The organism is Methylobacterium sp. ME121, from assembly GCF_000974725.1.
GTDB lineage: Bacteria > Pseudomonadota > Alphaproteobacteria > Rhizobiales > Beijerinckiaceae > Methylobacterium > Methylobacterium radiotolerans.
The window spans coordinates 1-51,773 of the sequence record NZ_BBUX01000038.1; the positions used below are offsets into that span (position 1 = coordinate 1).

The 51,773-nt window shown below is 71.0% G+C and carries 53 protein-coding genes, 1 tRNA gene and 2 pseudogenes; 28 read left to right on the forward strand and 28 right to left on the reverse strand.

From position 1 onward, the window contains the following. A pseudogene (locus ME121_RS20750) lies at positions 1–315 on the reverse strand (porin family protein); the annotation flags it as partial. A 490-nt stretch (positions 316–805) separates the two neighbouring features. Here ME121_RS20750 and ME121_RS20755 point away from each other — a divergent pair. Both ME121_RS20755 and ME121_RS33905 read left to right on the forward strand, forming a co-directional pair. Beyond that, entirely contained in the window at positions 806–2,326 is a 1,521-nt protein-coding gene (locus ME121_RS20755; RefSeq protein ID WP_012321111.1) for a glucosamine inositolphosphorylceramide transferase family protein, read from the forward strand. A gap of 84 nt (positions 2,327–2,410) precedes the next feature. After that, positions 2,411–2,572 (forward strand): YqaE/Pmp3 family membrane protein, encoded by a 162-nt coding sequence (locus tag ME121_RS33905; RefSeq protein ID WP_012321110.1) that lies wholly within the window; start codon positions 2,411–2,413, stop codon positions 2,570–2,572. 717 nt (positions 2,573–3,289) lie between these two features. On the opposite strand, the gene ME121_RS20760 is transcribed toward ME121_RS33905, so the two are convergent. After that, entirely contained in the window at positions 3,290–3,898 is a 609-nt protein-coding gene (locus ME121_RS20760) for a glutathione S-transferase family protein (RefSeq protein WP_012321107.1), read from the reverse strand. 96 nt (positions 3,899–3,994) lie between these two features. Between ME121_RS20760 and ME121_RS20765 the strand changes: the two genes are divergently transcribed. Continuing rightward, positions 3,995–4,741 (forward strand): helix-turn-helix transcriptional regulator, encoded by a 747-nt coding sequence (locus tag ME121_RS20765; protein ID WP_012321106.1) that lies wholly within the window; start codon positions 3,995–3,997, stop codon positions 4,739–4,741. 55 nt (positions 4,742–4,796) lie between these two features. On the opposite strand, the gene ME121_RS20770 is transcribed toward ME121_RS20765, so the two are convergent. The 3 genes from ME121_RS20770 to ME121_RS33910 all read right to left on the reverse strand — a co-directional run bounded on the left by ME121_RS20770 (position 4,797) and on the right by ME121_RS33910 (position 7,363). After that, positions 4,797–5,276, reverse strand: coding sequence for a YfjT/YkfB family phage-associated protein (locus ME121_RS20770; protein ID WP_182180060.1), 480 nt, complete (start codon positions 5,274–5,276; stop codon positions 4,797–4,799). A 912-nt stretch (positions 5,277–6,188) separates the two neighbouring features. Then, complete coding sequence (locus ME121_RS20775; protein ID WP_012321104.1) at positions 6,189–6,398, reverse strand: hypothetical protein; 210 nt, start codon at positions 6,396–6,398, stop codon at positions 6,189–6,191. Positions 6,399–7,096: 698 nt separating this feature from the next. Next, the gene (locus tag ME121_RS33910; RefSeq protein ID WP_076730035.1) at positions 7,097–7,363 is read right to left on the reverse strand and encodes a GCG_CRPN prefix-to-repeats domain-containing protein; all 267 of its coding nucleotides are present in this window, start codon (positions 7,361–7,363) and stop codon (positions 7,097–7,099) included. Between the two features lie 345 nt (positions 7,364–7,708). On the opposite strand from ME121_RS33910, the gene ME121_RS20780 reads away from it, so the two are divergent. The 4 genes from ME121_RS20780 (at position 7,709) to ME121_RS33915 (ending at position 9,335) form a co-directional block, all read left to right on the forward strand. Beyond that, entirely contained in the window at positions 7,709–7,960 is a 252-nt protein-coding gene (locus ME121_RS20780) for a hypothetical protein (RefSeq protein WP_024828924.1), read from the forward strand. 216 nt (positions 7,961–8,176) lie between these two features. Further along, the gene (locus tag ME121_RS20785) at positions 8,177–8,530 is read left to right on the forward strand and encodes a hypothetical protein (RefSeq protein ID WP_012321102.1); all 354 of its coding nucleotides are present in this window, start codon (positions 8,177–8,179) and stop codon (positions 8,528–8,530) included. Beyond that, entirely contained in the window at positions 8,518–9,096 is a 579-nt protein-coding gene (locus ME121_RS20790; protein ID WP_234740868.1) for a hypothetical protein, read from the forward strand. Before ME121_RS20785 ends, ME121_RS20790 begins: the two co-directional genes overlap by 13 nt. Further along, a complete protein-coding gene (locus ME121_RS33915; protein ID WP_024828927.1) occupies positions 9,093–9,335 on the forward strand; it encodes a DUF7241 domain-containing protein in 243 nt (80 codons plus the stop codon). The genes ME121_RS20790 and ME121_RS33915 overlap by 4 nt, the downstream gene beginning before the upstream one ends. A gap of 206 nt (positions 9,336–9,541) precedes the next feature. Here ME121_RS33915 and ME121_RS20795 read toward each other — a convergent pair whose 3' ends face one another. The 4 genes from ME121_RS20795 to ME121_RS20815 form a co-directional block, all read right to left on the reverse strand. Next, a complete protein-coding gene (locus ME121_RS20795; protein WP_059409528.1) occupies positions 9,542–10,576 on the reverse strand; it encodes a patatin-like phospholipase family protein in 1,035 nt (344 codons plus the stop codon). 130 nt (positions 10,577–10,706) lie between these two features. Further along, on the reverse strand, positions 10,707–11,093 hold the full coding sequence (locus tag ME121_RS20800) for a site-specific integrase (RefSeq protein ID WP_059409529.1): 387 nt from the start codon (positions 11,091–11,093) through the stop codon (positions 10,707–10,709). A 165-nt stretch (positions 11,094–11,258) separates the two neighbouring features. Further along, the gene (locus ME121_RS20805) at positions 11,259–11,672 is read right to left on the reverse strand and encodes a hypothetical protein (RefSeq protein ID WP_246753229.1); all 414 of its coding nucleotides are present in this window, start codon (positions 11,670–11,672) and stop codon (positions 11,259–11,261) included. A 1,233-nt stretch (positions 11,673–12,905) separates the two neighbouring features. Next, positions 12,906–13,268: a hypothetical protein gene (locus ME121_RS20815; RefSeq protein ID WP_012321098.1), complete on the reverse strand. Its 363-nt coding sequence runs from the start codon at positions 13,266–13,268 to the stop codon at positions 12,906–12,908. A gap of 296 nt (positions 13,269–13,564) precedes the next feature. Between ME121_RS20815 and ME121_RS20820 the strand changes: the two genes are divergently transcribed. Further along, on the forward strand, positions 13,565–13,831 hold the full coding sequence (locus ME121_RS20820; protein WP_024828931.1) for a hypothetical protein: 267 nt from the start codon (positions 13,565–13,567) through the stop codon (positions 13,829–13,831). Between the two features lie 78 nt (positions 13,832–13,909). Continuing rightward, on the forward strand, positions 13,910–14,083 hold the full coding sequence (locus ME121_RS33920; RefSeq protein ID WP_164891355.1) for a hypothetical protein: 174 nt from the start codon (positions 13,910–13,912) through the stop codon (positions 14,081–14,083). Positions 14,084–14,505: 422 nt separating this feature from the next. On the opposite strand, the gene ME121_RS20825 is transcribed toward ME121_RS33920, so the two are convergent. Both ME121_RS20825 and ME121_RS20830 read right to left on the reverse strand, forming a co-directional pair. Next, on the reverse strand, positions 14,506–14,739 hold the full coding sequence (locus tag ME121_RS20825) for a DUF2171 domain-containing protein (RefSeq protein ID WP_012321095.1): 234 nt from the start codon (positions 14,737–14,739) through the stop codon (positions 14,506–14,508). Positions 14,740–15,017: 278 nt separating this feature from the next. Then, positions 15,018–15,572 (reverse strand): PAS domain-containing protein, encoded by a 555-nt coding sequence (locus ME121_RS20830; RefSeq protein WP_012321094.1) that lies wholly within the window; start codon positions 15,570–15,572, stop codon positions 15,018–15,020. 692 nt (positions 15,573–16,264) lie between these two features. Between ME121_RS20830 and ME121_RS20835 the strand changes: the two genes are divergently transcribed. Beyond that, positions 16,265–16,495, forward strand: a complete 231-nt coding sequence (locus ME121_RS20835; RefSeq protein ID WP_059409538.1) for a hypothetical protein — start codon at positions 16,265–16,267, stop codon at positions 16,493–16,495. Positions 16,496–17,222: 727 nt separating this feature from the next. After that, positions 17,223–17,693: a tellurite resistance TerB family protein gene (locus ME121_RS20840; RefSeq protein WP_012321091.1), complete on the forward strand. Its 471-nt coding sequence runs from the start codon at positions 17,223–17,225 to the stop codon at positions 17,691–17,693. Here ME121_RS20840 and ME121_RS33925 read toward each other — a convergent pair. Beyond that, a complete protein-coding gene (locus tag ME121_RS33925) occupies positions 17,668–17,907 on the reverse strand; it encodes a hypothetical protein (protein ID WP_206406890.1) in 240 nt (79 codons plus the stop codon). The genes ME121_RS20840 and ME121_RS33925 overlap by 26 nt on opposite strands. Positions 17,908–17,923: 16 nt before the next feature. After that, positions 17,924–18,094, reverse strand: coding sequence for a DUF3606 domain-containing protein (locus ME121_RS33930; RefSeq protein WP_012321090.1), 171 nt, complete (start codon positions 18,092–18,094; stop codon positions 17,924–17,926). A 477-nt stretch (positions 18,095–18,571) separates the two neighbouring features. On the opposite strand from ME121_RS33930, the gene ME121_RS20845 reads away from it, so the two are divergent. Both ME121_RS20845 and ME121_RS20850 read left to right on the forward strand, forming a co-directional pair. Further along, the gene (locus ME121_RS20845) at positions 18,572–18,796 is read left to right on the forward strand and encodes a hypothetical protein (RefSeq protein ID WP_059409530.1); all 225 of its coding nucleotides are present in this window, start codon (positions 18,572–18,574) and stop codon (positions 18,794–18,796) included. Positions 18,797–18,826: 30 nt separating this feature from the next. Continuing rightward, positions 18,827–19,045: a hypothetical protein gene (locus ME121_RS20850; RefSeq protein WP_059409531.1), complete on the forward strand. Its 219-nt coding sequence runs from the start codon at positions 18,827–18,829 to the stop codon at positions 19,043–19,045. Between the two features lie 54 nt (positions 19,046–19,099). Here ME121_RS20850 and ME121_RS33935 read toward each other — a convergent pair whose 3' ends face one another. From ME121_RS33935 to ME121_RS20860, 3 genes are all read right to left on the reverse strand, one after another. After that, positions 19,100–19,228 (reverse strand): hypothetical protein, encoded by a 129-nt coding sequence (locus ME121_RS33935; RefSeq protein ID WP_268821210.1) that lies wholly within the window; start codon positions 19,226–19,228, stop codon positions 19,100–19,102. A gap of 174 nt (positions 19,229–19,402) precedes the next feature. Beyond that, positions 19,403–19,792: a hypothetical protein gene (locus tag ME121_RS20855; protein WP_083461046.1), complete on the reverse strand. Its 390-nt coding sequence runs from the start codon at positions 19,790–19,792 to the stop codon at positions 19,403–19,405. Positions 19,793–20,468: 676 nt separating this feature from the next. Continuing rightward, positions 20,469–20,545: transfer RNA gene (locus ME121_RS20860), tRNA-Arg, on the reverse strand. A 178-nt stretch (positions 20,546–20,723) separates the two neighbouring features. Between ME121_RS20860 and ME121_RS20865 the strand changes: the two genes are divergently transcribed. Further along, positions 20,724–21,356 carry a hypothetical protein gene (locus ME121_RS20865; RefSeq protein WP_059409532.1) on the forward strand — a complete coding sequence of 211 codons (633 nt, stop codon included), beginning with the start codon at positions 20,724–20,726 and terminating at the stop codon, positions 21,354–21,356. A 652-nt stretch (positions 21,357–22,008) separates the two neighbouring features. Here the strand turns inward: ME121_RS20865 and ME121_RS20875 are convergent. The 3 genes and pseudogenes from ME121_RS20875 to ME121_RS20885 form a co-directional block, all read right to left on the reverse strand. After that, a complete protein-coding gene (locus tag ME121_RS20875; protein ID WP_043074494.1) occupies positions 22,009–22,224 on the reverse strand; it encodes a hypothetical protein in 216 nt (71 codons plus the stop codon). A gap of 212 nt (positions 22,225–22,436) precedes the next feature. Beyond that, a pseudogene (locus tag ME121_RS33940) lies at positions 22,437–22,739 on the reverse strand (transposase); the annotation flags it as partial. Between the two features lie 413 nt (positions 22,740–23,152). After that, a complete protein-coding gene (locus ME121_RS20885; protein ID WP_041372383.1) occupies positions 23,153–23,857 on the reverse strand; it encodes an IclR family transcriptional regulator in 705 nt (234 codons plus the stop codon). A gap of 173 nt (positions 23,858–24,030) precedes the next feature. Here ME121_RS20885 and ME121_RS20890 point away from each other — a divergent pair, with 173 nt between their 5' ends. The 8 genes from ME121_RS20890 (at position 24,031) to ME121_RS20925 (ending at position 34,350) form a co-directional block, all read left to right on the forward strand. Continuing rightward, entirely contained in the window at positions 24,031–25,356 is a 1,326-nt protein-coding gene (locus ME121_RS20890) for an MFS transporter (protein ID WP_012321067.1), read from the forward strand. A 5-nt stretch (positions 25,357–25,361) separates the two neighbouring features. After that, positions 25,362–28,415, forward strand: a complete 3,054-nt coding sequence (gene ydiJ / locus ME121_RS20895; RefSeq protein ID WP_059409539.1) for a D-2-hydroxyglutarate dehydrogenase YdiJ — start codon at positions 25,362–25,364, stop codon at positions 28,413–28,415. A 17-nt stretch (positions 28,416–28,432) separates the two neighbouring features. Continuing rightward, complete coding sequence (locus ME121_RS20900; protein WP_012321065.1) at positions 28,433–29,341, forward strand: DUF1932 domain-containing protein; 909 nt, start codon at positions 28,433–28,435, stop codon at positions 29,339–29,341. A gap of 38 nt (positions 29,342–29,379) precedes the next feature. After that, positions 29,380–30,054, forward strand: coding sequence for an RraA family protein (locus ME121_RS20905; protein ID WP_012321064.1), 675 nt, complete (start codon positions 29,380–29,382; stop codon positions 30,052–30,054). Positions 30,055–30,140: 86 nt separating this feature from the next. Continuing rightward, entirely contained in the window at positions 30,141–31,460 is a 1,320-nt protein-coding gene (locus tag ME121_RS20910; protein ID WP_012321063.1) for an MFS transporter, read from the forward strand. A gap of 34 nt (positions 31,461–31,494) precedes the next feature. Next, positions 31,495–32,415: an SMP-30/gluconolactonase/LRE family protein gene (locus tag ME121_RS20915; protein ID WP_024828951.1), complete on the forward strand. Its 921-nt coding sequence runs from the start codon at positions 31,495–31,497 to the stop codon at positions 32,413–32,415. 13 nt (positions 32,416–32,428) lie between these two features. Beyond that, positions 32,429–33,358, forward strand: coding sequence for an amidohydrolase family protein (locus ME121_RS20920; protein WP_059409533.1), 930 nt, complete (start codon positions 32,429–32,431; stop codon positions 33,356–33,358). Positions 33,359–33,387: 29 nt separating this feature from the next. Further along, entirely contained in the window at positions 33,388–34,350 is a 963-nt protein-coding gene (locus ME121_RS20925) for an amidohydrolase family protein (protein ID WP_059409534.1), read from the forward strand. A gap of 146 nt (positions 34,351–34,496) precedes the next feature. Here ME121_RS20925 and ME121_RS33945 read toward each other — a convergent pair whose 3' ends face one another. The 6 genes from ME121_RS33945 to ME121_RS20950 are packed head-to-tail and all read right to left on the reverse strand — an operon-like array spanning position 34,497 to position 40,404. Next, entirely contained in the window at positions 34,497–35,360 is an 864-nt protein-coding gene (locus ME121_RS33945; protein WP_280951370.1) for an MmgE/PrpD family protein, read from the reverse strand. After that, the gene (locus tag ME121_RS33950; RefSeq protein WP_280951371.1) at positions 35,360–35,950 is read right to left on the reverse strand and encodes an MmgE/PrpD family protein; all 591 of its coding nucleotides are present in this window, start codon (positions 35,948–35,950) and stop codon (positions 35,360–35,362) included. The genes ME121_RS33945 and ME121_RS33950 overlap by 1 nt, the downstream gene beginning before the upstream one ends. Positions 35,951–35,963: 13 nt before the next feature. Then, positions 35,964–36,902, reverse strand: a complete 939-nt coding sequence (locus ME121_RS20935; RefSeq protein ID WP_059409535.1) for an amidohydrolase family protein — start codon at positions 36,900–36,902, stop codon at positions 35,964–35,966. A gap of 23 nt (positions 36,903–36,925) precedes the next feature. Continuing rightward, positions 36,926–38,167, reverse strand: coding sequence for a CaiB/BaiF CoA transferase family protein (locus ME121_RS20940; RefSeq protein WP_012321057.1), 1,242 nt, complete (start codon positions 38,165–38,167; stop codon positions 36,926–36,928). After that, a complete protein-coding gene (locus ME121_RS20945; RefSeq protein WP_012321056.1) occupies positions 38,164–39,021 on the reverse strand; it encodes an HpcH/HpaI aldolase/citrate lyase family protein in 858 nt (285 codons plus the stop codon). Before ME121_RS20945 ends, ME121_RS20940 begins: the two co-directional genes overlap by 4 nt. Positions 39,022–39,039: 18 nt before the next feature. Next, positions 39,040–40,404: a 2-hydroxycarboxylate transporter family protein gene (locus ME121_RS20950; protein WP_012321055.1), complete on the reverse strand. Its 1,365-nt coding sequence runs from the start codon at positions 40,402–40,404 to the stop codon at positions 39,040–39,042. Positions 40,405–40,533: 129 nt separating this feature from the next. Here ME121_RS20950 and ME121_RS20955 point away from each other — a divergent pair, with 129 nt between their 5' ends. Both ME121_RS20955 and ME121_RS20960 read left to right on the forward strand, forming a co-directional pair. Continuing rightward, positions 40,534–41,481: a LysR family transcriptional regulator gene (locus tag ME121_RS20955; protein ID WP_012321054.1), complete on the forward strand. Its 948-nt coding sequence runs from the start codon at positions 40,534–40,536 to the stop codon at positions 41,479–41,481. Positions 41,482–41,878: 397 nt separating this feature from the next. Continuing rightward, positions 41,879–44,104: an FUSC family protein gene (locus tag ME121_RS20960; RefSeq protein ID WP_059409536.1), complete on the forward strand. Its 2,226-nt coding sequence runs from the start codon at positions 41,879–41,881 to the stop codon at positions 44,102–44,104. Positions 44,105–44,170: 66 nt separating this feature from the next. Here ME121_RS20960 and ME121_RS20965 read toward each other — a convergent pair whose 3' ends face one another. After that, the gene (locus ME121_RS20965) at positions 44,171–44,401 is read right to left on the reverse strand and encodes a hypothetical protein (RefSeq protein ID WP_012321052.1); all 231 of its coding nucleotides are present in this window, start codon (positions 44,399–44,401) and stop codon (positions 44,171–44,173) included. A 289-nt stretch (positions 44,402–44,690) separates the two neighbouring features. On the opposite strand from ME121_RS20965, the gene pth reads away from it, so the two are divergent. The 3 genes from pth (at position 44,691) to ME121_RS20980 (ending at position 47,681) form a co-directional block, all read left to right on the forward strand. After that, positions 44,691–45,299: an aminoacyl-tRNA hydrolase gene (pth, locus tag ME121_RS20970; protein WP_012321051.1), complete on the forward strand. Its 609-nt coding sequence runs from the start codon at positions 44,691–44,693 to the stop codon at positions 45,297–45,299. A 227-nt stretch (positions 45,300–45,526) separates the two neighbouring features. Beyond that, the gene (gene ychF / locus ME121_RS20975; protein WP_012321050.1) at positions 45,527–46,624 is read left to right on the forward strand and encodes a redox-regulated ATPase YchF; all 1,098 of its coding nucleotides are present in this window, start codon (positions 45,527–45,529) and stop codon (positions 46,622–46,624) included. Positions 46,625–46,691: 67 nt separating this feature from the next. After that, positions 46,692–47,681 (forward strand): MaoC/PaaZ C-terminal domain-containing protein, encoded by a 990-nt coding sequence (locus ME121_RS20980; protein WP_012321049.1) that lies wholly within the window; start codon positions 46,692–46,694, stop codon positions 47,679–47,681. A 13-nt stretch (positions 47,682–47,694) separates the two neighbouring features. Here the strand turns inward: ME121_RS20980 and ME121_RS20985 are convergent, their stop codons facing one another. Then, positions 47,695–48,390, reverse strand: a complete 696-nt coding sequence (locus ME121_RS20985) for a class I SAM-dependent methyltransferase (protein WP_012321048.1) — start codon at positions 48,388–48,390, stop codon at positions 47,695–47,697. A 234-nt stretch (positions 48,391–48,624) separates the two neighbouring features. Next, the gene (gene mtnA / locus ME121_RS20990) at positions 48,625–49,728 is read right to left on the reverse strand and encodes an S-methyl-5-thioribose-1-phosphate isomerase (protein ID WP_012321047.1); all 1,104 of its coding nucleotides are present in this window, start codon (positions 49,726–49,728) and stop codon (positions 48,625–48,627) included. A gap of 169 nt (positions 49,729–49,897) precedes the next feature. Here mtnA and ME121_RS20995 point away from each other — a divergent pair. Next, on the forward strand, positions 49,898–51,773 hold a 1,876-nt coding region (locus ME121_RS20995), incomplete at its 3' end, for a DNA translocase FtsK (protein WP_059409537.1).

The following is a 51,773-nucleotide window of genomic DNA, read 5'->3' on the forward strand; positions in this document are numbered from 1 at the left end:
GCCGGAGCCCGGGGTGATCTGCCAGTTGTAGCCGATCTGGCCACCGCCGGAGAAGCCGTCCTGGCTGCGGTTGCGGAAGGAGGCGACGGTGCCGGGGGCGGCGTAGGGGAAGGGCACCGCGAAGGTGTTGCCGGTGTTGCGGTCGCTGGCGTCGAAGGCGTAGCCGGCGTTGATACCGAAGTAGGCGCCCGTCCAGGTGAAGACCGGGACGGGGGTGAACACCGGCGGCGGGGCGGCGCGGCGCGGCAGGTCGGCGGCCGAGGCGGCGCCGGTCAGGGCCGTGAAGGCGGCCAGCGAGGCCAGGAGCTTGGTCATGTCGGTTCCCCGAATGTGTGATCTGGCGGCGTAGCTACCGATCACCGGGGGAAATGGCTGTAGTTTTGAGGTCACACCGCCTGTCGAAGGCCCGAGATGGCGGAGTAAATCGTCCGTCAAGACGCGTTCGAGCGGGGAAATACAGCGCGCTTTACGCGGGCGAGCGCGATAACAACGCGGCGGCCTTTTGGTTGCATCGAGATCTACGGTCGACGCCGGCTGTGACAAGCGTGCCACACCCGGCGCCGGGGGACCGCTGGAGGGTCCACGGCCATCCCGATCGATCCCGCCGCCGATCCGCGCAACCCGGCAAGGTTCCGGCAATCTCCGACCGCCGCGAGAGCGGATCTCGGCGCGCGGAACCGGGCCACGCCTCCGGCTGCCCGCAATCTCCGAGTCCCGATCCGGAGTTATGACTCCTGTTACCACCGGGAAAATAGATGGACTCGACAGTCGTCTTGACCGACCGCGCGAGGGGAACCGGGGCGCCATGCATGTGAGAGTTCGCCTCGACGGCGCGAACCCGCGGCGCTGGCACGTCGCGCTGCTGAACCGGCTCTCCGGCCTGCCCGGTCTCGCGGCCGTGAGCGTCGACGCCGCGCCCGGTCCGGACGGTTGGCCGGCGCAGGCCGACCTGCTGTTCCGGCTGGAGGCGCTGATCTTCCGGCTGGCGCCGAACGGGTCGCGGCCGGTGCCGCCGGCGGATCTCGCGGCCTGGAGCCGGCCCGCGAGCCCGGACCTCGTGCTCGACCTGTGCGGCGACGCGGTCGCGCCCTGCCCGGTCTGGCGCGTGGCCTACGACGGCGGCCTCGGCGAGACCGGCCTGCTCGCCAGCCTGCTCGCGGGCCGCGTCCCGCAGCTCGAGCTCCTCGAAGGCGGCACCGCCGTCGCCGCGGGCCGCCTCGGCTCGGACTACCGGGGTTCCATCGCCCTCTCGTTCGAGGACGCCCTGACGCGCACGGCGACGATCGTCGCCGCCGCGCTGCGGGACCGGTTGGCCGGCCGGCCCGGCGCGGCGACGCCCGCCGCGGCCGCGGCCGTGCCCGTCCGCGCGGTGCGGATCCCGGCGTCCCGTCCGGCGCGGCTCGTCGCCCGGAGCCTCGTCGGCCGCCTGTACAGGCTGTGCTACCACGCCCCGCACTGGCGCACCGGGTGGCGGGCCCTCCGCGGGCCGGACCTCGTCGCGCTGGGCCGCCATCCCGCGGACGGCTGGCAGGTCCTGCCCGACGACGGGCGGCGCTTCTACGCCGACCCGTTCCCCCTGGCCGTCGACGGGACGACCCACGTCTTCGTGGAGGAGTTCCCGCACGCGACCGGCAAGGCGATCATCTCGGCGGTCCGCTTCGGAGCGGACGGGCCCGAGGGGCCGCCCGTCCCGGTTCTGGAGGAGCCGTACCACCTCTCCTACCCGTTCGTGTTCGCGCGCGCGGGCTCCGTCTGGATGGTGCCGGAGAGTTCCGCGGCCGGCACGGTCGACCTCTACCGGGCGACGCGCTATCCGGGCGGCTGGGTGAAGGAGGCGACGCTCCTCTCCGGCGTCGTCGCGAGCGACGCGACGCTCCTCGAGCACGGCGGCCGCTGGTGGATGTTCGCCACCGTTCGGGACGCGCCCGTCGGCGCCCCGCCGGGATCGGGCTGCCACCACGACGCGCTGCATCTCTGGTCGGCGCCCGACTTCCGGGGGCCGTACGCGCCGCATCCGGCCAATCCCGTGCTGGTCGACCCGTCCTTCGCGCGGCCCGCGGGCCGGATCGTCGCGCGCGACGGGGCACTGATCCGGCCGGTCCAGGATTGCGCCCACGGTTACGGCCGCGCCCTGTCGCTGGCGCGCATCGACCGGCTCGATCCGGAGGGGTTCGCCCAGACCATCCTCAACCGGATCGAACCCGGCCCGGCATGGCCCGGCAGCTGTCTCCACACGCTCAACGCCGGCGGCGGGATCGAGTGCATCGACGGTTCCGGCCGGGCCTCGCGTCTCCGGGCGCGTCTGAGCGCGCGGTCCGGCGCCTAGGCCCGGCCGCGGCCGGAGCTCGGCCGTCCGGAACCAGCCGCCGCGATCCGGGTTCGCTCACGAACGCGGAGACCCGTCGCCCCCATGATCATGATCCTCATCTGCTTCCTCGCGCCGTGGCTCGCCATGTTCCTGCGCGGAAAGGTGTTTCAGGGCATCCTCTGCATCATCCTCCACCTGACGATCATCGGATGGATCCCGGCCACGATCTGGGCCCTGGTCGTCACCCGCAGGGAGGCGGCCTGATCGACGTGGCCGGGCCGGCCGCGGACCTCGCCGCCGGCGGCGGCCGCCGGCGCGGCGCGGCCGGCATGCGCGGCTCCGCGACGCTGTCCGGACCCCGCACGTGAGAACGGCGGGGCTCTCACCCCGCCGTTCACGCAGTCCGTCGCTTCGGCAGCCCCGAGGGCCACCGCGCCGCGCGGCTCAGAAGCCCATCAGCACCCCGGCCGAGCCGGTCACCGTCATCGCGAGGCCACCCAGGAAGGCGCCGATCATCGCGTAGGAGAAGCCCTTCAGAACCATGTCGTGCACGCCTTTCATCGAGCAGCGGGTCTCGGGCGAGACCCGGGATCACCATCTGCAACGATGATGCCGGATCGGCCGGGCGCGTGCGGTGCGAAGAGTCACGCTGCGCCGCGGAACCGTTCGGCGCGGGTTCAGGCTGCCCCGGTGAGCGGGACAGCCGCCGGGCGCATCTCGCTCACGCGAAATGCGTCGGCAGGCTGAGGGCCTGCGCGTAGGTCACGAGGGCGATGGCGCCGGCGATCAGGGTCGCGGCCAGGGTGATGCGGTTCGTCCAGGTCATCGTCGTCTCCATCGGGTTCGCGACCGTGCTCGCGGTGTGATCCCGATGTACGCCCGAGCTTTCAGGCCCGGCGTGTCCGGGAACACCTGCGGTCGCCGGTGCCGTCCGGAAGCGTCGCCGCGAGCGCGCCGCCACGGCCGCGCTCTCGGTCCGCGCTAGGCGGATTGCGGTCCCGACGCGCCGTCCTTCGCCGCGCCGCGCCGGGCGGCCGGGCGCGCCCGGCAGCGTTCCAGATAGGCGTCGAAGGCCGCGCTCGCCGGGAAGGCCGTGCGGCCGAAGCCCAGCGCGCTGCCGATCAGGATGTCGGCGCCGGAGAACCGGTCGCCCATCACGTAGGGGCCGCGCGCCAGGGCGGCTTCCAGGCGGCGGACCACCGCCTCGTGGGTCCGGCGCTTCTGCGGCGATCCCGCGAGTTCGCCCGTCAGGCCGGCGAACAGCGCCGGCTCGAACTCGGCGACGTACCAGGCCAGCCACGTCAGGTACGCGCCGCGCTCGGGAGTGCCGACCGCCGGGGCGAGACCCGCTTCGGGGAACGTCTCCGCCAAGTAGAGCACGATGGCCTGGGACTCCGCGATCAGCGCGCCCGCGTGCAGGACGGCCGGGACCCGCTTGTCGGGATGCGGGTTGGCGTCGTCCGGCACACCCTCGCCGGTCATGGGCCGGAAGATCGAGACCGGCGCGATGGTGTAGGGAACGCCCAGCTCCTCCAGCAGCCAGACGATGCGCGAGGAGCGCGATTGCGGGGCGTGGTACAGCGTGATCATGGCGCGGTTCCTGTCGTCACGGCGCGCGGGATGGCCGTGGCGGGAGGACTTGTAGGGACGCCCTGCTGACAGCATTCTGTCAGCAGGAGTCGGACGATGCGTCGCGCGGACAGACTGTTTCAGATCATCCAGATCCTGCGGCGCTCCCCGCGCCCGGTGACGGCCGCCGAGATCGCCCGGGAGCTGGAGGTCTCGGTCCGCACGGTCTACCGCGACGTCGCCGACCTCGTCGGCCAACGCGTGCCGATCCAGGGTGAGGCCGGGCTCGGCTACGTGCTCGGCGCGGCGTTCGACATGCCGCCGCTGATGCTGACGCCCGACGAGATCGAGGCGGCCGTCCTCGGCGCGCAGTGGGTCGCGGGCCGGGGCGAACCGGTCCTCGCCAAGGCGGCGCGCGATCTCATCGCCAAGATCACCGCCGTGGTGCCCGAGCGCCTGCGCCCGTTCATCGCCGATCCGTCGATCGGCACGCCGACGGCCTTCGCGCAGGCCGCGGACGGGATCGACGTCGCCCGCGCGCGGGCCTGGATCCGCGAGGGCCGCAAGATCCGCATCCAGTACCGCGACGTCCGCGGGGATCCGAGCCAGCGCGTGATCTGGCCGGTGATCGTCGGGTTCCTCGATGAGGCCCGGATGGTGGCGGCCTGGTGCGAGCTGCGCGGGGCGTTCCGGCACTTCCGCACCGACCGGATCACGGATGCCGAGTTCCTGGAGGAGCGGCACGGCGTCCGGCCGGCCGTCCTGCGGGCGCGCTGGAAGCGGAGCCTGTCGGACCGACAGGCGGCGGGCCCTTCGCCGCCGGCCGGGGAAGTCCCGGGGACAAGCCCGGCTGCCTTATCCTGAGAGGCACCGGTCGGTCTCGCCGGCGCGCATCCGTCGCTGCGGGCCGACCCTCGGGTCAGCTCTTGAAGCCCGTCGCGCAGTGCTTCGGCTCCAGCGCCTTCGCGGCGCCGCTGAGCCGGAAGGCGGCCCGGCGCCCGTCCGCGAGGGCCACGATCATCTGCTTGGACGCGCGGAGCCGCGACCACAGCGCGGCGAATCGGTCCGCGCACGCGCGGCAATCGGTGAGGATCGTGCCCTGGGCATCCGTGTCGAGCTGCAGGCGCTCGCCGTCGGTGAGCACGTCGACGGTCGAGCGCGGCGGCGGGGCCTTGCCGGCGATCTCGATGAAGATGCTGGTCCGCTTCGCTTCGCCTTCGCCGGTCGCGCCCTCGTCGCAGCTGATGTTGACGCTGCTGCTCGGCCCGCTGCGGACGATGTACTCGACGTAGCCCTGGCCGCTCCCCACGGTCCAGTTGCCGTAGACCTGCGCCGACGCCGCGTTGCCCGACAGGCAGGCCGCCGCCACGAGGGCGCCGCGCAGAGAACCGCCGATCATCATGGACACCTGCTCCCCGAGTGATCCTGGATGGCGCCCGCCGATCCGGGAGCCGGCGCGCCGGAACGGCCGCCGGCGCAACGGGCCGCGCGCCCGAGGTTGCTGGCGGCCCCGGGAGGGCTCGAACCTACGGCCTGCCGCTCGGAAGGCAACGGCGTGCTGAAACGGGACAGGCTGCATTCCGACAGGTTCGCGGTATGCCTCCACACGGACGCGATTGGCAGATTCCGCCTTGTCGGAACGGCATACGCGCCTTCGACGCGCTGGCTGCCACCGGATGCCGCCAGATCCTGGCAGCCGCACCGCCCTGTCCCGTTCTGCAGCCTGGGACGGGGCCGCCATGTCGCACGTCATCAGCCTGCCGATGGGCCCGCGGAAGCCCGGTCACACGGCACGCCGTCAGGCGGTTGCCGTGTACGGGCCCGTTGGCCGAGTGCCGGGGTGACGCGTAGTCCGAACAAGGCAGAGGACATCGCTGGCCCTGCCGCGCTCTCGATGCGCGGTGGGGCTTTTCCCGTTCGTTCGAGGCTCGGGCGATGGCACCCTGCGAGCAGGCCGCCTTTGTCGCCGGCATCGAGACCGCGCGCCAAATGGCCCGCGGCGAAAGCTCAGACGAAGTGCGGCGGCAGGATCATGACCTGTGCGTGCATGATCAGGCTCAAAGCCACGGCTGCCGTCACGACGGCGTCGGCGAAGCGGTTCGTCAGGGTGATTGGCTTGGTCATCGCGGCCTCCCTCGTCAGCTCGGCTGTTTCGAGGCGGCCTTATGGTCAGGCCGGATGTCGCGACGATTGCTCCGATTGTTGCGTCCAGGAGCGGGAGCCGAAAGAGCGACGCGGGGCGCCCCGTTCGGCCAACTTGCTCGGGCGGACTGCGCCGCGAGGCTCGGAGCCTGCGCGCAGACCTGAGCGCTCACACTTCGGTCTCACGCTTCACGACCGCGTCCGCGTCGGTGCCCTTCTGCGTCAAGCCGACTTCCGGGCCATCGACTGGATCCGACGGCGCTTTAGGGCTGATCGGTGGAAGGGACTGTTGCTCCGCACCGACCTTGGCCCAGCGCTCGGCATCGTACTCGGTGCTGGCGAGATCCTGCGTGTTCGAGGTGCGTGGCTTGTCGGACATGGGACGCTCTCCGTGTTCGGGAGTAACACAGCGAGCGTCAGAGTAGGTCCGAGCGTCGCACCGACGACGAGATGGCCGCGGGCGAGGCGGGCGGAGCGGTGCTGTGATCTGCGTTGACGCGGCACACGAGAACGGCGGGACGCGCACCCCGCCGCTGATCGTGTCGCTTGTTCTGCCGGCGGCTCAGTCTCCGACCCGGCTCGGGGGCTCAGAGGCCCATCAGCACCCCCGCGGAGCCGATGACCGTCATGGCAAGACCGCCCAAGAAGGCGCCGATCATCGCGTAGGAAAAGATCTTCAGAGCCATGCTGGGCAATTCTTCCGTGCGGCGCGAGGCTGTGTGTCAGTCCCTGCAGAGCCGTCTGACGGGAAGATGCCCGATCGCCGGGGTTTGTGCGGTGCGAGAGGGCACGTTGCACCGCGGAACCATTCGGCGGGGGTTCAGCGACGACGCCCATCGCGGCTGCCGCCGACGCGCTGCGGCGCCTCGTCGTGAAGGGTGAGCGCGAGCGTAGCGCCACCGCGAAGTCCGTACGGGCGCGGGGATACCGCTGGACCGACACACTGGCGCCAGCCGCTACCGAGACCCTCGACGTGCCGGGCCGCTCCTACCTGCCGGCGCAGTTCGATGAGGTCACCGAGCGTCGCCGAAGCGCGCCGCGCCGGATGCCCCGGCGCGGCAGTAATCTTAGTATACCTTAGCGGCAGATACGCCGCGGCCCGACCGGGGTCCGGCGCACGAAGCAGTGCGGACCGGGCCGGAAGCCGCGGGCGATCGGGCGGCATCGACCGAGGGGGCCACGAGCGAAGCCGGGACCGCAACCCATAGCAGCGTTGGTGACGTGGGCGTCGCCCGCGATGGTTCCAGCACCGATCGGCGCAAGAGGTGCAGCGCTGGCTGCGGATGCGAGGCCGAGACCGCCAACGAGAGCGGCTGCAGCGGCGAGCATCTTCAGGTGCGACATGGTCAGACCTCCTGTGGTTGAGCCCCAGGCCGCGGGGACGACCAGCGGGCGTGCGCTGGTGCCACAGAAAGGGTGAACGAGACGTCACCCGGCTGCGGCAGGCCGAGCGTCGCGCCGCTGTCGAGTCGTGCTGGCGGGAATCCTTCCTCGGCCCGGCCCGTCTCTACAGCGGGCTGACGATCGGTGCTGACCTCGCTCGCACCGCCTCGGCAACGGGCTTCCTGACCGAGCTGATGCAGGTCAGCCGATGCCTCGCGCCGGACGCAGCCGAGCGTCGATGGACGTCGATGGGCGTCGGTCGGCCTCATCGTGGCGAGTCTCGTGACCGGATAGGTGCCGCGCTCCATGCACGGCAACGCCACAGTCCAGCGTGCCAAGGCCCATGTCGCGGCTGACCTCGGCGAGCCGGGCCTCGACCCGCCCCCGCTCGCAGCCGCGGTCGGCATGCTGGCTTACGACTGCGGCCTCACCGACCAGGCGCATTTCGCTCGCCGCTTCAAAGATCGCTTCGACAGAAACCCCCGTGACGACCGGCGCGCGCAGGACGGACGCGCAACGGGTCGCGTCCGCTTCCCGGCTGTCGTTCTCGTCAGCTGAGTGACTGGGGCGGATCGGTAGGAGACAATCGGCTTTTCCGGCAGTCCTTCTCCGAGGCGTATCAGCCGCTTACGGTCAAACCCTGCCGTTCGGACCAGCGCTGCCCGGTCCATGCGACACCGATCGAGGGACACGGCGCCCCCGCGCAGCGGTTGTTCAGTCTTACGACACCGCATCGGGAGACGCCCGGCGTACCGGTGCCGCGAGGCATGCAGCATGATCCTCCGTTCCGAGACCCCGCCGTCCCCCGGCAGCATGCCCGTAGAGGCTCCTCCCGCCTCCTCCCGCCCGACATCGGCGATGCTGAAGGCGGACATCGATAGCGGCGCGACGGGCGACAAGGTGAAGGCCTATGATCCGGGGCTCTCCCAGCTCGGGACGGACGATGAGGCCGCCGGGCACCCTCCGTCTCACGAGCGCATCGCCCTGGCACGCGAGACCGAAGCGGCACCTGCGCGCGTGCGGAGGGCGTCGCGACCACACGGACCGAACGCATGGGTCGTGCCCAGCTACTGCGTCGTGATCGGCGGCGTCGGCGTCGTTCTGGGGTTGTCGATATGGCTCGTCTGATGATGCGGCCGCCCAGTCACGCCGTATGGGTCGATGTCACCGTCGGGCTGACGGCCGGGCTGGTGGCAACGCTGGTGACGAACCTCGCCCAGCGTCCGTTGCGGTGGACCACCCCGGAGCGCGTTGATCGACACGAGAAGCGGGTGCGCCCCGGCGCATCCTCTTCCCTGGTCGCGGCACAAAAGCTCTGTGCTGCGATGGACGTCGACCCCACGCCTCGCCGGCACGAGATATCGGGCAAGGCGATCCACCTCGCCACCGGTATGGGTTGGGGCCCGGTCTACGGCCTGTTGCGGCGGTACGCCGGTCTGCGGCCCTTCACCGCCGCGCTGACCTGCGGGACCGCCATGTCGCTCATTCTGGACGAATACCTGGTGCCCACCCTCGGCCTCAGCGCGCCCAATCATCACTATCCGACCTTCACCCGCATCCGAGGCTTGGCCGCCCATCTCGTCTACGGATCTGCGGTGGCGATAGTGGCGGAAGGGCTTGGCCGCTCGCTCGAACGGTCCCCAGCCTATGGGGCCCGTCATCAGCAGTCCCCGGTTCGGGGGGCAGGCGGGTGATCGGCGGGACGCGGCACGACCATCGCCACGCCGCCGACATCTGCCGGGAGAACGGCTGGGGCGTAGGAACTCGCCTGATCGGCGACGCAGGTCTCGGGGCTACGGTGATCTGCATCACGGCGCTCGGCACAGAGGTGATGCTCGCACGCATGATCAGCCATGATGGCGATCCCGTTGCCTATTGCGGTGAGCAGGCCTGGCGCCTCGGAGCGCGCGATTGGTGCCGGATCGGGTGCTGACGTGACCTTGCTCAGAGTCGTGCGCCGGATGCCCCTGCGGTCGAGAAACCGGGGCGCGCCCAGTTCCCTGGACGTGGACTGCATCGGAGAAGTTCGGTCCCGAGGGCCGCTGCGGTGGCAGAGCCCTTGACGGACAAGCCGAAGCGGGCTGGCCGGGCACGCCGGGTCAGGAGGTTGGTGAGGCCTGATAGCTGTCAGGCCGAGCCTCACTCGATGTGGCGGAAGCGCTGCCCTTCAGGTCGGGGCTCGATCAGGCGGGCCAGCCTGGCCGCCATATCGCTGTGCCCTGCCGCCCAGCGATCGCGGATCGAGGAGGGCGAGTAGTCGAAGCTCTTGGTGGCAAGCTGGTCGGGGCCTGCTCGATAGACGAGGTGAAGCAGCGTCACCGCCGGACCGCTCGGATCGAGCTGTTGCCGCAGGTCGTACTCGCGCTTCAGGCCGGCGATCGCCCGGCGGGGGGCGCTGGCGAAAATGAGATCGTTGGCGCGCTCCAGCACCGCGTCGAGGGAGGCCGGACGCGGCGCCCGTGGGCTGAACAGGTCCGAGGCGATGCAGAGGAGATCCCGCTCCGGCTCTGTCGCAAAGACCGGGTCGAGGGGCAGGTTGTTCGTGTAGCCCGCATCGCACAGCACACGCCCGTCTATGTCGACCGGCGGGAAGGCGGGAAGAATGGCTGTGCTAGCCAGGATGTGCTCGGGCCGGATCACCTCACGAGCGGTATCGAAATAGACCTCTTCGCCGGTCTCGATATCCACGCAGGCAATCGTGAGGCGCGTGTCGCCCCGGTTCAGACGCTCGAAGTCAACGAGCCGGTCCAGGGTTCGAAGAAGGGGCGCGTTGTCGAATAGGGCGACGTCGTTCGGCACCCAAGGCAGCGCTGACCAGAGTCCGGGCAGTCGGTGACGATAGATGTTCGGGCGCCCCCACGCGAGAGCGAGGAGGGCATGCAGGCCGTTGTAGATCTGGCGCGGCTTCAGCAGCGCGGTGGGACCCGGTCCAACGCCCAGGGTGGCCTCATCCCAGAACTGGCGAAGTTTGCCGATCCGATCCTCGGGCGCGTTGCCCGCGATGATGGCAGCGGTCACCGCGCCGATGGAAGCGCCGACAACCCAATCTGGACGATTGCCCTGCCCATGCAGAGCCTCATAGGCTCCGGCGTGATAGGCGCCCACCGCGTTTCCGCCCGCGAGCACGAGCACGAGATCCTGAGGCGATCCGGACCGGTTCTGGTCGGTGGACATGCAGGCCATCCTCGCACGACGGACGCTGATTTTCCCGGGAAGCCGGAGCCCCGCGGAAGGTGGGTCGTCACGGGCTGAACCGCTCGAACGACCTGTCTGTTGCGGCTCCTATGGAAGCTTCACGCGGTTTCTACAGGAACCCGCTCCCCGAATGCCCCGCGAAGGCGTTTGCCCGCCGGATACAGCCGACCACGGTGCGCGGATCTCGGTGGCCCGAATGGTCCATGACGCGGGCGGGATCCGCCCCGCGCCCCGCGGCCGCGGTGATGTAGCCGGCGCGCAGGCCGCGCGCTCCAGAGGTCGACGCATCGAGGCCAGCTGCCGGGGCGACGCCGGCCTTGCGCCGGGCCCCCGTCATGGCAGCCCGCCCGCCATCATCGTCCGCCGGATCGGCGGCGCCGGCCAGCTTGTGCGCGCAGCGGATTGCCGCGAGCCGGCGGCCGAGCGTCGAGGCGGCGCGGCCGGCTTCCGCTTCCGGGACGATGAACCCCGCTACAGCGTCCGGGCTCGCCGGCAACGGCCCGAACCCGCGCCGGGCGCACCGGTCCCGAAACGCGCGGGCATCCGACGGACAGGCCCGCACAATCGCGTCCGCCCTGCCGCCACGGTGATCGGCGCGAACGAGTCTTCGGCCCCGGCTGGCAGCCTCGCCGCGACCCCCAGAGCCTCAGTAGGCCGACTGTCAGGCATCGTCCTCGGGCGCGAACACCTCGCCCTCCTCTGCCAGACGCGTGTTGTCCGCGTCGGCCCGAAGCTCGCTCAATGCGCGATGCTCGGAGAGCAGGCGCCGCATCGTCCGATCCGCGTCCGAGCAATCGGCCGGCTCGGACGAGGCAGGGTCGCAGCCTTCGATCGTCTCGGCGGTCTGCCGATCGACCGCGGCACGCTCCTCTCGACTGAGCCCCGCGAGATCTCCGAGCCCCAGGTCGCGGGCAACATGGGCGGCGATCTCCTCGCGCTTGGCATGAAGGGCCAGAACACGCGCCTCTGCCGGGTCCTCGGCATCATCGCGCCCGACCTGTCGCGCGAGTGCGAGGCGCCAGCCGCGCGGGAGCGACGCGCCGCGCATCCGCATCCTGTCTGTGACGCTGGCCACCACGAGCTGCCAATGCTCGGGGCACAGCTCGGCGAGAGGTCTGCCCTGACCGAGGTTGCGTGCGGCCTGCTCGGCGGCCTCTGTCCACTCCGATGGCAGGGAGAGCGTCTCGGTCGGGATGACGACGGGTACCTCAGACATGCCGAACCCCTCCTGCTCACTTTACGACATACCAGCACCGGACGCCGGCCGCGCGCCAGTGACCGGCGACGCGATGCCTCCACCACACGCGCTATAACCGAGGTTTCACTTCTTCATTGCTCTGGCAGTTCACCCTGATTCTAACGTTTGAGAATGACGATTGTCGCAAAATACAGGGTCAGAGAGACACCTACAATTGGACGTCTCGCCGTTCTGTCGCCACGTGCGCGCGGCGACGCCTGAGCATGAACGCTCGCGAGCAAGTCCAGCATTTCGGAAATGCAGCGATCCGTGTTCCTGGCGCGGACACCCGCTCCGAGGCCGGATCATCGGACCGGCGCGTGCTTCCGGTTCTCCCGGCAGACCGACGCGATCCATCTGCGCTGGGGCACGACCGACAAGGCGTGTTTGAGCTGTGGCTGCGCTCGTCCGTGCAGGGCTCGGCGCCCTGGCTGGCCCCGCCTAGGCCGTGCCGGCCGGTCCTGTGACCGGCATCTCGTCGCCGTCCGGCAGGCTGACCAACGTTCGGATGCGGCGCCATCAGGTGCGGCGACATCCTATGGCGCGGGTCCCGCAGCGGTAGCCCGGCGCGGGCTTCCGCGTGCGCTGCATCCGCCACCGGACCTCTCACCTTCGACATCGTGCAGAGCCACAGCGGCCGATGGCGAAGGCGGAGTCGATCAGCCGCCGCCGCCGCCGCCGCCACCGGTCCCGGGACCGCCGAGGTTGCCGTCCTTGTTCGGCGTGTTCCAATGGATGATGCCGTCGTCAGGCGGCCGCAGCGTCGTGGTTGGTGGCCGCAGGGATGAGAATGGCGGCGCCGCAATGGCCCCCCGAGGAGAAGTACTGCTGGCTCGATGGCGCCGCGCGAAAGCTTCGGTGCTCCAGAAACCTGCGAGCGCGACGACGAACCATCTGACCGCCGCGCCTCTCATAGTCGACCCGCCTCGTGCTGAGTTGCGCCACACAGCGGCGACGGCTGTGCGCAGGTTAGCGCACCCTCCGGCAGCGGCAACCTGTTCCGGCCTGCTGCGCCCTATCGGCCGGCGGGCTGTCTCGATGCCGAGGTAACCAAGCGGTCGGCCTCCGCACTCAGCAGCTCAACTTCCGGCCTTCCGCCATCCCGACCTTCCGGTAGTGTTCCAGCCCGGACTTGATTGCGCGACCGATGACAGCCCGGCGCACGTCCGGATTGCAGCGCAGATACTCCTCCTCGTTGAAGGCGTAGTCGCCACGTCCGCCCCGCGCGCCTCGGTCATAATCCCGATCGTAATCGCGGCGATCGCGCTCGCCGTAGCCGCGATCGCCGTAGCCGCGATCTCCGTAGCCTCTGTCGCGGGAGCCGTAATCGCCGCGGTCGTAACCGTAGTCGCGCCCGCCGTAGGGCTGCGCGAAGGCCGGAGCTACGCCGCTGAGGAGCGCCAAGCCGAGGACCGTCGTCGAGATCACCTTCATATCGCGTTCCTTGCTGCTGAGACTGTGGAACGCCCTCAGCGTAGGGTGGTTCGCTGCGAGCCGCCATCCCGGGCGCCGCGGCCACGACCGCGACGGCTGACAACCTATTCCGCGACGCGGTGCAGAACCATGGACGGCAGGTGGCCGAGACGGATGGGCAATCGGGCCATTCGTGACTGCTTAGGTTCTGCGTAATCCGAACCCTCGGCACTGCATGATTTCCCGTTGAGGTCGCGCCTGCGGGATGTATACCACTCTCGGTTGCATTATTTGACCGGAACAGGGCGGCGCGTCCGATGCCCCAAGTCATCCTCGCACGCGGGCAACTGAGCGAGTGGTTGCCCAGGAGCAGTCCGGGTCTTCTGATCTTCGCGCTCGGCGCACTGCTATGGGTCTCGATCGTCCTCTGCATGCTGCCGATCACCGTGCTGGCATTTCCCGCTGGATGGATGTTCAGGAACAAGCCGCAATTGCACGCGAAAGCCGTGATGATCCTGGTCTGTATCGGAGCAGCCAATGTGGTGATCGCTCCGGCGAGTGCGCTCTATATTCTATATGCCTGAACGGCCGGCTGCGCGGGCGCTTCGCCGCGGGAACGGAGCTTGCGGCATCGACTCGGTACGCTGATGAGACGGTGAATTATGGCTTACATCGAGACAGTGTCGGTTCAGGATCAATCCACGCGTCCCTGGATGGACCGCTTTCTCACGATGATCATGGTCGCAGGCGGCGTGGCAACGGTGGCATGGATCGCCGCGATCTTGGTGGCTGGCTGGCAAATGGCCGCGGTGCTGATGGGCCTGAGCGCAGTCTGACCGTCGTCCTCGCCACGGGGTCGCTGCCATGGCTTCCGGGCAGCCTGTTCGGCGACGCGGTGCAGGACCACGGGCGCCCGATTGCGACGCTGAGTCGGTCAGCCTCCACCGATGCCACCTCAGGAGACCTCGGTCTCGGCGCTTTCCCGAGCGAGCCGCCTTGCTCGCAGCTCCGCTGCCCGCTCTTCCAGCTCGTGCTTCTCGGCGTCGAGTTCCTTCTGGACCTGCTTTGCCAGCGTCCGGCGGGCCTCGTACCGGGCTGTCGGCGCCGATAGATGGCCGGAGTGGCCGCGACCGCATCGAGGCTCGACGCCGCTCGATGCACGAAGCGGAGCCGGGCTGTCGGCTGAGCCGGGCGAGCCGTGATGATATGGCCGCCCGGAGACGTTCTACGGTTCGCGTCTATCGTCGGCGCGGGCGTCTCAGGACGTCGACCACTCACGCATGACCTCATCCGCCGGCCGGTCCAGGCGAACCTTGCCGCCGTCGATCGATTGCACGAAATCGACCGGGATGAAGTGGTGCAGGCCACCGGCAGAGGGGTCCTTCTTCGTCAGCTTGATCTCGCCCTTATCGATGTGATCGACGGTCCCGACATGTTTGCCGTCCGAGCCGACCACCTCGGCATGCTCCTGGATCTGTGCGACATCGACCATCGGTTTCACTCCCTGTTGAGCTGCCGTAACCGGCGGCCAAACGGCGATGTTCCGGTTCGGTCGGTCGGCACCGACTGAGCTGGCGCTGAGCGATGTCAGGGACGGGACAGCGGAGCCGCGTTGGCTCTCTGGCCTGGCCACAGTGATCCCGAGCGTCGGCGACTTGCGCCGCAAGTCCGAGGTGACGGACGACGAGATCGCGGCGGCGGCGACCGCCTACCTGAAGGACGAGAACGCCAAGCCGTTCGCCTTCGAGTCTGGCCACACCGATGCAAGTCTCAGTGGAAGCGGTCGCTGCCATCAGGCGAGATCATCTTGCGCGCCAGCAGAACGCCGGCCACCATCAACGCCTGCCGCAATATCGGCAGCATCTCCTTGGCGTGGTCCTGTTCGATCAGCCCGTGCGCGATCAGCAGATGGTCGGCGACCGCCTCCAGCGTCGAACCGGGCGGCGTTGCCGGATGCATGGGCGGCGGGACGAAGCGTGCGAGCGTTCCGTAGGCACCGATGGGTTCAGAACCGGTCGGGGTGATCTCTGTGAGTGATCCCAGATAACCCAGGAAGGTGTGGCCCGGCGGTCCATAGGAGGGGACGGCGCCAATCATCACCCAGGCGTAGCTGCCATCCGCACGACGCAGGCGGAGGCGCAGGCTGTATTCGCTCTGCTGATCACAGGCGGTGCGCAGGAAGGTGACGGCGGCCCCGTAATCCTCAGGATGGATGCAGGTGAGCCAGCCCAGTTCGGCGGCTGCCGTGGCGGCTTGGCCGGTGAACGCGGTCCACTCCGGGCTGACGTAGGTCACGCCGCCGTCCGCCCTCGTAACGAAGATCATCTGAAACGCCCCCAGCTCCGATTGTTCGGCGCCATCGAAGGCCGCACGTCGACGCCGAGACTGGTGAGCCTAACGAGGGCGACATCAGTATAATTCAACCGCTGCGATCGGTATCTGGCGGCGGCACGGCGCCGGAACAGAACTTTTCAGGCTTTGATTTTTCTCGTGTCATGGAAAAAGATCGATAAGCCTGGTTGGGCCGTTTTGAACCGGCTTGCCGATGTGCTGGGCGTTGCCCCAGAACATTTCTTCATCGATGCTTCGCCGACAGGTCCGGCCGCGAGCGCGGAGGAATGCATGCGCTGGTGGTCGGAAATCGCGACGGAGGAAGGGCGTCGGCAGGCTCTCCGAGCCCCTTCAGCGATCGTAGAACGTGATCGCGAGTAGCCCCAGCGAACGCTGCTCTGGCCGGTCGCAGAGGCCGTTCTACGACCGCGTTGACGGCGGAGTGAAGTCCCGGCCCTGCCTCCGCATCCGGGAATACAGAATATCACCAGTAGCTCGCCGATGGGCAGGATGTGTCGCGGCGCACAAAACCCGGCGAACGATCGGCGGAATACGCCGTTGAGAGGTCACAGCCGGCCAAGCACAGCCGCCGCGATCGAGACCGCCGCACCGACGATCTTCCTCACGCGACCCGACTGACCAGATGGCTTCCCCGCGAAGTCGAACGAACCCGCATGGAGATCGTCATGAAGCTGCATCTGCTCGCTGCGGCCGCCCTGGTCGCCGTCGCCACGCCCGCCCTGGCGCAGGGCATCGACAGCAGGCACAGCCCCTATCCGGCTTCGGCCTACCCGGGCTACGCCGGCAACGCCTCGGTGGTCCTGCCGGAAATCTCGGTGACGCACTATCGCACCGCCCCGGCCTACCGGTACTCGGGCCAGCATGCCGGTGGCCCGGCCGACGCTTTGGCCCGCTGACGGCCGACACGACTGCGTCTCCCGCGAAGCTAGGTGAGACGCGGCCCCGGAACGTTCCGGGCGCCCGAGCCATGGTGTGGAAGCGCACCTGAGCGGGCGTCCAGCGCCACTTATGCACGCGACGAAGCCTAACGGCGGTTGTGCGCCGCACCGTGCAGGCTTAGGTCGGCGGTGCGAGACCGCGATGGCGTCGCGGTCTGGCAGCCCTTCCCAAGGGCGTTTCCTCCCAAGACTTCGGGCCGCTCCCTCGGGAGTGGCCTTTTTTCTGCGCGCCCGGTTGCTACAGCGACGCTTTCCCCCCGCCGACGGGCCCGAGGCGTTCGCGACACCGCACGGCGCTGTTGCAGGCGGACACGCGACGATGGCCCGCGACCCTCCCCGAGGTTGAGCGCAGCCGATCCGCTCGTGGCTCCCTCAAAGAGGCCGTTTTCAGGCTTCCTTCCGACCCGGCGCAAGGGTTCGCTAACCCTGCCGCACCAGGCTGGCGCGTATGTCGAAGCGTCCCCTCCGCACCTTCCGGGCCCTCCTATGGATCGCCGCCCTGATGCTGTGCTGCTTCTCCGCAGCCATGCTGGCCGAGGCGAACAGACCGAACACGGAAGGGGATCAGCGCCTCGCCGGCGATCCTGCCGTCACTGGCTCGGTGGCGCGCATGCGCTGGTGCGGCGCCGCGCCTTGGTGTCGTTAGCGATCCGTCTTCGATCCACCTCGCTCAGCAGCGCGTCACATGCCCCTCATACGAGACCTGCTCGCCCGCTTCCGCCAGACGGTGACCGCCTATGCCGGCGACGACGCGCTGATGCAGGCCGGCGTCTCCGCGGCTGCCAATGTCATCGTCGCCGACGGCGAGGTCGCGGGCGATGAACTGGAAACGGCCCTCGCCGGCGTCCTCGCCAGCCCGATCCTGGAGAAAGGCTACGACGTCCTGATGCTCGATGAGGCGCTACACGAGGCGATCGGTCGAGCCGGCACCCGGGCTGGCCGCGCGGAGAACCTGCGACGGGTCGCGGCGATTGCCGGTCGGCCCATGGACCAACGCGCGGGCGTGTTTCGAGTGGCGGCCGATGTGGCAGATCACGACGGCATCGCCGCGATCGAGCGCGCGGCCCTGTCCGAGATCGCCGCCGCGCTTCTCGTCGACGCGGATGCGCTCCGCGAAGCGGCGGCGCAGCCTAAGCGATCGCGGATGGTGGTGTAGCGCCATCGTCGACGAGCTCACCGATCAACGCCCACAAAGCCTGATGCTCGGGGCCTCCGCGATCGGCGGCGAGAAAAGCCGCCAATGCCACGTCGGTGACGTGTCCGCCCGAAGCTGGGTTGGCCACGTGCCGGACGAAGCTGCGACCGTCGGACGGATCGCGCAGCAGGAGCCAGCGATCTCCGTTCGGACTCAGATAGAGGTCGCGGCTCAACGGCGGGCGGCCCATGTCAGCGGGCAGACTGACCGAGATACGCCGCGACGCTGGTGACGCGGGATCCGACCATCCTCACGGCCTTGCGCAGGCGGTCCTCGGTCACTCCGAAGTGCAGGGACCAATGCTCGCGGGCGGCGCGGTCGAAGACGTCGATGTGGGCCTTGTCGTGCAGCTCGGTGGGCATGGCTGAACCCGAGGATGCGGGAGCTACGATGGGTGTCCGGCTTTCAACGCCGAGCCACGATCCCGGTTGCAGCTATCGTCGTGCCCGCCGCGATCGCGCCGTGTTCGGCGCGCCTCCGGGGCGCACCGGCGGTGGCGGACCGCCGATCCCACTCCGTTCGAGCGTGCACCGCGTGCTGAACACCCTCTTGGCGCGTCTCGCTGTCCTCGCTGTCATGGCCGCCCACACCGTCTACAGGCTCGCGCGGCTGCCCTCGCCGACTCGTGCGCGGTCTGCTCCGGCACGGGGTTCGGCCAGCCTCGCCCACGGCGCACGAGCCCAGTCTTGCCCCCGAGCGGACGGCCCGAGTTGCGTATCGGTCCGCGCGTGGGATCGGACGCGTCCCCGGCCCGTGATCAGATCGAGGTGGGGCCGAGCGGCCGGGAACCCCGATTGCGCCTCGCGCCTTGGCTTCTCGCAACATCGAGGGAGGCCGTCATGGGTCAGGACGTCGACGCGGCGCGCGAGGCCTTCGGCACGGTACCGCCGGGCCGGCCGATCGGCGAGGTGGGGAAGCCGGATCCGGCGACTGGCGGAAGCGGCCCGCACTCGCCGGGCAGTCCGGAGCCTGAGGCCGGCGTGGGGCCGGAAAGCGGCGGCTACGACAACCGACCGGATCTTCCCGGGCCCGACAACGCCAAGGGCGGTCACGGCGCCGGGTGACGCGTAACGATCCTCCCGGAGAGGCCACCGATGGAAGCCAGCGACCTGAGACACCCAACCTTCCGCGTGCTCACCTTCCGAGACGGGCAGCAGGTGATCGCCGAGGATGTGGAGACCGAGATCGCCGCGCGGACCCGCTTCGCTTCGGCCGTTGACCTCTGCGAGACCCGGGACGATGCCCACAGCCACCATGTCGAGCTGCGCGCCGGGTCGCGCGTGCTGGACAGGTGGCCCGGCACCGGCACCTGACGGCGCGGTGATCGTTCCGGCAGGCGTCGCGCGGGCCGCTCTGTAGCTCGGGGGCTAGTCTCGGATCTCCTCGACGTCGAGGCCGCCAGCGCGGAGGTCGTAGCAGCCGGCCTCGTGGGCCATGGCGTCGCGTGCCGCGAGCGGGTTCGTGGCCGATCCGGTCCAGAGGATGGCTCCTGTCACTTCGTGCCGGATCCGAAACACCTTCATCGCCGTCCGCCCGTGCCGAGCGCGCAGATCCGCGCGGCGGTGGCAGACTGTTCCGGTATGGAGCGTGCGGCGCACGATCAGTGTGCCTTGCCGGTTCGGCGGCTGGTGACGCGGAGTTCCGCCTGCCCAGCCGCCGGCAGGTCGCTCCTAGTAGCGGCGCTCGCTGCTCGCGCTCATCCGCCTCGAGACGTAGTCGCCCGTATACGATTGCTGACCGAAGACCAGCCAGCCGAGACCGAAGCCGATCGCGCCCGCGATGAACAGGCCGGCCATCGTGCCGCTGTCCATGTCACTGACGGCGCGACTGCCCTGCCGATAGTAGCGGGACCCGTACTCGGAGGCGTTGTCCCACGCGTCCGAGGCCTTGTTCGTGGCATCCCGCAGCGTCTCTCTGGCCTGATCGGCGACGCCGGCACCGCCGCCGGCCGAGCCGCCAGTCGAGCCGCCGGCCGAGCCGCCGGCCGAGCCGCCGGCCTGGTCTGATCCTGGCCGGCCGTCAGATCGTCCGACCGGATCGTGTGAGCGGATGTCTGCCATGTCAGCTTTCCTCCTGCGCTCGCTTTTGAGCAGCTTGCGTGTTCCTCACCCCGCAGAGTGCCCATGACCAACGGTCCGGCTCGGCACGGTGCGGGAGTGGGCGCACGAGGGGGGAACCGGCCGATTGGCGGAGGTGATCCCTGCACGTGAAGTTCAGGCGCCTCGCCGGTTCCGGCTGAGGCCCGGTGCGGCGGGGGAACTGCATACCGCAGAGCGCCGGCTCACGGCCCATGCTTGCGGGCGGGATGTGCCGGTACTGGCCCTGATCCAGTTGGGCGCCAGGATGTCGCCGTTCTCGATGATGATCCAGGGCTTCGCGTCGTCCGCATCAATCGCCTCGGCCGCGGCTTGTTGCAGGACCAGATCCGCGCACGAGAGCGGGTCATCGGCGCTGTCGCCGTCGCCCGCGTTCGATCGCCGGCGGTCATGGTGCGGCTGCCTCGTTCCGAGGGCTTCGGCGCGCGCGGAGGACGGACCTGAGCGGCGGCGCTGGGCCGCGGCCAGGCTCAGCCGCCTCCTGGCCCGGCGGCTGTCGCGGGCGCGACGCGTCCCGTACCCCGCGCGCCCGCCCGCGTCGCTCCCGGCGGGAAACGGAGAGCCCGGATTCGGAGCTGTCCTGGCGCTGTCCCGGGGTTCTTGCCGCTGCGCAAACTCGGTGCCAACCCGTTGAAACACCTGGCGACCCCGGTAGGGCTCGAACCTACGACCTGCCGCTTAGAAGGCGGCTGCTCTATCCAGCTGAGCTACGGAGTCTGGTGCCAAAATCGTGGTAGCAGGCCCCCCGGTACCTGTCACCAAGAGACTCTGTCACAAGGCATTTCCCCTCTGCAGAGGCCCTCTGTCCGGGGCATTCGGGAGGGGGCACTTAACCCTGGGCCGACCGCGGCCCGGAGGTCCAGACGGAGGGCGGGGCCGACCACGTTTGCCACGGGTGCGCTCCGGGGTAGAGCGGGCGTCGACCCGGGAGCCGTGCAGGCCGAGGAAAGCCGCCGCGGTCCTCACCGGGACGCAGATCGACGACCTCATCGAGGAGGCCCGCGCGAACCGGACGCCTGCTCGGGACGTGAGCGTCGGCGGCTGCGCGGGTGCGACGCTCAGGCTGACGCCGACGGCAGCGGTCTATTCGGTGCGTTTCCGGCACGCGGGTGAGCCGCTGCGAATCCGCCTCGGCGATGCGGACGACTGGACGCCGGTGCAGGTGCGCTCCGCCGGGGCTGCGGTCCGCGCCCGTGTCGGGGGAGGCGCCGGTGTCCCAGCCCCGGCCTGGATCGCACTCAAGCGGTCGGCGCTCGTGGCGAAGGCGGCCAGGGGCGAGGCGGTTGTCGTCCAGACCCACATGCCGAAGAACCGCGCCCCCAAGACGTGGACATACAGGCAGGCCCGGGACGCCTGGGTCGCGCACCTGGAGGCGGAGGCCGAGAGCCCGGCGCAGATCTACAGGCCCGACACCGTGCGGAACTACAGGTCTGTCATCGGCTGCCCCGCGATGCGGGCCCTCGACGACCGGTTCGTCTCCCGCAGCCCGGCGCCCGACGTGGCCGAGGCGGTGGCCGGCCTCGTGTGAGAGGGCAAGCGCTCCCAGGCACGGGACGTCGTCCGCGGCTCGAAGCGGTTCTGGGCCTGGATGGCCGAGCCCGGGCAAGTCCGCCTCAGAGGGTTGGGGGATCTGGTGGGAGGGGCACCGGAAGGTGGGCCAAGGTGCCCCGACGGCGCGGGACCCGTTCGCCGGTCGCCACGCCGTCCCTCTGCCCCCGGTCGTCTGGCGTCGCGTGCAGGCTTACGTCGAGCGCACCACCGACGTTGCCAGGGCGGCCGGGCGCCAGAGGTCCCCCTGGATGTTCCCCCTGGTTCGAGCTCGCCGCGCCGGCGGCCGAACGGACTGGCATCTCCACGAAGATACGCTGTGCGACGCCCCACGACGTCCGCAGGGCGTTCGCGTCCTACCTGCACGAGGAGGCGAGGATCTCCTCCGACCGCGTCGGGCTCGTCATGGACCGTGCGACGAGCGACCTGCCGCACGTCACCGACGACAACGGCATGGCCCGCCGGTACACCAGGGACGAGATCCTAGCCCTGAAGGCCAAGACCGAGCTCAAGGCGCAGCTTGTCGCCGAGCACCGGCGCCAGCGCGGCATCGGGGACGCTGCAGCCGAACGGGCCCGTCGGCGTTCCGCATCAGCGAAGGCTCACGCCGAGGGCCGGACCACTCGGCAGCGTCAGCGACGGGGACCGGTAGCAGGGGCCGAGCCTGCCTGAGCCCGGCGGTTTCGGCCGAGGGCCCGCGCCACGTCCGCCGGCCGCTCCGCCCGCACGAAGCCGGCCCGGCAGCGTTCGCGCCCGGAGGCTTCCGCCATGTCCTCGGCGAAGGCGCGCATCAGGGCGTCCCGCTCCTCGCCGGCCGCCGCGTCCCGCAGATCCTCGTAGCTGAGCATTGACCCCTCCGGATTTGAGAACAAAATAGGAACGACCTGGACGGCTTCAACGGGGGCGAAGGACGCGACGCGCGAATCTCGGGTTCTCGGCGAGTTCCCCTCTCGACGTGTCCGCGTGCCGTGCTGCTGGTGCCCCCGGCGGCGCGGGGACGACGACACTGAGCGGCTGTCCGCACGGCAGCCCCTTCGCGGAGGCTGCCCGTATGACGATCGACGAGGCGGCCGGTCAGCCACGTCGGCTCGACGTTGCGGCCGGCTTCACGCTCCGGGCGGCGGCTGGAGGCGACCTGATCGAGGTAGCCGTAGAGGTCGCGCTTCGGCAGCGTCGCCGGTTGGTAGCCGGGCCGGCCCGTCGCAGCTGGCACCACGCCCTCGAAACCCCGAGCCGCGAGATCGAGTGCGTCCACGAACACGTCGACGACGCGCACCGGATCGTCCTCGGACAGGTAGGCGTCCAACCGGTTCGGCAGTGGCGTGACGTGGTCGCGATCCGCACCCCGGACGAACCGCGCCATACAAGCCTCCACAGGCACGCAGAGCCTGTCCGAACTCCAACGTCCTCACACGGCCTCTACCCTGAGCGGCCGTCGAAGTGGTCCAGCCGAGCCCCTCGTCGGGCTCGTGAGATCGTGGAGTTCGGCCAGCCGATCCGCCTCTCCCCGGCCGATGGCGGCCAGCAGCCGGCATAGCGTGGCGTCGTCGGCCAAGGTGGTTCGCCACAGAAACCGGGGCGCCTTCCGTGGGCCGCCCATCCTTTTGCTGCTCTAACCCGAGCGGCCTGACTGTGACGATGCGCGGCGGTCGGGGATGGCGGTGAGCGGAACGTCTGCGCGACGGTCTCTGGGACAGACGAGCGGGCACCGATCATGAGGTACGCCGCAGCGGCGAAGCACCACTCGTCGAGCCGGCCCGTTAGCCGGGAACTGACTCAGAGCTGTGCTCCGAGCTCAGACGAGAGGCGTTCGCCGGCCTCTCGGAGCCGCGGCTTGAGAGTCTCGGCTCGCTCCGCGGTCAACCGAGACGCTGGACCGGACAGAGCGATGGCACCGATCAACCGCTGCTCTGTCCCGAACACGGGCATCGCGATCGACGCGACGTGAGGGTCGGTGATACCGGAAGAGTAAAGGGGGACCTGAGCCGTCGAGCTTTCCGTAGCCCTCCGGTCGCCGAAAATCCTCAGAACCTGCGCGATGGCGGACTCGTCCATCGGCCGCATGTCGCCGGGGCGGACGTTCATCCGCAGCGGTGACGGTGAGTCGGCACGGAACAGGCACAGCCGCTGGTTGCCCCGGCGGATGTAGAACGAGGCCGTCTCGAAGGACTCGGCGGCGAGCCGCTCCAGGACCGGGACGATCCGCTCCTCCAGGGCGAAGGATTGCTGGTAGACCGAGCCGATCCGGGCCGCCTCGACACCGAGGCGATAGCGCCCGTCGTCCAGGCGCTCGATCAGGTCGAACTTCTCCAGCGAGATGCACAGCCGCATGATCGTGCTCTTCACGAGCGACGTGCGGCGCGCGAGCTCGGAGAGTTCCAGAGCGTCGTCGCCCCGCCGGAACGCCGTCAGCACCGTCAGAACCCGATCGGCCGAAGCCACGCCCTCGAGATTGGGCCGCGCGCGCGCCTCCTTCGCCATCTCTTCGCACTCGTTCCGGTTTCGCGGGATTCGGGACATGCGATCCATAGCCACCGGCCTACCGCTCACCAAGCCGTGACGGGCCGCTTCCACGACATCGTTGACAACCGCCGCCGCGTGATGGATTAAAAACGAAACGCCGTTTCAAAACTGGCGATTCGGGAGTGGACGTCATGGCGCAAGGGCAGCAGTCCCGAGCTCCGGCCCACGCGGTCGACGAGCGGAACCTTCATCGCAAGATGATGCGGCGGATCCTGCCGTTCCTCTTCGTGTGCTACGTGGTCAGCTACCTGGACCGCGTGAATGTCGGCTTCGCCGCGCTCACGATGAACGCGCATATCGGGCTCACCGCGACGTCGTTCGGCATCGGCGCCGGGCTGTTCTTCCTCGGCTATTTCCTCGCCGAGATCCCCAGCAACCTGATCATGATGCGTGTCGGGGCCCGGCTCTGGATCGCCCGGATCATGATCACCTGGGGCCTCGTCTCGGCGGCGACGGCCTTCGTGACCGGGCCGATCCAGTTCGGCATCGCCCGGTTCCTCCTCGGCCTCGGCGAGGCCGGGTTCGTGCCGGGCGTCTTCCTCTACCTGAGTTTCTGGTTCCCCTCCGCCGTGCGCGCGCGGGCCACCTCTCTCTTCCTGCTCGGTATCCCGGTCGCCAACATCGTCGGCTCGCCGATCTCCGGCGCCCTGGTGCAGATCGAAGGCTTCGGCCTCGTGGGATGGCAGTGGCTCCTCATCCTCGAAGCCCTGCCGGCGGTGATCCTCGGCATCGTCTGCCTCTTCGTCCTCACCGACCGGCCGGAGAAGGCGCAGTGGCTCACGCCCGCGGAGCGTGACGTCCTCGTCGCCACGCTCGCGGCGGAGAAGGCGGCCATCGAGAAGAAGCATCCCATGACCCTGGCGCAGGCCCTGCGGAACTGGCGGGTGCTGACGCTGGCGGCGATCAATTTCTGCGCGATCATCGGCTCCCTCGGCGTTGGCCTGTGGCTGCCGCAGATGATCAAGCAGCTCGGGCTCGCGAGCTCGGTGGTCGGGGTCGTCGCCGCCATTCCCTATGTCTGCGGCGCGGTGGCGATGGTGGTGTGGGGCCGCGTCTCCGACCGGGGCGGTGACCGCACCATCTATCCGGCCCTGTCCCTGGCTCTCGGTGCCGTCGGCCTGACCGCGAGCACCCTGACCCCGACACCGGGCCTGACCATCGTGGCGCTCTGCGTCGCGGTGATGGGCATCAACTCGTACACGGCGACCTTCTGGGCCGTGCCCTCGGGCTTCCTCACCGGTCGCGCCGCGGCGGGCGGGATCGCGATGATCGTCTCGATCGGCAATCTCGGCGGCTTCGCCGGCCCGTACCTGATCGGCGTGATGCGCGAACTGTCCGGGGGATTCACCGCGCCGCTGCTGGCGGTCGGCGGGATCCTGCTCCTCGGCGCCCTGATGATGCTGGCCCTGGGGCGGCAGATCCGGCGGGACACAATCGCCGTCGCGGTCCCGGCGTGACCGCCATGATCCCGCCTCTCCCCTCCGGCCCGACGGTGACCTCGCTGACCGCGGCCTTCTGCGCCGAGCTGCGCGCGCGGGGCTTCGCGGGCGACCTGACGATGGCCGAGGCCGACCGCACCGTGCTCGCCACGGACAACTCGATCTACCAGATCATGCCGCAGGCCATCGCGTTCCCGCGGGACCGCGACGACCTCGTGCGCATCGCGACCCTGCTCGCCGAGGAGCGGTTCGTGGCGGTGCGGATCGCCCCCCGCGGCGGCGGGACGGGGACCAACGGCCAGTCCCTGACGGACGGGATCGTGGTCGACCTGTCGCGGCACATGAACCGCATCCTCGCCATCGACCCGGTGCGCCGCACGGCGCGGGTCGAGGCGGGTGTGGTGAAGGACCAGCTCAACGCGGCCTTGGCCGAGCACGGCCTGTTCTTCGCCCCCGAGCTCTCGACCTCCGACCGCGCCACCATCGGCGGGATGATCGCGACCGACGCCTGTGGTCAGGGCTCCTGCCTCTACGGCAAGACCCGCGACCACGTGCGCGCCCTCACCACGGTGCTCGCCGACGGCACCGTCTGGCATTCCGAGCCCCTCGACGCGGCCGAGCTGGAGGCCGCCCAGGGCCGGCCCGGTCTCGCGGGCGCCATCCACCGGGAGGTCGACAGGCTCCAGCGCGCGAACGCGGCGCTGATCGAGACGACCTTCCCGCCGCTGAACCGCTGCCTCACCGGCTACGACCTCGCCCATCTGCGCCGCGCCGACGGCCGCTTCGACCTCAACGCCGTGCTGTGCGGTTCGGAGGGCACGCTGGGCCTCCTCGCCGAGGCGACGCTCAACGTCCTTCCGCTGCCGCGCCACGTCGCGCTCGTGAACCTCCGCTACGACAGCTTCGACGCGGCCCTCCGCGACGCGCGGACCCTCGCGGCCTTCGGCGCGGCCTCGGTCGAGACGGTCGATTCCAAGGTGCTGGGTCTCGCCCAGCAGGATCCCGTCTGGGAGGGCGTCGCCGCCTACTTCCCGGAGGATGCCGGCGAGCGGGCCCGCGGCGTCAACCTGATCGAGTTCGTCGGCGACGGCGCGGAGGCGGTCGAGGCGGCGCTCGCCCGCCTCACGGCGACCCTGGACGAGGCCGGGACCGCCCACGGCCGGCGCGGCTACACGGTGGCCCGGGGCGAGGCGGAGGTCGGCCGCCTCTGGGCGATGCGCAAGAAGGCGGTCGGCCTGCTCGGCAACACCAAGGGCGACCGGCGGCCCATCGCCTTCGTCGAGGACACCGCCGTCCCGCCGGAGCATCTCGCCGACTACATCGCGGCGTTCCGCGACGCCCTCGACCGGCGCGGGCTCGAGTACGGCATGTTCGGCCACGTCGATGCCGGCGTGCTCCACGTCCGCCCGGCCATCGACATGAAGGCGCCCGGCGCCGAGGCGCTGGTCCGCGCCGTCACCGAGGACGTCGTCGCCCTGACGCGGCGCTACGGCGGGCTGCTCTGGGGCGAGCACGGCAAGGGCGTGCGCAGCGAGTTCTCGCCCCGCTTCTTCGGCCCGCTCTACCCCGTGCTGCAGGCGGTGAAGGCCGCCTTCGACCCGCGCAACCAGTTCAACCCCGGCAAGATCGCCGCCCCCGAGGGCGCGGCGCTCCTGACCGTCGACGGCGTGCCGACCAAGGGCCAGCGGGACCGGGCGATCCCGGAGGAGGTCCGGGCCGGCTACGACGAGGCGCTCCACTGCAACGGCAACGGCGCCTGCTTCAGCTGGGACCCGGACGAGGCGATGTGCCCGTCCTGGAAGGGCACCCGCGAGCGGCGCCACTCGCCGAAGGGCCGCGCCCAGCTGATGCGCGAGTGGCTGCGTCGGCTCGCCGCCGAGGGCCGCGACCCGCTGGAGGAAGCCCGGCGCCTGCGCGCCCGCCCGGGCTGGCGCGCCTTCCCGGCCCGCCTCGCCGCGACCCTGCGGCGGCGCGACGACTTCTCCCACGAGGTCCACGAGGCGATGGCGGGCTGCCTCGCCTGCAAGTCCTGCACGGGACAGTGCCCGATCAAGGTCGACGTTCCGACCTTCCGGGCGAAGTTCCTCGAACTCTATCACGGCCGCTACCTGCGGCCCCTGCGCCACCACGCCGTCGCCGCCCTGGAGATCGCCGTGCCGCAGCTGGCGCGGGCGCCCCGGCTCGCGAATGCGGCGACGTCCCTCGGGCTCGCGCGCGTGGTCGGCCTGGTCCACGTCCCGCGGCTGTCCGGGCTCGATCTGCACGAGGAGCTGAAGCGCCGCGGCGTGGCGCCGGCCGATGCGCGGACCCTGGGCCGCCTCCCGGAGGCCGAGCGGTTGACGAGCGTCATCGTCGTGCAGGACGCCTTCACCAGCCACTACGACACGCCCGTCCTCCTCGCCCTCCTCGACCTGCTGATCGGGCTCGGCCTGCGGCCCTGGCTCGCGCCCTATCGCCCGAACGGCAAGCCGCTGCATGTCCACGGCTTCCTCGGCCGGTTCGCGCGGCTGGCGGCGGCCAACGCCGACGACCTCGGCCGGCTCGCCGCGACGGGCGTCGACCTCGTCGGCCTCGACCCGTCGATGACGCTGACCTACCGCTCCGAGTACCGGCAGGCCCTGCCGGGGCGGGACCTGCCGCGGGTCCACCTCGTCCAGGAATGGCTCGCCGGCCGCCTCGACCGGGCCCGTCCGGCCTCCGGGTCCGAGCCCTACTGGCTGCTGCCCCACTGCACCGAGCGGGCGACGGCGCAGCCGGCGCTCGCCGATTGGACCGAGGTTTTCGCCGCCCTGGGATTGCGCCTGTCGGTCCTGCCTTCCGGCTGCTGCGGCATGGCCGGGACCTACGGCCACGAGGCCGAGCACCGGGCGATGTCGGAGCGGATCTACGGCCTCAGCTGGGCCGGTCACGTCGCCGGGAGGGGCCGCTCGGGCCGCCTCCTGGCGGACGGCTACTCGTGCCGCTCGCAGGTGAAGCTCGTCGACGGCCTGCGCCTGCCGCACCCCGTCGAGATCCTCCGCGACCACCTCGCCGCCGGCCCGCTGGCCTGCCGGCGGACCACCCCCCTCACCGCATAGCCCGACAGGAGCACAGCATGGCAGACCGCACGCAATTCCGTTTGGGCCTCGTCGGCTACGGCGAGATCGGCAGCACGCTCGGCGCGGGCCTGCGCGGTGCCGGCCTCGAGTCGATCGCCTGCTACGACAAGTACGCCTTCGACGGACCCTACGCGGACCTCATCCAGGCGCGGGCCAGGGACGCCGGCGTCACCCTCGTCCGCTCGAACGGGGACCTCGCCGAGGCGGCCGACCTGATCGTCAGCGTCACGCCGGGGGCCGCCTCGCTGGAGAGCGCCGACGCCTTCGCGCCGGTGCTGGCGAGCCGCCACACCTTCCTCGACTTCGCCTCGGCGACGCCGAAGATCAAGCAGGGTGTCGCGGCCAAGCTCGAAGCGACCGGCGCCCGCCTCGGCGACGGCTCGATCGAGGGCACGCCGCTGCACGGCTATTCCATGCGGATGCTGTCGAGCGGCCCGGCCGGCGAGCGGGTGCGCGACCTCCTCGTGCCGTGGGGGATGCAGATCGAGTTCACCGGCCCGGTGCTCGGCACCGCCTCGGGCATCAAGATCATCCGCTCGGTCCTGATCAAGGGGATCGAGGCGCTGACCGACGAGATGCTGCTCGCCGCCCATCAGTACGGGATCGACGAGATCGTCCTCGCCTCGGCCTCCAAGACCCTCGCCCGGCCGTGGATGGACACGGTCCAGAGCCTGACCCCGTCGGGGGTGATCCACGCCAAGCGCCGGGCCGAGGAACTGGAGATGTCGGCCGACGCCGTCGCCGATGCCGGCGTCGAGCCGATCATGGCCCGCGCCGTCGCCGAGCGCCTGCGCTGGAAGGCGAGCCTCGGCCTCAAGGACCACTTCAAGGGCGTCGTCCCCCGGACCTACCAGGAGGCCCTCGACGCCATGATCCTCAAGGCCGGCCTGAAGCCCGTCGCCTGACGCCCCACTCACCTCCCCGCATCGCAGGACGAACAGCCATGGCCATCGGTTTCAAGATCCACCCGCGCACCCGCACGGTCGACCCCGCCACCGTCGAGAAGTTCAAGGGCATCGCGGTCGCCAACATCAGCGACTCCATGAACCGGATGAGCCACGGCGGCGCGCGGATCCGGCCGCTCCACGCCGGCGGCGTGCTCAGCGGCGTCGCCCTGACGGTGCGGGTGCGCCCCGGCGACAACCTGATGATCCATGCCGCCTTGAACAGGGCGAAGCCCGGCGACGTCCTCGTGGTCGACGGCGACGGCGACCTGACGAACGCGCTGATGGGCGAGCTCATGATCTCCCACGCGCAGCAGATCGGTCTGGCCGGTGTGGTCCTGAACGGCGCGGTCCGCGATTACGGCTGGATCCGCATGAACGCGTTCCCGGTCTTCGCCGCCGGCATCACCCACCGCGGCCCCTACAAGAACGGGCCGGGCGAGGTGAACGCCACCATCGCCCTCGACGGCATGGTGATCGAGCCCGGCGACCTGATCGTCGGCGACGACGACGGCGTCGTCTGCGTGCCGTTCGACCAGACCGAGGCGGTCTTCGCCGCCGCCGACAAGAAGCAGCAGGGCGAGGCCAAGACCATGGCGGCGATCCAGGCCGGCACCGTGGACCGCTCCTGGGTCGAGCGCGCCCTCGCGGAGGCGGGCTGCGAGGGGATCTGATCCCCTCCGGGCAGGACCGCACCACCGGGGCTCAAGGGCGCGGGACGTCACGCGAGCCGCATCTCGACAACAAGGGAGGTTGGGACGTGAACGTCTCCGAACACGCCAAGCATCCGCTCGAGGCCGCGACCATGCGCCGGGTCATTCTCCGGCTCGTGCCGTTCCTGATGCTCTGCTACTTCTTCGCGTTGCTGGATCGGGTGAACGTGGGCTTCGCCGCCCTGCAGATGAACAAGGATCTCGGGCTCACCCCGGCCATGTTCGGCTTCGCGGCGAGCCTGTTCTTCGTGTCCTACTTCCTGGTCGAAGTCCCGAGCAACCTCGCCCTGCAGAAGGTCGGGGCGCGGCGCTGGATCGCCCGGATCATGATCACCTGGGGCCTCGTCACCATCGGCATGGCCCTCGTGACCGGGCCCCACTCCCTCTACGTGATGCGCTTCATCCTGGGCGCGGCGGAGGCCGGGTTCTTCCCGGGCGCGATCCTCTACCTGACCTACTGGCTGCCGAGCGCCTACCGGGCGCGGATCCTGGCGACCTTCACGGTCTCGATCCCGCTGGCGACCTTCCTCGGCTCGCCCCTGTCGGTCACGCTCCTCGAACTCGACGGCCTGCTCGGTCTCAAGGGCTGGCAGTGGCTGTTCGTGCTGGAGGGCCTGCCCACCGTCTGCCTCGGCATCGCCTGCCTGTTCGTCCTGACCGACCGCCCCCGCGACGCGCGCTGGCTGAAGGACGACGAGCGCGCCTGGCTCGTCGGGCGCCTCGACGACGAGGCGGGCAAGCGCAAGCCCATCGGCCACATCTCCCTGTGGCAGCTCGCCCGCAACAAGTACTTCCTGACGATGGCTCTGGTCTGCTCCGGCGCTTCAGCGACGGGGAGCGTGCTGTCGGTCTGGCAGCCGCAGATGATCAAGTCCTTCGGCCTGACGAACCTCCAGACCGGCTTCGTCAACGCGATCCCCTACGGCATCGCCACGGTGCTGATGGTGCTCTGGGGCCGCCACTCCGACCGCCGGGGCGAGCGGCGCTGGCACACGGCGATCCCGCTGCTGCTCGCGTCCTTCGGGCTCGCGTATCTGAACCTCACCGCGGGCATCGCGACGGCCGTCATGGCCGTGACCTTCGCCCTCGTCGGCGCCTACTCCTTCAAGGGGCCGTTCTGGGCGCTCTCCGCCGGGTGGCTGTCCCCGGGGACGCTGGCGGCCGGGCTCGCCGGCATCAACGCCATCGCCAATCTGATCGGCGGCGGCCTGATGGTGAACGTGGTCGGCCTCGTGAAGGACGCCACCGGCAGCTTCGCCCTCGGGATGCTCCCCGTCGCCGCGCTGGATGCCGCCGCCGCGATCTGCGTGATCCTGATCAGCCGCGCCCATGCCCGCGAGGCCCGGACGGCGGCGCTGCCAGCCTGATCCACCGCTCCCGCACCCACACCGAGGCCACGCGATGTCGTTCTTCGCTCCCCCGCCGGCCGTGACGGCCGAGGTCTTCACGCGCCTGCCCGACCGCTTCCGCAAGGTCCGGCCGACAGCCTGGGCGAACGCCAACCGGGGCGGGCACGCCATCGACTCCTTCCTGGAGGGCCCCGTCTTCGACCGGGCCGGCCGGCTCTACGTCACCGACATTCCCTTCGGCCGGATCTTCCGCATCGACCCGGCCGGCGAATGGGAGCTCGTGGCCGAGTACGACGGCTGGCCGAACGGCCTGAAGATCCACCGCGACGGGCGGATCTTCATCACCTGCTACAGGCGCGGCCTGATGCTCCTCGATCCCGATACGGGGGCGGTGACGCCGTTCCTGGAGACGGCGGGCTCGGAGGGCTTTCGCGGGGTCAACGACCTGACCTTCGCGCGGAACGGCGACCTCTACTTCACCGACCAGGGCCAGACCGGGCTGCAGGACCCGACCGGCCGGGTCTACCGCCTGCGCCCCTCCGGCGAGCTGACCTGCCTCGTCGACACGATCCCGAGCCCGAACGGCATCGTCATCGACGATGCCATGGGGAGCCTGTTCGTGGCCGTGACCCGCGCCCAGCAGATCTGGCGGGTGCCCCTGAACGCCAGCGGCCTCGTCGCCAAGGTCGGCGTGTTCGCGCAGCTGCACGGCGGCCTCGGCGGTCCGGACGGCATCGCGCTCGATGCCGAGGGCTGCCTGATCGTCGCCCATACCGGGTTCGGCTCGATCTGGCGGCTGTCGCCCGTCGCCGAGCCGCTGCTGCGGGTGAAGTCTCCCGCCGGGATCTCGACCACCAACGTCGCCTACGGCGGCCCGGACGGCGCGACCCTGTTCATCACCGAATCCCAGACCGGCAGCATCCTGACGGCGCGGATGCCGTCCCCCGGCCAGACCCTCTTCTCGCATCACTGACCGGACCGGACGGATGACCCCCTCGATGACCCGCCGCGCGCACATCGCGGCCCTCGTGGCCGGCGCCGCCGGCCTGCGGCCCGCAGCGGCGCAGACCGTCCCCTGGTCCTCGGGCACGGATCGGCCGACCTTCACCGTGCCGCCGGGCGCCACGGACTGCCACCACCACATCTACGATGCGCGCTTCCCGGCCGCGCCCGGTGCGACCCTGCGGCCGCCGGATGCGAGCGTCGCGGATTACAAGCTCCTGATGCGGCGCCTCGGCCTCACCCGGCACGTCGTGGTGCAGCCCTCGACCTACGGGGTCGACAACAGCCTCCTCGTCGAGTCGGTGAAGGCGTTCGGGCCGACCGCCCGGGGCATCGCGATGCTCGACGCCGCGGTCACGCCCGAGGAGCTGAAGCGCCTCGACGGGGCCGGCATCCGCGGCGTCCGGTTCGGGACGCGCCTGCCGGGCGGTGCGCCGATCACCGACATGGTGCCGGTCGCCCGGAAGATCGCCGAGCTCGGCTGGCACATCCAGCTGGTCTCCGACGGCGACAAGATCGTGGAGCTGGCCGACACCCTGAAGGGCCTGCCGGTCCCGGTCGTGTTCGACCATATGGGCCACCTGCCCGAACCCGCCGGCCCGGACCATCCGGGTTTCAAGGTCATCGCCGACCTGATCGACAAGAACGGCGCCTGGGTGAAGCTCACCGGTGCCTACATCCTCTCGAAGGTCGGGCCGCCGACCTACGCGGATCGCGGCCGCCTCGCCCGCGCCTACGTGGCGCTCGCCCCCGAACGGCTCGTCTGGGGCAGCGACTGGCCGCATCCGACCGCCGCGGCCGACGCGAAGCCGGACGATGCCGTGCTCATCGACCTGCTGGCGGTCTGGGCCCCCGACGAGGCGGTGCGAAACCGCATCCTCGTGGCCAATCCGGCCAAGCTCTACGGCTTCTGATCCGATCCGAGACGAGAGAGGCCTCGCCTATGCTCAGCCAAACCCGATCCCGGCGCACCGTCCTCCAGGGCGGCGCGGCGCTCGCCCTGGCCACGGCCGCCGACCTCCGTGACCGGCCGGCGGACGCCGCGGACGCCACGCCGTTCTCGTCGGGGACGGAGGCGCCGGCGATCGCCGTTCCGCCGAACGCCTGCGACTGCCACATCCACATCCTGTCGACCCGCTATCCGGCCTCGCCCCACTGGAAGGGCCAGCCGGTGCTGGACAGCGACGTCGCCGCCTACCGCCAGGTGCAGGCCCGCCTCGGGACGAGCCGGGTGGTGGTGGTGACGCCCTCGACCTACGGCACCGACAACCGCCCGACCCTCGACGGCGTGGCGCAGTTCGGCCCCTCGGCCCGCGCGGTGGTCGTGGTCGATCGCGACGTCACCGATGCCGAGCTTCGGACGATGGCGGGCCGGGGCGCGGTCGGCATCCGGGTGAACTTCGGCACGCCGCAATCCTGGGGGCCGACCACCGCGGAGCGTCTCGAGACGATGGCCCGCAAGGTCGCGCCGCTGGGCTGGCACGTCCAGATCTACGCGACCGGCGACACGATCGTGGAGCTCGAACCCGTCCTGAGCCGCCTGCCGACGCCCCTGGTCATCGATCATCTGGCGCGGCTCCCGCCGGACCAGGGCGTGAGCCATCCCGCCTACGCCGCGGTGCGCCGGCTGCTCGACGGCGGCCGGACGTGGATGAAGCTGTCGGGGGCCTACCTCAACACCGCGAGCGGACCGCCCGCCTATGCCGACGCGACGGCGGTGGCGAAGTCCTTCGCGGCCGCGGCCCCGGAGCGCGTGGTCTGGGGCAGCGACTGGCCGCACCGGGGCGAGAAGCACCTGCCCGACGACGCCCGGCTGCTCGACCTCCTGGCCGAATGGGTCCCCGACGACCGGGCGCGGGCGCGGGTTCTGGTCGATAATCCCGCGGCGCTGTACGGGTTCGGCTGAGCGAAGACGGAGGAGCAGATCCGGGCCCAAGCCGCGGTGATCGTGTCTGCTTCAGCGATCCTCCACGTCGCGTGACGCGGCCGAACGGGCTCGAAGCAGCCCGCCGATCCGGCCGAACGCGGAAGGGACGCGCTTCTGCGGGTTGCTCAGGACAGGAGCGCGAGCAGACCGGACAGGTCGGGTCGTTCATCGATCGTCCAGAAGGCGTCGAGGACGCGACGCACCTCGAGCGGATCGAGACGCTCGCCCGCGTTCATGCGAAACTTGCGTTCGACGTCGTCGCGGGTCATCGGCCTCGACACGAATCCCGGCACGTCGTCGACCTGCCTCACGATCTCGCGCCCATCCCTCAGCGTCGCGGTCAGTCGGTTCGGCACCGCTTTCGGCTGCATCGCCGTGAGGGCAGGGTCCTCGGCGACGGTGATCCGGTCAATGAGGGCGAGCAGGGCCGGATCGCTCAGCCTGTCGGGGGCGTAGCTGTCGTTGGTGATGGCTCCGTCGAGCATCGCCCGCGCGGTGATATAGGGCAGGCTGTGATCGGCGGTGTCCTTCGTCGTCGGGCGCCACTTCTCGCGGTCGCGGCCGGCGGTGACGTAGCCGAGATGGGTCGTGTCGATGCGCAGGCTCTGAACGGCGTCGACACCACCGGCTTCCGTGACGACGTCGATCGCCGCCGGGATCGCCGTCAGGCAATAGACCTGCGCCGGATAGGGCTTGATCCCGCATCGCGAGATCCGGAAGGGGCGCCCCTCACCGCCGAACGTCGCCACGTCGACGGTGAACGGGCCCGAGACCTGCTTGAAGAATCCGGCGCGGCCTTCGAAGATCGGCGCCGGTCCCGTGAGACCGGCGCGGGCGAGGCGCGCGGCGAACACGCCTGCGCGGGTCGCCTCGGCATCGGCCACGCCCTTCCAGTCCGAGAGCGTCTGGACGCGGGTCTGGTTCATGGCGATATGGCCGTTGATCGCGAGATTGACGGCCTGGGTCAGGGCTTCCGGGGAGAGACGCATCAGCCGGCCCGATGCCAGCGCGGAGGCAGGCAGTAGACCGGATGGTCCCAGCCACGCCCCGTTACTTCCGCGGCATCGAGCAGGCGGCAATTGATCTCGTAGGCGAGGGCGATCGAAGCGATCAGTTCGCGGCCGGTCGCACGCTCGGCCTCGGCGACGGCGAGGCAGGCGGCGATGGCGTCGCTGGGGTGACCGGGCTCGCGGCCGACATAGACGTCGTTGAAATCCGCGTAGCGGATGGCGACGCCGTTGGCGAAGGCTGCGAGTTCCGGGCTGCTCCGCCGGTCCGTGCCGAGCACCGTCGCGGCACCCGCTCCGTCGCTGAGCGCAATGTCCCGACAGATCCGCACCGGGCCGGCATCGAGGGCGGCGAGCCCGCATCCCAGCGCGTCGATCAGATGGACCTTCGCGGTCTCGACCGTGGCCGTGTCGAGATCCTCGAATCGCAGGGCGTGGGCGTAGGCCGCGAGCCGGTCGGCGAGGGGCGGCCCGTCACCGGAGGCGGCCCTCGCCGGTGCGGCGGCAAGGGATGCGGCCGCGGCCAGCCACGCGGCCACCTGACGGCGGGAGGGGTCGGTCGGGATCCGCATCGCGCCCTCCCGTTCAGGCGAAGCCGTAGAGCGTCGCCGGGTTGTCGACGAGGATCCTGTCGCGGGCAGCGGCGCTGCCGGCCCAGTCGGAGAGCAGGTCGAACAGCACCGCGTCGTCGGGCTTGTGCTTCTCCGTGACGTGCGGCCAGTCGCTACCCCAGACGAGGCGTTCGGGGGCGAGCCGCACGAAGGCCTGAGCGGTGCGCGTCGCGTCCGGATAGCCGGGCGGACCGGCCTCGGTGTTGAGGTAGGCGCCGGCGAGCTTCACCCAGGCCCGGCCCTTCTCGACCAGTCCGGCGATGGTCGCGAAGGCGGGATCGTCGGGCCCCCTGGCCGGGTCGAGGCGGCCCATGTGGTCGAATACGATGGGGCATGGCAGCCTGTTCAGCAGGGCCTCGTTCTCCCGGATCTGGTTCCCGGACATGTACAACTGCACGTGCCAGCCGAGATCGGCGATGCGCTTGGCGAGCGGCTCGATCGTCGCGATGGGGGCCACCGTGTCGTTGGGATTCCACACGCTGAAGCGAAGGCCGCGGACGTAGCCGGCGTCGAGGCGCTTCAGCTCGACGTCGGTGACGTCCGGGCGCAGGACGGCGATGCCGCGCCCGTTCCCGCCGAAGCGCGCGAGGGCGTCCAGCAGACAGGTCGGGTCGGTGCCGTGATTCTTCGGCTGGACCGGCACGGCGCGGGTCGTGCCGAGACGCGCCTGGAGCAGGCGATACGCGTCGAAGGTCATGCCCGGGGGCTTGGGCGTGTCCGGCGGCGGGAAGCGCGCGTCGATGATGTGGAAGTGGCAATCGCAGGCCCGGGCCGGCGCACGATGGCGCGGCCGCTCGGTCCCGGCCGAGTTCGGCACCGATCCGTCGGTCGCGCGCGCCCAGTCGGACGTTGCCATGCCGGCCATGCCGGCCATGGCGGCCGCGACGAAGCCGCGGCGTGTCAGCGTGGGCATTCCCAGCCTCCCTGTCATTGTCGTCAGCGGGCGTCGCCGCTGCGGACCACGCCCGCGGCGACGAGGTCGTCAAAGGCCGCGCCCGCGATGCCGATCTGCCCCAGCACCTCGCGGTTGTGCTGGCCGAGGGTGGGCGCGGGCGTGCGGATCGCGCCCGGCCGGTCGTGGAGCCGCGGCACGACGGCGTGCATGGGGATGAGCCCCATGTCGGGGTCGGGATAGTCGGCGATGAGTTCGCGCTCGACCACGTGCGGGTCGGCGACGAGCTTGGCCGCATCGTTGATCGGGCCGATCGTCACCTCGGCGGCCTCGAAGAACGCGACGTTCTCGTCCTGCGTCCGCTCCGCGATGAAGGCGCCGATGATCGCGTCGAGCTCGTCCACGTGGCGCAGCCGGTCGGCGTTGGTGCGGAAGCGCGGATCGTCCACGAGGTCGGGGCGCCCGATCGCCCGGAACAGGCGCTCGGCCATCTTCTGGATCGAGCCCGACAGGCCGACATAGAGCCCGTCGCTGCACCGGTAGGCGTTGCGCGGCGCCGAGTTCGTCGAGCGCGAGCCGGTCCGCGGCTTTCCCTTGCCGGTGAGCCGGTAATGGGCGGCCTGCGGGCTGAGGATCGCGAAGAGCGGATCCAGAAGCGGCAGATCGATCACCTGCCCCCGGCCGCCGTTCACCTCGACCTCGCGCAGGGCGATCATGGCGGCCGAGGCGCCGGTGAGTCCGGCGACGCCGTCCGCGAGGTACATCGGCGGCAGCACGGGCTCGCGGTCGGCGAAGCCGTTCATGGCGGCGAAGCCCGAGAAGCCCTCGATGACCGTGCCGAAGCCGGGCCGCTGCGCGTAGGGCCCGTCCTGCCCCCAGCCGGAGATGCGGATGATCGTCAATCCGGGATTGAGGGCGTGCAGAGACTCCGGCGCGAGGCCCATCGCTTCCAGCACCCCGGGGCGGAAGCTTTCGATCAGCATCTGGCAGGAGGGCACGAGCGCGCGGAGCACCTCGACGGCGCGGGGATCGCGCAGCGACAGGCACAGGCTCTTCTTGTTGCGGGCGTAGATCTTCCAGTGGGTCTCGACGCCCTCGGTCTTCCAGGCGCGCAGGGTGTCGCCCTCGGGGGGCTCGACCTTGATCACCTCGGCACCGAAATCGCCGAGCATCTGCGTCAGGACGTTGCCGGCGAAGAGCCGGGAGAGGTCGAGGATGCGCACCCCGTCGAGGATACCCCGGGCCTCGGGTCGGTAGGCGCGCCGGTGCAGTTCGCGCTCGGTCATGGGACTTCCGTCGCGGTGTGGAGATCGGACAGCGCCACGACGGCGCGGGCGCGGGCCAGGAAGGGCGGATCGATCATCCGCCCGTCCACGAGGATGGCGCCGAGACCCCGCGCCTCGGCCTCGGCGGCCGCCGCCAGGATGCGGCGCGACCACGCCACCGCGTCCGGGCTCGGCAGGAAGGCGGCGTTGGCGATGTCGACCTGGGACGGGTGGATACAGGTCTTGCCCGCGAAGCCGTGGCGGCGGGCCGCCTCGCACTCGGCGCGGAAGGCCTCGGGGTCCCTCACCGCCGCGAAGGCTCCGTCATAGGCGGGCAGGCCGGCCTCGGCGGCGGCGAGCCGGACGGCGACGCGGATCTGAGCGAGGGCGGCTTCGTCGTGCCGGACGATGCCGCACGGCTCCAGCAGATCGGCGTAGCCGATCTGCAGGCCGGCGACGCGGGGATGGGCGCAGGCGAGGTCAGCCGCCCGGCGGAGGCTTCTCGGGGTCTCGATGTTGACGAGGAGGCGAATGCGACCCGTCGGATCGAGGCGGTCGAGGCGCGCGGCCGCCTCGATGATGGCGGCCGGATCCTCGACCATCGGCAGGTTGATGAGATCCGTGCGCGGCAGGGACACCGCCTCGAGGTCGCGCGCGAAATGCCCGGTGCCGGGGGCGTTGACCCGCACCACGACCGCCTTGCGCAGGGTGGTCGGCGCTTCCCGCAGATAGGTCGCGAGCGTGTCCCGCGCCTCGTCCTTGCGGGCTTCCGGCACGGCGTCCTCCAGGTCGAAGGAGAGGGCGTCGGCGGGGCCGGTGGCGGCCTTCGCGAACAATTCGGGCCGGGAGGCCGGGACGAACAGCTTGGAGCGCATCAGCACGGCGCGCCTCCGTCAGGCGATCTTGAAATGCGCCATCGCGACGATGGCCACGGTGACGGTGAGCGCCCCGCCGATCCGCGTCGCGACCTGGGCGAAGGGCATCAGCTCCATCCGCTCGGCGGCGGTCAGGATCATCACGTCGCCCGTGCCGCCGAGGCCGCTGTGGCAGGCGTTCACGATCGCGGTCTCGATCGGGTACATGGCGAGCCAGCGCCCGACGACGTAGCCGGTGCCGGTCAGCGCGAGCACGGTCGCCACGATGGTGACGAGGTTGGCCGGGTGGAACGCCTCGACCAGCTCGTGCCAGGGAGTCAGCGCCACCGCCGTGCTGAACAGCAGCGGATAGGTCACCGCCACCACGAAGAAGCGGAACACCACGCGGGCGCCTTCCTCCAGCGAGGCCGGAACCGCCCGCAGCAGCTTCGCGAGGACGACGAGGAACAGCATCGCCACCGGCGCGGGTAATCCGATCAGCGCGTGGATCAGCGTGCCGAAGACGTAGACGGCGATGCCGGTGATGCCGCCGGCCGCGACGGTGGCGACGTCGATCCCGGAGGTGTTGCGGTGAGCCGCACCGTGGTCGGCATCCGTGTCTCCGTCAGCGGCGGGCTGGAGCCGGCCGTTGCCGGTGAGGTCGGGGCGGCGCTTGCCCAGCGTGTTCAGGGCGCCGCAGATGACGATGGCGACGAGGTTCCCGAAGAACACCAGCGGCAGGATCTGCCCCAGCATCCCGCCGTGGTCGACGCCCAGCGCCTCCGCGTAGCCGACCGAGAGCGGGATCGCGCCCTCGCCGACGCCCCCGGCCATCACGGGCACCACGACGTAGAGGATCGACCGCCAGAAGCCGATGCCGACGAGCCAGCCGACACTTCCGCCCACGAGGAGGCCGGCGAGCGACCCCAGCGCCAGGGGCACGAAGATCTTGGCGAAGCCCTGGATCAGCACCCGACGGTCCATGCTCAGGATCGAGCCGACCACCACGGCAGTGATGAACAGGTAGATGAAGTTCGTCGACTTGGTGAAGGTCGTCACCGACTGCACCAGCGGCGCCGGCAGGAGCTGGTGGGCGACGAGGAACGAGGGCAGGAAGATCGTCACCAGGGACGATCCGCCGACCGCCCGCAGCAGCGGGATCCGCCGGCCGATCTCGGCGCAGGTGAAGCCCCCCGCGACCAGGACGGCGATCATCACCGTCACTTCGCCCGAGATCTTACCCCTGACGGCGAAGGCCGCGATGAGGGCCAGCAGCAGCACATAGACGGGCAGCGGGACGATGCCGACCCGCGTCTCCATGGCCTGAGTCCAGAAGGGTTTCGGCGTCGATATCGAGCGGGTCGAGGTCGCGACCGTGGACCCGGCAGCGGCACGCGCAGTCATCGTTTCCTCCGCATCGCCCCGTGTTCAGCCGGAGTCGCATCGTGTCGGGCAGGCGTCGCCCCGCGCCTTGTCCCGCAGCGGCATGGTCGAGTAAAATGAATTGATCGCATCAATTCATGACGTTTCGGCATGAAACTCCCCGTCGACGGTGTTCAGGCCTTCGTTCTCATCGCGGAGCTCGGCAGCTACCGCCGGGCGTCCGAGAGTCTCGGCTTGACCCAGACCGCGCTCACCCGGCGGATCCAGAAGCTCGAGGGCTTCCTCGGCGCGATGCTCCTCGACCGCACCACGCGGACGGTGCGCCTCAGCGCCGTCGGCCGCGAGTTCCTGCCGCTGGCCACGCGGCTCATCGCCGACTTCACCCAGGGGATCGAGCGCTTGCGCACGACCTCTCGGCTGGGCGTCGGCGACGTCACCGTCGCGACCGTCCAATCGATTGCCTTCCGTCGGATGCCGGCGGTTCTGCAGGCCTACGCGCGCGATCATCCGCAGAACCGGGTGCAGATCCTCGAACGCTCCGGCGCGCTGGTCACCGAAGCCGTGCGCAAGGGTGAGGCGGATTTCGGGATCCACATCCAGCAGGAGGCCGATGCCGATCTCCTCGAGGATCGGCTCGTGCGGGATCCGTTCGTGCTGATCTGCCACCGCAGCCATCCGCTGGCCGGACGGCGCGAGCTTCGGTGGACCGAGTTATCCGGTACGGATCTCGTGACGCTCGGCGGCGCCAGCGGCAACCGGGCGCGCGTCGAGGCTCAACTGGCAGCCGCGGACTTGCCGCCGCGCGGTCGGTTCGTGGTCGAGAGCACGCCGACCGCCCTGGCGCTGGTGTCGGCCGGCATCGGCGCCGCGATTCTCCCGGCGGCCCTCGGGGGCGCTTCTCCGCGCGACGATCTCGTTGAGGTCTTGCTGACCGAGCCCGCGATCTACCGCACGATCAGTCTGGTGCGCCGCCGCAATACCTCCCTGACGCCGGCCGCAGCCATGTTCTACGAGGCACTCAAGGCTGAACTGTCGACGGATCTCGATGAGTTTGCACTGCGAGGAGATCCGGGCGGCGCCGCCCTCCTGCGCCGATGAGGGCGTGCCGCCGGAAAATCTCGCTCTCGGGATCCGCCGTCAACGCCCTGCATGACCGGGAAGGGGCGCAACGCGGGACGGGCGGTTGGCGGAACAGGGCTGCCCGCGCCGCGTCCGGCGCATGACCGACGACGTCGGAGATACCGCGGAAGCCAAGCTGGAATGAGCCGGCTCTCGACCGGGCCCTCTCCCGGCTGAGGAGCTGCGATGGGTTTCCGGGCCGCCGTGGCAGCATCCGACTATCCTCGGGCGAGCGGTTCGCTGAGGATGCCGTGCGGCGATGTGCGGTGATGTGCGGTGATGCGCAACGCTGCGCTGCACGCGCCCCGCGATCCCGCGCCGGCCGCGGGCCGGGGTTGCGCGCTGCCGCGGATCCGGTCAGGCCGGAGCGCGGTTCATGCCGGGGCGCCGCGCCCCCGTCGGGAGACCGAGCTTGACCGCGCCGAGTCCCACAGCCTCGCCCCCCGGACGTCTCCGGCGGCGCCGCCTCGCGGCCGGCCGGGGCAGCCTGAGCCGGCCCGGCGGCGACCTGCGGCGCCTGCCCACGGGTCTCGATCTCCGGAACGTGCGGCTCGTGGAGGGCGTGCGCGCCGCCTTCGCGTTCGGCGTCGTCATCCTCCTCAACATCTGGATCCAGTGGTCGCCGCTGCTGACCATGGCGCTCGCCGCCAACCTCGCCTGCTTCTGCGACAACGGCGGCCCGATGCGCGCGCGCCTGCGCGTCCTCACCGCCTTCTCGTTCCTCGGCGGCCTGCTCTGGGCCGGCCTCGGCCTGATCCAGCCCCTCGGCCTGCCGGTGGTCGTCCCGGTCGCCTGCGCGCTGATCTTCGCCTGCTCGTACGCGCGCGTCTGGAGCGTGCAGGCCCAGTCGGCCGGCAACGTGCTCGTGGTGGTGCTGTGCATCGCCCTCGACCGGCCGCTCGACGGGGCGCAGGCGGCCGTCACCGCGGCGATGTTCGCGGCCGGCGGTCTCTGGGCGACATTCCTGGCCCTGGTCATCTGGCGGCTGCACCCGTACCGCCCGGCCCACCGGGCCGTGGCGGAGGTCTGGCACAACCTCGCCCGGCTCTGCGGCGACCTCGAGCGGCTCGTCGCCCTGCCGGAGCCCGACACGGCCGCCTTCGACGGCCACGCGCGGGGCCACCGGCGCGGCGTGCGGGCGAGCATCGAGACCGCCCGGACCATGATCCTCGACCTCGCCCGCTCCCGCGAGCGCGTCTCCGACCGCACCGCCCAGGCCCTGCTGCGCCTGGAGAGCGCCGAGCAGATCTTCGCCGCCCTGATCGCCGTGGGCGAACTGATCGACAGCCGCCCCGACGCGCGCCGCCGGGCGCTCGCCAAGGTGTTCCTGCGGCGCCTGCGCCCCCTGCTGGTGACCATCGCGCGGGCGATCCGCGACGACGTCAACCTCGACCTCGCCCGCCTGGAGCACTCCATCGCCCGGGTGGCCGAGGGCCTGTCGGAGGACCCGACCCTGGCCCGCCTCGCCGACCGGATCGTCGGGCGCGTGCGGATCGGCGCCAAGCTGTCGACGCCGGACGGCTACCGGCCCGGCGGCACGATCACGGAGGGCGGCAGCCTCGACCGCTGGACCCGCTACGTCGGGCCGCTGGCGCAGAACTTCACCCTGGCCTCGCCCAACCTGCGGCACGCCCTGCGGGCGAGCGCGGTCGCGGCGCCGGCGCTCGCCGCGACCCTGACCTACGCGGGCGCCTTCACGCACTGGCTGGTGATGACCGTGGTGCTCACCATGCAGCCCTTCTACGCGGCGACGTGGCAGCGGGCGCTGGAGCGGATCGGCGGCACGGTGCTGGGCGGCCTCGTGGGCGCCGTGCTCGCCTACTACGCCACGAGCCCGCTGGCGGAGGCCGGGCTGATCCTGGTGCTCAGCATCGTCGGCTTCGCGGCGCGCCAGATCTCCTACGGCTTCTTCGTCACCTGCCTGACGCCCCTCGTGGTGCTGCTCGTCGAACTGCTGGAGCCCGGCCACAGCTCCTGGGAGATCGTCGCCATGCGGGGGGGCTTCACGGTGCTGGGCGGCGTGATCGCGGTGGCGAGCTGCCTGGTGCTCTGGCCGATCTGGGAGCCCGATCAGGTCCGGCAGGAACTGCGCCGGGCGCTCAGGGCGCAGGCCGGCCTCGCCGAGGCGGTGCTCCGCGCGCCGCCCGGCGAGGGCCGCGAGACCGCGATCGCGGCGCAGAGCCGCGAGGCCGGCCTCGCCCTCAACGATCTGGAAGCGGCGCTGTCCCGCGCCCTGCAGCAGCCCCGGGCCGGCAGCCACCCGGAGGTGGAATCCGCCCTGGTGGCCGACGCGACCCTGCGCCGGATCAGCGCCCGGCTCATCGTCCTGCGGCACGCCCCGGAGGCGGCCGCCCCAGAGGCGGAGCCTTGGCGGGCCTGGATCAGCGCGACCCTGGCGGCCCTGGGTGCCGACAGGCCCGTGCCCGAGCGGCCCGCGCTGGATCGCGGGCAATCGCTCGTGCGCCTCGTCAGTCAGGTCGATCTTCTGGTCGGGACCCTGCGCCCCGGGGAGATCCGGGCCGCGGCGGGGGACGATGGCGGGGCGCCGGAGACCGGGCGCGGGACCGACGCGCGCGCGGGCCAGCCGGTCCTGCCGTCCTGACGGACGGGCCTGCCGAGCCCCGCGCGAGGGCCGGTCCCGCGGCGTTCCCGCGGGCCCGGTCTCCCGTCAGAACCGCGGCAGGGCGTTGGCCGGGCCGCCGGCATGCGGGCCGCTGTAGCGGTAGGCGGCCGCCCGCGCGGGACCGGCGTCGTTCCGGTACAGGGCGGGGGCGTTGCCGACCCAGCCCGAATAGGCCGAGGCCGGGTAGGGCGAGTGCTTCGAATCGAGGCCCTGCGCGAGGGCGGGCGTGGCGACCGCGGCGACCAGGGCGGCGGCGGCGAGCATGCGGACGGTCATGGTGATCTCCTAGTGTCTTCGTATGACTTCGACGGGAAGTCATCCGGTCAACCGTGTCGAGTGAGGAAGATCGTCGTCGCGATGCGCTGGGCGGCGGTCTTGATCGCTCCGGCTTTGCTTGGCCGAATGTGACCTCTCAACGGGGATACTCTGCCCCGGGTTCGCGCGCCGCCGTGCGCTGGCGCACGGGGAGACGCGGCGCGGGCCGGGAGGCCGGAGACCGGCCCGGCCGGGGATGCGTCCCGCGCCGAAGCGTGGCACAGACCGCGGCCTGAAAGGGATGCAGACCATGCGGCTGATCGTCGGCCTCGGAAACCCGGGCGCGCGCTACGCGGGCAACCGCCACAATATCGGCTTCCTCGCCGTCGACGCGATCGCCCGCCAGCACCGGGCGAGCCCGTTCCGCCACCGCTTCCAGGGCGAGGCCGCCGAGGTGGTGCTGGGCACCGAGCGGGCGATCCTGCTGAAGCCCTCGACCTTCATGAACGAGTCCGGCCGCGCGGTCTCGGAGGCGCAGCGCTTCTACAAGATCCCGCTGGCCGACGTGATCGTGCTGCACGACGAGCTCGACCTCGCCCCCGCCAAGCTCCGGGTGAAGCGCGGCGGCGGCAATGCCGGCCATAACGGCCTGCGCTCGATCACCGCGCAGTGCGGCAACGACTACCGGAGGGTGCGGCTCGGCATCGGTCATCCCGGCGACAAGGCGCTGGTCCATGCCTACGTGCTCAACGATTTCGGCAAGGCCGAGCTGCCCTGGGTCGAGGATCTCTGCCGGGCGGTGGCCGACCACGCCGCCCTGCTCGCCGCCGGCGAGGACGCGAGCTTCCAGAACAAGGTCCACCTGGCCATGGCCGGCCGCGGCTGGGACGACGTGAAGACGCTGGGCGCCAGAAATTGACACGCCCACACGGGGACGGGATATCGGGGCGGGCGAGAGGGTCCGATGAAGGCGGTGCGCGTCGCGCCCGGCTGTCGGCGGTTCGATTGCCTCCCGGCGGCCGCGGCCCGGCGCGTCGGTGCCGCGCGTGCTCGACCGAGGACAGGGCGCGCGGCGTGTTCGCGGACCCGATTCTCATCAACCCATTCCGCGCGTCGCCCGACGACGCGCTGCGACGGAACTGACCCATGGGCTTCAAATGCGGCATCGTCGGCCTGCCGAACGTCGGCAAGTCGACCCTCTTCAACGCGCTGACGCAGACGGCGGCCGCCCAGGCGGCGAACTACCCGTTCTGCACCATCGAGCCGAATGTCGGCGAGGTGGCGGTGCCGGATCCGCGGCTGACTGACCTCGCCCGGATCGCGTCCTCGAAGGAGATCATCCCGACGCGGCTGACCTTCGTGGACATCGCCGGCCTCGTCCGCGGCGCCTCCAAGGGCGAGGGCCTGGGCAACCAGTTCCTGGCCAATATCCGCGAGGTCGACGCGATCGCCCACGTGGTCCGCTGCTTCACGGACGGCGACGTCACCCACGTGGAGGGCAAGGTCGATCCGGCCGCCGATATCGAGACCATCGAGACCGAGCTGATGCTCGCCGACCTCGACAGCCTGGAGCGCCGCGCCCAGTCGCTGGAGAAGAAGGCCAAGGGCGCCGACAAGGAGGCCAAGGAGACCCTCGACCTCGTCAACCGCGCCCTGCCGCTCCTGCGCGACGGCAAGCCCGCCCGCCTCGTGGAGCGCAAGCCCGACGAGGAGAGGCTGTTCCAGCAGCTCGGCCTGATGACCGCCAAGCCCGTCCTCTACGTCTGCAACGTCGACGAGGGCGACGCCGACAAGGGCAACGCCTACTCGGACGCGGTCTTCGCCCGCGCCAGGGCGGAGGGCGCCGTGGCGGTGGTGGTCTCGGCCAAGATCGAGAGCGAGATCGCCGTGATGCCGGAGGCCGACCAGGCCGAGTTCCTGGAGGCGGTGGGGCTCACCGAGCCGGGCCTGAACCGGGTGATCCGCGCCGGCTACGACCTGCTCGGCCTCGTCACCTACTTCACGGTCGGCCCCAAGGAGGCCCGCGCCTGGACGATCACCAAGGGCACCCGCGCCCCCGGGGCGGCCGGGGTGATCCACTCGGATTTCGAGAAGGGCTTCATCCGCGCCGAGACGATCGCGTTCAAGGATTACACGACCCTCAACGGCGAGGCCGGGGCCCGGGACGCCGGCAAGCTCCGGCTGGAGGGCAAGGATTACGTGGTGCAGGACGGCGACGTGCTGCACTTCCGCTTCGCCAACTGAGGCCGGTGCTGTCGGCACGGTGCGCGCGCTTCATCCCCGCCCCGCTGATCAACGAGACGAGCCCGCCATGCCCGATCCCGCCCTCGAAGACTTCTCCGTCGGCGACGTGATCGTCGGGGAGCCGCTGACGGTGACCCGCGACGACATCGTGGGCTTCGCGAAGGATTTCGACTTCCAGCCGTTCCACCTCGACGAGGCGGCGGCGGAGACGACCTTCGCGGGCCGGCTGATCGGCTCGGGCTGGCACACGGCGGCCCTGGGCATGCGGCTGCTCCAGCAGGGGCCGTTCCGGGGCGGCTCGTCGCTCGGCGCGCCGGGCATCGACGAGCTGCGCTGGCTCGCGCCGGTCCTGCCCGGCGACGCCCTGACGCTGACCTTCCGGGTCGCGGGCCTGCGCGACTCGGCCACGAAGCCCGGCCTCGGCTTCGTGACCGCCGAGGTCGCCCTCGGCAACCAGCGGGCTGAGACGGTGCTGACCCAGCGCTTCACCTTCATGCTCGCCCGCCGCGGCACCGACCCCCTGCCCCCGCGGCCGGTGGAGACCGGCGTGCCGGGGCCGGTCGCCGAGCCGGAGGATGCCGAGATCCTGCCGTTCCTGCGGGATGCCGAGATCGGGGCCGTGCGCGACCTGGGCGCCTACCCGTTCACCGCCGAGGCGATCGTGGCCTTCGCGCGGGCCTACGATCCGCAGGCCTTCCACCTCGACCACGACGCGGCCAGGCGCAGCCATTTCGGCGGCCTCTGCGCCTCCGGCTGGCACACGACCGCCGCCTACATGAACCGGATGCTCACGACCCGCGCCCGGGACGCCGCCTACACGGCCAGCCGCGGGCCGGTGCCGGAGGCGGGGCCCTCCCCCGGGTTCAAGAACCTGCGCTGGCTGAAGCCCGTCTACGCGGGCGACACGGTGCGCTTCAGCGCCAAGCTCACCGACAAGCGCGCCTCGGCGTCACGGCCCGGCTGGGGCCTGGCCTTCGCGCGCAACACCGGGGTGAACCAGCGCGGCGAGGCGGTCTTCGCCTTCGACAGCGCGGTCTTCCACCGCTGGGAGCCCTGAGCGGGCCCGGCCGTCAGGCCGGAGCCTTGCCGAGCACCGCGAGGGACTGGCCCAGATGCGCGCCCGACGGCCACGGCGCCGCCGTTCCGTCGAGGAACGTCACGCTGTCGAAGCCGATATGGTCCGCCCAGGTCTGCCAGACGCTGCGCTCGATGAACGTGTTGAGGTGCGGCACCGTGCTGGTGCGCTGCTCGCCGACCGTCTTGGTGAAGACGCCCCAGTGCGAGGCCATGCTGAACTCGAGGAACGAGGCCACGACGCGGCCGCCGGGCCTGAGGGCGCGGTGCATCTCCTCCAGGTAGATGTAGCACTCCGTGTGCAGGAGATGCGTGAACACGCTGAAGGCCGAGACGAGGTCGACGCTGCCGTCGGCGACCGGCAGCGACAGCGCCGTGTTCCTGGCGAAGCGGTAATCCTTGGGACAGCGGCGCTTGGCGTAGTCCAGCAGCTCCTGGACGACGTCGAGGCCGAGATACGCGACGGTGCCGGTGCGGGCGAGGTGAACCGCCAGGCGCCCGGAGCCGCAGCCGAAATCGACCACCGACTGGCCGTCCCGGAGCCCGAAATGGTGGAGGATCTCGCACTCGATCGCGCCGATCCGGTCGTAGTCGCCGCCCACCGCCACGCTCATCGCCTCGTCCAGGGGCAAGTCGCGCGTCAATTGGCGTACGTACGCCTCGTAATCCTCGACGAAATGAAATCTCGCCATCGCGGCCACCTCGAAGGCATCGAGATCGGACTGGGATGATCAGTCCGTCCGCCGTCGAGACGTGTTCTTCCCCGCGGCGGTCCAGCATCCGTTGTGCCGAACACCGTCGAGCCGGGGAAGCATCGGCGTGGATACGGGGCGCGAATTGCCCCCGAGGCTGCCTTTTCGGTCACACCGCGTTCGGGACGCCCCGGATACTGCGCCGGGCGGCCGCGGCCGCCCGGAACTCCGCCCTCACGCCGCGCTCCGGCGCTCCGGGTAGAGCCCGTACAGGCCCTCGCGGCTCGCGTCGCAGATGCCGCGCTCCGTGATGATCCCGGTCACGAGGCGCGACGGCGTCACGTCGAAGGCGGGGTTGGCCACCGGGCTGCCGGGGGAGACGACCTCGATCGTGGCGAAGCCGCCGTCGGGCAGCCGGCCGGTCATGTGGGTGACCTCGCGCCCGTCGCGCTCCTCGATCGGGATCTCCTTCACCCCGTCGTCGAGCGTCCAGTCGATGGTCGAGAACGGCAGGGCGGCGTAGAACGGCACGCCGTTGTCGTGGGCCGCCAGCGCCTTCAGGTAGGTGCCGATCTTGTTGCAGACGTCGCCGCTCGCCGTGGTCCGGTCCGAGCCGACGATGCAGAGGTCGACGTCGCCGTGCTGCATCAGGTGGCCGCCGGCATTGTCGGCGATGACCGTGTGCGGCACGCCGTGGCCGTTCAGCTCGAAGGCCGTGAGCGCGGCGCCCTGGCTGCGCGGCCGGGTCTCGTCGACCAGGACGTGGACCGGCACGCCCCGCTCGTGGGCGGCGTAGACCGGCGCGAGCGCCGTGCCCCAGTCCACCGTGGCCAGCCAGCCGGCATTGCAGTGGGTCAGCACGGTGATCGGCCGGTCGCCGCCCCGGGCCGCGTGGAGGTCGGCGATGATCTGGCCGCCGTGGGCGCCGATCGCGCGGCAGCTCGCCACGTCCTCCTCGGCGATGCGGCCGGCCTCCGCGAAGGCGCGGGCGAAGCGCTCGTCCGGCGCGGTCTGGCGCAGGTTGGCGGAGACCCGGTCCAGCGCCCAGCGCAGGTTGATCGCGGTCGGGCGGGTCGCCGCGAGCGTCGCCACCGCCCGGTCGATGCCGTCGTGGGAGGCGTCGGCCCGCATGGCGAGCGCCAGCCCGTAGGCGGCCGTGACGCCGATCAGGGGCGCGCCCCGCACGATCATCGTGCGGATCGCCACCGCGGCGTCCTCCAGCGTGGCGAGGCGCCTCAACTCGAACGCGAAGGGCAGGCGGGTCTGGTCGATCACCTGGACGCTGACGCCGTCGGGGTCCGGGAAGATCGTGCGGTAGGGCTGGCCGTCGATATTCATGGCCGCTCCTGTGCCACAGCGGGGCGGCTTTTGCATCCTCCCGGGCGCCGGCACGACGGCCTGGGGATGCCCCGCCCGGCGGCCGGTCAGCCTTCCTCAACCTTAGCGGGTCGTTAAGGCGCTCGTGCCTAGCCTCGGGGGTAAGTTCCCGTTTCGCGTCCGGTCCCGCATGCGCTCGCTTCGCCGTCCCGCATCGCCCTACGAGACTTTCGTCGACAGCGTTCGCCCGTTCCTGGGCAAGCGCCTGACGGAGCTCGGCGGCTTCGTGCTGTTCACCGGCGCGGTCGCCCTGACCGTGGCGCTGGCCACGTGGTCGATCGACGACCCGAGCCTGAACCACGCCACCGACCACGCCGCCCACAACGTCCTCGGCCAGCCGGGCGCCGTCGTGGCCGATCTCGCCATGCAGATCCTGGGCCTGGGCTCCCTGGCCTTCGTGCTGCCGCCGGTCCTCTGGGGCATCCGGCTGATGCGGGAGCGCGACCTGCCCGAGGGCGGCCTGCGCATCGCGCTCTGGATCATCGGCTTCTGCGCCGCCAGCGCGGTGGCGAGCGCGCTCCCGCCGACGACCCGCTGGCCGCTGCCCACCGGCCTCGGCGGCGTGGCCGGCGACGGCCTGCTGTCGATGGCGCGGGTGATCGTCGGCGCGGTCTCGTCGGCGGCAGCCCACCTCGTCGGCTTCGGCTACGCCGCGGTGGCGATCCTCAGCCTGACCGGCGCCTGCCGATTCGGCGCCGTCGAGGAGGAACCCCTGCACGACGACCCCTACCCCGTCCGGCGCGCGCCGGCGCGGGGCCGGGATTCGGGCCGGGACGAGCGCGAGGATTCCGATGAGCCGAGCCTCGGCCTCGTCGGTGTCGGCGCCCTGGCGCAGGGGCTGATGGGCCTGCGCGGCGCCGCGGCCGAGCGGATCGCCGCGTGGCGCGCGGGCCGGGCCGAGCCGATCGACGGCGCGTCGCCCGCCCTCGCGGCCCGCCGCGCCTTCACGGACGCCGATCTCCCCTGGGCCGACCACCTGCCCGAGGGCCGGCAGGCCGGCGCGAGCCGGCGCGAGCCCGTCTTCGACGCCTCCGAGGACGCCACCGCGGCGCCGGCCCGCCGCGCCGCGCCGCCGCGGGACGACGCGGAGGACGATCCGGACACGTTCGAGGCGCCGCAGCGCCCGATCCCGCCGCGGGCCGAGCCGACCGCGTCGCGGGTGGCCCCGCCGCCCGCCGCGCCCGTGCCGGCCCGGCGCGCCCCCGCGCCGCCGGTCCGCCCCGAGGATTACGCCCTGCCCGCCCTCGACCTGCTGGCGGCCCCCCGCGGCCCGTCCCAGGCGAGCCTGATCTCGGCCGATGCCCTGGAGCAGAACGCCACGCTGCTGGAGGCGACGCTCGGCGATTTCGGCGTGCGCGGCGACATCCTGGCGGTGCGGCCGGGCCCGGTCGTCACCCTCTATGAGCTCGAGCCCGCCCCCGGCACCAAGTCCAGCCGCGTGATCGCGCTCGCCGACGACATCGCCCGGTCGATGTCGGCGGTCTCGGCCCGCGTCGCGGTCGTGCCCGGCCGGAACGCCATCGGCATCGAGCTGCCGAACGCCAAGCGCGAGACGGTGTACCTGCGCGAACTCCTGGCCTCGACGGACTTCGCCGAGAGCAAGCACAAGCTGGCGCTGTGCCTCGGCAAGAACATCGGCGGCGAGCCGATCATCGCCGACCTCGCGCGCATGCCGCACCTGCTGGTGGCCGGCACCACCGGCTCGGGCAAGTCGGTGGCGATCAACACCATGATCCTCAGCCTGCTCTACCGGCTCAAGCCGGAGGAGTGCCGCCTGATCATGGTCGACCCGAAGATGCTGGAGCTGTCGGTCTACGACGGCATCCCGCACCTGCTCTCCCCCGTGGTCACCGACCCGAAGAAGGCGGTCATCGCCCTCAAGTGGGCCGTGCGCGAGATGGAGGAGCGCTACAAGAAGATGGCCAAGATCGCGGTGCGCAACATCGACGGCTACAACGCCCGGGTCGCCGAGGCGGCGGCGCGCGGCGAGGTGCTGACCCGGACCG

Coding starts and splice junctions, on each gene's coding strand:
- ME121_RS20755 (WP_012321111.1), top strand. CDS start 806: ATGCATGTGAGAGTTCGCCTCGACGGCGCGAACCCGCGGCGCTGGCAC.
- ME121_RS33905 (WP_012321110.1), top strand. CDS start 2,411: ATGATCATGATCCTCATCTGCTTCCTCGCGCCGTGGCTCGCCATGTTC.
- ME121_RS20760 (WP_012321107.1), bottom strand. CDS start 3,898: ATGATCACGCTGTACCACGCCCCGCAATCGCGCTCCTCGCGCATCGTC.
- ME121_RS20765 (WP_012321106.1), top strand. CDS start 3,995: ATGCGTCGCGCGGACAGACTGTTTCAGATCATCCAGATCCTGCGGCGC.
- ME121_RS20770 (WP_182180060.1), bottom strand. CDS start 5,276: ATGATCGGCGGTTCTCTGCGCGGCGCCCTCGTGGCGGCGGCCTGCCTG.
- ME121_RS20775 (WP_012321104.1), bottom strand. CDS start 6,398: ATGTCCGACAAGCCACGCACCTCGAACACGCAGGATCTCGCCAGCACC.
- ME121_RS33910 (WP_076730035.1), bottom strand. CDS start 7,363: ATGTCGCACCTGAAGATGCTCGCCGCTGCAGCCGCTCTCGTTGGCGGT.
- ME121_RS20780 (WP_024828924.1), top strand. CDS start 7,709: ATGCACGGCAACGCCACAGTCCAGCGTGCCAAGGCCCATGTCGCGGCT.
- ME121_RS20785 (WP_012321102.1), top strand. CDS start 8,177: ATGATCCTCCGTTCCGAGACCCCGCCGTCCCCCGGCAGCATGCCCGTA.
- ME121_RS20790 (WP_234740868.1), top strand. CDS start 8,518: ATGGCTCGTCTGATGATGCGGCCGCCCAGTCACGCCGTATGGGTCGAT.
- ME121_RS20795 (WP_059409528.1), bottom strand. CDS start 10,576: ATGTCCACCGACCAGAACCGGTCCGGATCGCCTCAGGATCTCGTGCTC.
- ME121_RS20815 (WP_012321098.1), bottom strand. CDS start 13,268: ATGAAGGTGATCTCGACGACGGTCCTCGGCTTGGCGCTCCTCAGCGGC.
- ME121_RS20820 (WP_024828931.1), top strand. CDS start 13,565: ATGCCCCAAGTCATCCTCGCACGCGGGCAACTGAGCGAGTGGTTGCCC.
- ME121_RS33920 (WP_164891355.1), top strand. CDS start 13,910: ATGGCTTACATCGAGACAGTGTCGGTTCAGGATCAATCCACGCGTCCC.
- ME121_RS20825 (WP_012321095.1), bottom strand. CDS start 14,739: ATGGTCGATGTCGCACAGATCCAGGAGCATGCCGAGGTGGTCGGCTCG.
- ME121_RS20830 (WP_012321094.1), bottom strand. CDS start 15,572: ATGATCTTCGTTACGAGGGCGGACGGCGGCGTGACCTACGTCAGCCCG.
- ME121_RS20835 (WP_059409538.1), top strand. CDS start 16,265: ATGAAGCTGCATCTGCTCGCTGCGGCCGCCCTGGTCGCCGTCGCCACG.
- ME121_RS20840 (WP_012321091.1), top strand. CDS start 17,223: ATGCCCCTCATACGAGACCTGCTCGCCCGCTTCCGCCAGACGGTGACC.
- ME121_RS33930 (WP_012321090.1), bottom strand. CDS start 18,094: ATGCCCACCGAGCTGCACGACAAGGCCCACATCGACGTCTTCGACCGC.
- ME121_RS20845 (WP_059409530.1), top strand. CDS start 18,572: ATGGGTCAGGACGTCGACGCGGCGCGCGAGGCCTTCGGCACGGTACCG.
- ME121_RS20850 (WP_059409531.1), top strand. CDS start 18,827: ATGGAAGCCAGCGACCTGAGACACCCAACCTTCCGCGTGCTCACCTTC.
- ME121_RS20855 (WP_083461046.1), bottom strand. CDS start 19,792: ATGGCAGACATCCGCTCACACGATCCGGTCGGACGATCTGACGGCCGG.
- ME121_RS20875 (WP_043074494.1), bottom strand. CDS start 22,224: ATGCTCAGCTACGAGGATCTGCGGGACGCGGCGGCCGGCGAGGAGCGG.
- ME121_RS20885 (WP_041372383.1), bottom strand. CDS start 23,857: ATGGCGAAGGAGGCGCGCGCGCGGCCCAATCTCGAGGGCGTGGCTTCG.
- ME121_RS20890 (WP_012321067.1), top strand. CDS start 24,031: ATGGCGCAAGGGCAGCAGTCCCGAGCTCCGGCCCACGCGGTCGACGAG.
- ydiJ (WP_059409539.1), top strand. CDS start 25,362: ATGATCCCGCCTCTCCCCTCCGGCCCGACGGTGACCTCGCTGACCGCG.
- ME121_RS20900 (WP_012321065.1), top strand. CDS start 28,433: ATGGCAGACCGCACGCAATTCCGTTTGGGCCTCGTCGGCTACGGCGAG.
- ME121_RS20905 (WP_012321064.1), top strand. CDS start 29,380: ATGGCCATCGGTTTCAAGATCCACCCGCGCACCCGCACGGTCGACCCC.
- ME121_RS20915 (WP_024828951.1), top strand. CDS start 31,495: ATGTCGTTCTTCGCTCCCCCGCCGGCCGTGACGGCCGAGGTCTTCACG.
- ME121_RS20920 (WP_059409533.1), top strand. CDS start 32,429: ATGACCCCCTCGATGACCCGCCGCGCGCACATCGCGGCCCTCGTGGCC.
- ME121_RS20925 (WP_059409534.1), top strand. CDS start 33,388: ATGCTCAGCCAAACCCGATCCCGGCGCACCGTCCTCCAGGGCGGCGCG.
- ME121_RS33945 (WP_280951370.1), bottom strand. CDS start 35,360: ATGCGTCTCTCCCCGGAAGCCCTGACCCAGGCCGTCAATCTCGCGATC.
- ME121_RS33950 (WP_280951371.1), bottom strand. CDS start 35,950: ATGCGGATCCCGACCGACCCCTCCCGCCGTCAGGTGGCCGCGTGGCTG.
- ME121_RS20935 (WP_059409535.1), bottom strand. CDS start 36,902: ATGCCCACGCTGACACGCCGCGGCTTCGTCGCGGCCGCCATGGCCGGC.
- ME121_RS20940 (WP_012321057.1), bottom strand. CDS start 38,167: ATGACCGAGCGCGAACTGCACCGGCGCGCCTACCGACCCGAGGCCCGG.
- ME121_RS20945 (WP_012321056.1), bottom strand. CDS start 39,021: ATGCGCTCCAAGCTGTTCGTCCCGGCCTCCCGGCCCGAATTGTTCGCG.
- ME121_RS20950 (WP_012321055.1), bottom strand. CDS start 40,404: ATGACTGCGCGTGCCGCTGCCGGGTCCACGGTCGCGACCTCGACCCGC.
- ME121_RS20955 (WP_012321054.1), top strand. CDS start 40,534: ATGAAACTCCCCGTCGACGGTGTTCAGGCCTTCGTTCTCATCGCGGAG.
- ME121_RS20960 (WP_059409536.1), top strand. CDS start 41,879: ATGCCGGGGCGCCGCGCCCCCGTCGGGAGACCGAGCTTGACCGCGCCG.
- ME121_RS20965 (WP_012321052.1), bottom strand. CDS start 44,401: ATGACCGTCCGCATGCTCGCCGCCGCCGCCCTGGTCGCCGCGGTCGCC.
- pth (WP_012321051.1), top strand. CDS start 44,691: ATGCGGCTGATCGTCGGCCTCGGAAACCCGGGCGCGCGCTACGCGGGC.
- ychF (WP_012321050.1), top strand. CDS start 45,527: ATGGGCTTCAAATGCGGCATCGTCGGCCTGCCGAACGTCGGCAAGTCG.
- ME121_RS20980 (WP_012321049.1), top strand. CDS start 46,692: ATGCCCGATCCCGCCCTCGAAGACTTCTCCGTCGGCGACGTGATCGTC.
- ME121_RS20985 (WP_012321048.1), bottom strand. CDS start 48,390: ATGGCGAGATTTCATTTCGTCGAGGATTACGAGGCGTACGTACGCCAA.
- mtnA (WP_012321047.1), bottom strand. CDS start 49,728: ATGAATATCGACGGCCAGCCCTACCGCACGATCTTCCCGGACCCCGAC.